This window comes from Solibacillus silvestris (assembly GCF_051967575.1).
GTDB classification, from domain to species: domain Bacteria; phylum Bacillota; class Bacilli; order Bacillales_A; family Planococcaceae; genus Solibacillus; species Solibacillus silvestris_B.
Window position 1 is genome coordinate 1 of record NZ_JBQCJW010000019.1, and the last position, 57,671, is coordinate 57,671.

Annotated in this window: 52 protein-coding genes and 1 pseudogene (1 of these 53 running past the window's edge); 2 read left to right on the forward strand and 51 right to left on the reverse strand. The window is 42.1% G+C overall.

All coding sequences use genetic code 11. From position 1 onward, the window contains the following. Positions 1–167: 167 nt before the first annotated feature. The 21 genes from rplS to ACTHOQ_RS12370 form a co-directional block, all read right to left on the reverse strand. Positions 168–512: a 50S ribosomal protein L19 gene (rplS, locus tag ACTHOQ_RS12270; RefSeq protein WP_440496436.1), complete on the reverse strand. Its 345-nt coding sequence runs from the start codon at positions 510–512 to the stop codon at positions 168–170. Between the two features lie 131 nt (positions 513–643). Continuing rightward, the gene (trmD, locus tag ACTHOQ_RS12275) at positions 644–1,372 is read right to left on the reverse strand and encodes a tRNA (guanosine(37)-N1)-methyltransferase TrmD (RefSeq protein WP_440496490.1); all 729 of its coding nucleotides are present in this window, start codon (positions 1,370–1,372) and stop codon (positions 644–646) included. Further along, positions 1,372–1,890 (reverse strand): ribosome maturation factor RimM, encoded by a 519-nt coding sequence (gene rimM, locus ACTHOQ_RS12280; RefSeq protein ID WP_440496437.1) that lies wholly within the window; start codon positions 1,888–1,890, stop codon positions 1,372–1,374. The genes trmD and rimM overlap by 1 nt, the downstream gene beginning before the upstream one ends. 244 nt (positions 1,891–2,134) lie before the next feature. Further along, complete coding sequence (locus ACTHOQ_RS12285; RefSeq protein ID WP_440496438.1) at positions 2,135–2,368, reverse strand: KH domain-containing protein; 234 nt, start codon at positions 2,366–2,368, stop codon at positions 2,135–2,137. Between the two features lie 27 nt (positions 2,369–2,395). After that, positions 2,396–2,668: a 30S ribosomal protein S16 gene (gene rpsP, locus ACTHOQ_RS12290; RefSeq protein ID WP_191698432.1), complete on the reverse strand. Its 273-nt coding sequence runs from the start codon at positions 2,666–2,668 to the stop codon at positions 2,396–2,398. Between the two features lie 92 nt (positions 2,669–2,760). Continuing rightward, positions 2,761–4,119, reverse strand: a complete 1,359-nt coding sequence (gene ffh, locus ACTHOQ_RS12295; protein ID WP_440496439.1) for a signal recognition particle protein — start codon at positions 4,117–4,119, stop codon at positions 2,761–2,763. A gap of 12 nt (positions 4,120–4,131) precedes the next feature. Then, entirely contained in the window at positions 4,132–4,467 is a 336-nt protein-coding gene (locus ACTHOQ_RS12300) for a putative DNA-binding protein (RefSeq protein WP_079525160.1), read from the reverse strand. Between the two features lie 885 nt (positions 4,468–5,352). After that, complete coding sequence (gene ftsY / locus ACTHOQ_RS12305) at positions 5,353–6,594, reverse strand: signal recognition particle-docking protein FtsY (protein WP_440496440.1); 1,242 nt, start codon at positions 6,592–6,594, stop codon at positions 5,353–5,355. Next, the gene (gene smc / locus ACTHOQ_RS12310) at positions 6,591–10,172 is read right to left on the reverse strand and encodes a chromosome segregation protein SMC (RefSeq protein ID WP_440496441.1); all 3,582 of its coding nucleotides are present in this window, start codon (positions 10,170–10,172) and stop codon (positions 6,591–6,593) included. Before smc ends, ftsY begins: the two co-directional genes overlap by 4 nt. 1 nt (position 10,173) lies before the next feature. Then, positions 10,174–10,935: a ribonuclease III gene (rnc, locus tag ACTHOQ_RS12315; protein WP_440496442.1), complete on the reverse strand. Its 762-nt coding sequence runs from the start codon at positions 10,933–10,935 to the stop codon at positions 10,174–10,176. A 464-nt stretch (positions 10,936–11,399) separates the two neighbouring features. After that, positions 11,400–11,636 carry an acyl carrier protein gene (gene acpP / locus ACTHOQ_RS12320; RefSeq protein WP_440496443.1) on the reverse strand — a complete coding sequence of 79 codons (237 nt, stop codon included), beginning with the start codon at positions 11,634–11,636 and terminating at the stop codon, positions 11,400–11,402. A 63-nt stretch (positions 11,637–11,699) separates the two neighbouring features. After that, entirely contained in the window at positions 11,700–12,446 is a 747-nt protein-coding gene (gene fabG / locus ACTHOQ_RS12325) for a 3-oxoacyl-[acyl-carrier-protein] reductase (protein WP_440496444.1), read from the reverse strand. Then, complete coding sequence (fabD, locus tag ACTHOQ_RS12330) at positions 12,437–13,390, reverse strand: ACP S-malonyltransferase (RefSeq protein ID WP_440496445.1); 954 nt, start codon at positions 13,388–13,390, stop codon at positions 12,437–12,439. The genes fabG and fabD overlap by 10 nt, the downstream gene beginning before the upstream one ends. Before the next feature lie 25 nt (positions 13,391–13,415). Beyond that, entirely contained in the window at positions 13,416–14,411 is a 996-nt protein-coding gene (plsX, locus tag ACTHOQ_RS12335; RefSeq protein WP_440496446.1) for a phosphate acyltransferase PlsX, read from the reverse strand. Next, a complete protein-coding gene (fapR, locus tag ACTHOQ_RS12340) occupies positions 14,408–14,980 on the reverse strand; it encodes a transcription factor FapR (protein WP_440496447.1) in 573 nt (190 codons plus the stop codon). The genes plsX and fapR overlap by 4 nt, the downstream gene beginning before the upstream one ends. Before the next feature lie 119 nt (positions 14,981–15,099). Further along, positions 15,100–15,519, reverse strand: a complete 420-nt coding sequence (locus ACTHOQ_RS12345) for a VOC family protein (protein ID WP_440496448.1) — start codon at positions 15,517–15,519, stop codon at positions 15,100–15,102. Positions 15,520–15,588: 69 nt separating this feature from the next. After that, positions 15,589–17,628: an ATP-dependent DNA helicase RecG gene (recG, locus tag ACTHOQ_RS12350; RefSeq protein WP_440496449.1), complete on the reverse strand. Its 2,040-nt coding sequence runs from the start codon at positions 17,626–17,628 to the stop codon at positions 15,589–15,591. 120 nt (positions 17,629–17,748) lie between these two features. Continuing rightward, positions 17,749–18,669 carry an L-serine ammonia-lyase, iron-sulfur-dependent, subunit alpha gene (gene sdaAA / locus ACTHOQ_RS12355; RefSeq protein WP_440496450.1) on the reverse strand — a complete coding sequence of 307 codons (921 nt, stop codon included), beginning with the start codon at positions 18,667–18,669 and terminating at the stop codon, positions 17,749–17,751. A 13-nt stretch (positions 18,670–18,682) separates the two neighbouring features. Next, the gene (gene sdaAB / locus ACTHOQ_RS12360) at positions 18,683–19,345 is read right to left on the reverse strand and encodes an L-serine ammonia-lyase, iron-sulfur-dependent subunit beta (protein ID WP_440496451.1); all 663 of its coding nucleotides are present in this window, start codon (positions 19,343–19,345) and stop codon (positions 18,683–18,685) included. Between the two features lie 407 nt (positions 19,346–19,752). After that, positions 19,753–21,399 (reverse strand): DAK2 domain-containing protein, encoded by a 1,647-nt coding sequence (locus ACTHOQ_RS12365; RefSeq protein ID WP_440496452.1) that lies wholly within the window; start codon positions 21,397–21,399, stop codon positions 19,753–19,755. An 18-nt stretch (positions 21,400–21,417) separates the two neighbouring features. Next, positions 21,418–21,780 carry an Asp23/Gls24 family envelope stress response protein gene (locus ACTHOQ_RS12370; protein WP_440496453.1) on the reverse strand — a complete coding sequence of 121 codons (363 nt, stop codon included), beginning with the start codon at positions 21,778–21,780 and terminating at the stop codon, positions 21,418–21,420. A gap of 376 nt (positions 21,781–22,156) precedes the next feature. Between ACTHOQ_RS12370 and rpmB the strand changes: the two genes are divergently transcribed. Continuing rightward, positions 22,157–22,345, forward strand: a complete 189-nt coding sequence (gene rpmB, locus ACTHOQ_RS12375) for a 50S ribosomal protein L28 (RefSeq protein WP_024362078.1) — start codon at positions 22,157–22,159, stop codon at positions 22,343–22,345. A 193-nt stretch (positions 22,346–22,538) separates the two neighbouring features. Here the strand turns inward: rpmB and ACTHOQ_RS12380 are convergent, their stop codons facing one another. The 14 genes and pseudogenes from ACTHOQ_RS12380 to ACTHOQ_RS12445 form a co-directional block, all read right to left on the reverse strand. Then, complete coding sequence (locus ACTHOQ_RS12380) at positions 22,539–23,168, reverse strand: thiamine diphosphokinase (protein WP_440496454.1); 630 nt, start codon at positions 23,166–23,168, stop codon at positions 22,539–22,541. Continuing rightward, positions 23,165–23,830: a ribulose-phosphate 3-epimerase gene (rpe, locus tag ACTHOQ_RS12385; protein WP_440496455.1), complete on the reverse strand. Its 666-nt coding sequence runs from the start codon at positions 23,828–23,830 to the stop codon at positions 23,165–23,167. Before rpe ends, ACTHOQ_RS12380 begins: the two co-directional genes overlap by 4 nt. Before the next feature lie 2 nt (positions 23,831–23,832). Beyond that, entirely contained in the window at positions 23,833–24,714 is an 882-nt protein-coding gene (gene rsgA, locus ACTHOQ_RS12390) for a ribosome small subunit-dependent GTPase A (protein WP_440496456.1), read from the reverse strand. 11 nt (positions 24,715–24,725) lie between these two features. Beyond that, positions 24,726–26,708 (reverse strand): Stk1 family PASTA domain-containing Ser/Thr kinase, encoded by a 1,983-nt coding sequence (gene pknB / locus ACTHOQ_RS12395; protein WP_440496457.1) that lies wholly within the window; start codon positions 26,706–26,708, stop codon positions 24,726–24,728. A 2-nt stretch (positions 26,709–26,710) separates the two neighbouring features. Further along, positions 26,711–27,457: a Stp1/IreP family PP2C-type Ser/Thr phosphatase gene (locus tag ACTHOQ_RS12400; RefSeq protein WP_440496458.1), complete on the reverse strand. Its 747-nt coding sequence runs from the start codon at positions 27,455–27,457 to the stop codon at positions 26,711–26,713. Between the two features lie 10 nt (positions 27,458–27,467). After that, the gene (gene rlmN / locus ACTHOQ_RS12405; RefSeq protein WP_440496459.1) at positions 27,468–28,616 is read right to left on the reverse strand and encodes a dual-specificity RNA methyltransferase RlmN; all 1,149 of its coding nucleotides are present in this window, start codon (positions 28,614–28,616) and stop codon (positions 27,468–27,470) included. 3 nt (positions 28,617–28,619) lie between these two features. Next, positions 28,620–29,981, reverse strand: a complete 1,362-nt coding sequence (rsmB, locus tag ACTHOQ_RS12410) for a 16S rRNA (cytosine(967)-C(5))-methyltransferase RsmB (protein ID WP_440496460.1) — start codon at positions 29,979–29,981, stop codon at positions 28,620–28,622. Continuing rightward, positions 29,978–30,919 (reverse strand): methionyl-tRNA formyltransferase, encoded by a 942-nt coding sequence (gene fmt, locus ACTHOQ_RS12415; protein ID WP_440496461.1) that lies wholly within the window; start codon positions 30,917–30,919, stop codon positions 29,978–29,980. Before fmt ends, rsmB begins: the two co-directional genes overlap by 4 nt. A gap of 3 nt (positions 30,920–30,922) precedes the next feature. After that, positions 30,923–31,414, reverse strand: coding sequence for a peptide deformylase (def, locus tag ACTHOQ_RS12420; protein WP_440496462.1), 492 nt, complete (start codon positions 31,412–31,414; stop codon positions 30,923–30,925). Positions 31,415–31,438: 24 nt separating this feature from the next. Beyond that, positions 31,439–33,847 carry a primosomal protein N' gene (priA, locus tag ACTHOQ_RS12425; RefSeq protein ID WP_440496463.1) on the reverse strand — a complete coding sequence of 803 codons (2,409 nt, stop codon included), beginning with the start codon at positions 33,845–33,847 and terminating at the stop codon, positions 31,439–31,441. Between the two features lie 26 nt (positions 33,848–33,873). Continuing rightward, a pseudogene (coaBC, locus tag ACTHOQ_RS12430) lies at positions 33,874–34,407 on the reverse strand (bifunctional phosphopantothenoylcysteine decarboxylase/phosphopantothenate--cysteine ligase CoaBC); the annotation flags it as partial. An 87-nt stretch (positions 34,408–34,494) separates the two neighbouring features. Then, positions 34,495–34,719, reverse strand: coding sequence for a DNA-directed RNA polymerase subunit omega (gene rpoZ, locus ACTHOQ_RS12435; RefSeq protein ID WP_440496464.1), 225 nt, complete (start codon positions 34,717–34,719; stop codon positions 34,495–34,497). Between the two features lie 4 nt (positions 34,720–34,723). Beyond that, a complete protein-coding gene (gene gmk / locus ACTHOQ_RS12440; RefSeq protein ID WP_440496465.1) occupies positions 34,724–35,341 on the reverse strand; it encodes a guanylate kinase in 618 nt (205 codons plus the stop codon). A 16-nt stretch (positions 35,342–35,357) separates the two neighbouring features. After that, positions 35,358–36,233, reverse strand: a complete 876-nt coding sequence (locus tag ACTHOQ_RS12445; RefSeq protein WP_440496466.1) for a YicC/YloC family endoribonuclease — start codon at positions 36,231–36,233, stop codon at positions 35,358–35,360. A gap of 313 nt (positions 36,234–36,546) precedes the next feature. On the opposite strand from ACTHOQ_RS12445, the gene ACTHOQ_RS12450 reads away from it, so the two are divergent. Beyond that, the gene (locus ACTHOQ_RS12450; RefSeq protein WP_440496467.1) at positions 36,547–38,229 is read left to right on the forward strand and encodes an Rqc2 family fibronectin-binding protein; all 1,683 of its coding nucleotides are present in this window, start codon (positions 36,547–36,549) and stop codon (positions 38,227–38,229) included. 119 nt (positions 38,230–38,348) lie between these two features. Here the strand turns inward: ACTHOQ_RS12450 and scpC are convergent, their stop codons facing one another. The 16 genes from scpC to pyrR all read right to left on the reverse strand — a co-directional run. Continuing rightward, on the reverse strand, positions 38,349–39,851 hold the full coding sequence (gene scpC / locus ACTHOQ_RS12455) for a succinyl-CoA:acetate CoA-transferase ScpC (protein ID WP_440496468.1): 1,503 nt from the start codon (positions 39,849–39,851) through the stop codon (positions 38,349–38,351). Between the two features lie 306 nt (positions 39,852–40,157). Beyond that, positions 40,158–42,002, reverse strand: a complete 1,845-nt coding sequence (locus tag ACTHOQ_RS12460) for an oligopeptide ABC transporter substrate-binding protein (protein WP_440496469.1) — start codon at positions 42,000–42,002, stop codon at positions 40,158–40,160. A 17-nt stretch (positions 42,003–42,019) separates the two neighbouring features. Continuing rightward, a complete protein-coding gene (locus ACTHOQ_RS12465; RefSeq protein WP_440496470.1) occupies positions 42,020–42,931 on the reverse strand; it encodes an ABC transporter permease in 912 nt (303 codons plus the stop codon). Positions 42,932–42,967: 36 nt separating this feature from the next. Further along, a complete protein-coding gene (gene opp4B / locus ACTHOQ_RS12470; RefSeq protein ID WP_440496471.1) occupies positions 42,968–43,930 on the reverse strand; it encodes an oligopeptide ABC transporter permease in 963 nt (320 codons plus the stop codon). Position 43,931: 1 nt separating this feature from the next. After that, positions 43,932–44,879, reverse strand: coding sequence for an ATP-binding cassette domain-containing protein (locus tag ACTHOQ_RS12475; RefSeq protein WP_440496472.1), 948 nt, complete (start codon positions 44,877–44,879; stop codon positions 43,932–43,934). After that, a complete protein-coding gene (locus tag ACTHOQ_RS12480; protein ID WP_440496473.1) occupies positions 44,876–45,886 on the reverse strand; it encodes an ABC transporter ATP-binding protein in 1,011 nt (336 codons plus the stop codon). The genes ACTHOQ_RS12475 and ACTHOQ_RS12480 overlap by 4 nt, the downstream gene beginning before the upstream one ends. Positions 45,887–46,440: 554 nt before the next feature. Further along, positions 46,441–47,073, reverse strand: a complete 633-nt coding sequence (pyrE, locus tag ACTHOQ_RS12485; protein WP_440496474.1) for an orotate phosphoribosyltransferase — start codon at positions 47,071–47,073, stop codon at positions 46,441–46,443. Further along, positions 47,073–47,783: an orotidine-5'-phosphate decarboxylase gene (gene pyrF, locus ACTHOQ_RS12490; RefSeq protein ID WP_440496475.1), complete on the reverse strand. Its 711-nt coding sequence runs from the start codon at positions 47,781–47,783 to the stop codon at positions 47,073–47,075. The genes pyrE and pyrF overlap by 1 nt, the downstream gene beginning before the upstream one ends. After that, positions 47,783–48,694, reverse strand: coding sequence for a dihydroorotate dehydrogenase (locus tag ACTHOQ_RS12495; RefSeq protein WP_440496476.1), 912 nt, complete (start codon positions 48,692–48,694; stop codon positions 47,783–47,785). The genes pyrF and ACTHOQ_RS12495 overlap by 1 nt, the downstream gene beginning before the upstream one ends. Then, a complete protein-coding gene (locus tag ACTHOQ_RS12500) occupies positions 48,691–49,464 on the reverse strand; it encodes a dihydroorotate dehydrogenase electron transfer subunit (protein WP_440496477.1) in 774 nt (257 codons plus the stop codon). Before ACTHOQ_RS12500 ends, ACTHOQ_RS12495 begins: the two co-directional genes overlap by 4 nt. A 1-nt stretch (position 49,465) precedes the next feature. Then, on the reverse strand, positions 49,466–52,663 hold the full coding sequence (gene carB / locus ACTHOQ_RS12505) for a carbamoyl-phosphate synthase large subunit (protein WP_440496478.1): 3,198 nt from the start codon (positions 52,661–52,663) through the stop codon (positions 49,466–49,468). Beyond that, on the reverse strand, positions 52,656–53,756 hold the full coding sequence (locus ACTHOQ_RS12510; protein ID WP_440496479.1) for a carbamoyl phosphate synthase small subunit: 1,101 nt from the start codon (positions 53,754–53,756) through the stop codon (positions 52,656–52,658). The genes carB and ACTHOQ_RS12510 overlap by 8 nt, the downstream gene beginning before the upstream one ends. Continuing rightward, positions 53,756–55,030, reverse strand: coding sequence for a dihydroorotase (gene pyrC, locus ACTHOQ_RS12515; RefSeq protein ID WP_440496480.1), 1,275 nt, complete (start codon positions 55,028–55,030; stop codon positions 53,756–53,758). The genes ACTHOQ_RS12510 and pyrC overlap by 1 nt, the downstream gene beginning before the upstream one ends. Next, entirely contained in the window at positions 54,993–55,910 is a 918-nt protein-coding gene (locus ACTHOQ_RS12520) for an aspartate carbamoyltransferase catalytic subunit (protein ID WP_440496481.1), read from the reverse strand. The genes pyrC and ACTHOQ_RS12520 overlap by 38 nt, the downstream gene beginning before the upstream one ends. 243 nt (positions 55,911–56,153) lie before the next feature. Continuing rightward, positions 56,154–57,452, reverse strand: coding sequence for a solute carrier family 23 protein (locus ACTHOQ_RS12525; protein WP_440496482.1), 1,299 nt, complete (start codon positions 57,450–57,452; stop codon positions 56,154–56,156). A 22-nt stretch (positions 57,453–57,474) separates the two neighbouring features. Beyond that, a protein-coding gene (gene pyrR, locus ACTHOQ_RS12530; RefSeq protein ID WP_440496483.1) for a bifunctional pyr operon transcriptional regulator/uracil phosphoribosyltransferase PyrR crosses the window boundary here: on the reverse strand, positions 57,475–57,671 show its 3' portion. Its footprint extends 346 nt past the window's final position; only the last 197 of its 543 coding nucleotides appear in the window; its start codon lies beyond the right edge, outside the window; it ends in the stop codon at positions 57,475–57,477.

Sequence of the window (57,671 nt, forward strand, 5' to 3'; positions counted from 1 at the left end):
TACTCAAACTACTGAGTGAAAAAGAGTAGGAAAAAAGAAAGAAATAAGGCACCTTCCATTCAAAAACGAATGGAAAGGGCCTTATTTTTGTTTGAAAAACTAATTCATCGTAAAAAATGTAAGTTTTTCAGTGCCCTCGTATATACAAGCCCCCTTCTAAAAAGTTCTTATCGAATTTCTTTAATACGAGCAGCTTTACCACGTAGGTTACGTAGGTAGTAAAGTTTAGCACGACGTACTTTACCTTTACGAACTACTTCTAATTTAGCGATTTTTGGAGTGTGTACTGGGAAAGTACGCTCTACACCAACGCCGTAAGAAATTTTACGTACTGTGAAAGTTTCGCTAATTCCGCCGCCGCGACGTTTGATAACTACGCCTTCGAATAATTGGATACGCTCACGAGTACCCTCAACGATTTTAACGTGTACCTTAACTGTGTCACCTGGTTTGAATGAAGGTAAGTCTGAACGTAATTGATCTTTTGTGATCTCTGTAATAATGTTTGACATTGTTTTCTCTCCTTGGACAGATGCTCTTGCACGCTAATATTAGCCACAGCGGAACACCGTAATTCAGTGCTTACATTGAAGCACAGAATGAATCTTACCATAATTTTTGAGGGCTTGCAAGTAGTTTTGCTTTACATTTCACTCTTAATCTTTTCGAGTATTTTCATTTGCTTGTCCGTTAATTCCAGCGCTTCAAATAGATCCGGTCTACGCTCCAACGTTCGCTTAAATGACTGTTCCTCACGCCACGCTTCGATTTTTGCATGATTCCCTGATAACAGTATATCCGGTACTTTCATCCCTCTAAAATCGGCTGGTCTTGTATAATGGGGATGCTCCAGTAATCCTGTTGAAAATGAATCCTGAATATGGGAATCCTCTTGCCCTAGAACACCCGGCAATAAACGAACGACCGCGTCAATTACTGTCATTGCAGGAAGCTCGCCCCCTGTTAATACAAAGTCGCCAACCGAAATCTCATCCGTTACAAGATGCTCCCGAATACGCTCATCATATCCTTCATAATGTCCGCAAAGGAATACCAAATCTTCTTCCTTGGCAAGCTCCTCCGCCTTCTTCTGCGTAAAGCGCTCACCTTGCGGACACATTAGAATAACGCGCGGCTTGCGACCTTCTGTAATGGCTTCAACTGCCTTGAACATCGGTTCCGGCTTCAACACCATCCCCGCCCCGCCGCCGTATGGGTAATCATCGACTTGCTTATGCTTATTTTCGCTAAATTCCCGAATATCCGTTACAGCTAACTCGACCGCACCTTTTTCTTGGGCCTTTTTTAAAATTGATGCACCAAATATGCCCGTAAACATATCGGGAAATAAACTTAGTACATGAACTTTCATCATAGCAGGCCTTCCATTACATGAATAATGATTTTTTTCTCATCTACATCGATTTCTTTTACGATATCCTCAATGTAAGGAATATAATGCTTTTTACCACCTTGCGCTTTTATTTCCCATACATCGTTTGCGCCCGTTTCCAAAATGTCTGTAACAACACCAATCAGTGCGCCTTCTTCTGAAAACACTTCACAATCTTTAATTTCAAAATGATAATACTCATTTTCCTCCAGCTCATCTTCAGCCAATTGGTCCATCGTTACTTTTAGCAATCCTTCCTTGAAAGGTTCCACTAAATTGATGTTTTCCATTCCTTCAAACGTTACTAATATAAAATTTTTATGGCGCCGGGAAGAAGCAATTGTTACCCAAGTCGGCTTTTTATCATCTTTCTTGAATGCTGCAAGTTTAGAACCAATCGCAAAACGTTCTTCTTCAAAATCCGTTGTCGATAAAATTCGCAGTTCTCCACGAATACCATGTGTATTCACAATACGACCTACATTAAACCATTCCATGTATATTCCACCTTTTATAATAATTTGTTACCACATAACTTTTATATACACCGTTGTTTGGAGTGAAGGCGGCGAAGTAACATTCAAATGCCTTTTTGATTTGAATGTTACTTTGCGACGAAAGCGGAGCGACAGGAGCACAAGAACGTTGCCTCTGTGGTAACCGCAATAAACTCCGCCGTAACGGAAAACAACATTATCATAACAAAAAAAGAAGGGTTAGCAAAATGCCACCCTTCCTTTACTAATCCAATATATCGACATATGTCTTTCTCTTCTGGTGACCGCCTGCTGCTGAGTACACAATCGTACGAATTGCCTTCGCAACACGTCCTTGCTTGCCTATTACTTTCCCTCGATCCTCGGGATGAACAAAAAGTTTATAAACAACTCGATTTGAAGTTTCATCCGTCTCAATACGAACTTCTTCAGGATAATCGACTAATGGTTTCACAATTGCTTCAATCAGCTGCTGCATAATGCCACCTCCGAATTCATCATTGAATTATTTGCTGTATTTAGCGTTATGGAATTTTTCCATGATACCTTGTTCTGAGAACAGGTTACGTACAGTATCAGATGGTTTTGCACCATCAGCCAACCATTTAAGAGCTTTCTCTTCATCGATTTGCACTGTAGCTGGAACTGTAAGTGGGTTGTAAGTACCTACTGTTTCGATTTGACGACCGTCACGTGGTGAACGAGCGTCTGCAACTACGATACGATAGAAAGGAGATTTTTTAGCTCCCATACGTTTTAAGCGAATTTTAACTGCCATTTTAATAGCACCTCCGAATAAGTTTCACACAAGATATTATATTAGCAATGTCTTGATGGTTTGTAAAGTGTTTTTTCTTAACACCTTATTTTTTATTTAAATAATGAATCAAACCCAGGCATTTTCATCTTTTTCTTACCCTTGCCCTGTGTCATGCCTGTCATTTGCTTCATCATTTTTTTCATTTCTTCAAACTGCTTTAATAAGCGGTTAACTTCTTGAATGGATGTACCAGAACCTGTCGCAATCCGTTTTTTACGGCTTGCCGAAATAATTTCCGGATTCGTCTTTTCGTTCGGTGTCATTGAATAAATTATCGCTTCAGTGCGCCCCATTTGCTTTTCGTCCACTTTGACATTGTCCAGGCCCTTCATTTTGTTCGCGCCCGGAATCATTTTCAATAATTCATCAAGTGGCCCCATTTTTTTCACGGCTTGAAGCTGCTCGATAAAATCATCAAACGTAAACGATTGTGTCATGAATTTTTCTTCCAGCTCTTTTGCCTTTTCCATATCCACATTTGCCTGTGCTTTTTCAATGAGCGATAAAACATCACCCATCCCTAAAATACGGCTTGCCATACGCTCTGGATGGAATGGCTCTAAAGCATCCATTTTTTCGCCCATACCTACGAACTTAATCGGTTTTTCTGTAACAGAGCGAATAGATAATGCCGCACCACCACGTGTATCACCATCCAATTTCGTCAATACGACACCGGTAATGCCGACTGTTTCATTAAAGCTTTGTGCAACGTTTACAGCATCTTGTCCTGTCATCGCATCAACGACTAAAAATACTTCATCAGGCTCTTTTAATGCTCGAATATCTTTCAGCTCTTGCATTAATTGTTCATCGATATGAAGACGACCTGCTGTATCGATTAATACAACATCCAGATGTTCTTCTTTTGCATGCTCGATCGCCTGACGTGCAATTTCAACAGGAGAAACATCTGTACCTAGTGAGAAAACCGGTAAAGATAACTGTTTCCCTAATGTCTGCAATTGCTGGACAGCGGCTGGACGATATATATCAGCTGCTACCAATAATGGCTTTTTATTATATTTTTTGCGTAAAACATTCGCCAGCTTGCCTGTAGTCGTCGTTTTACCTGCACCTTGCAAGCCGACCATCATAATGACAGTCGGCGGGCGATTGCTGAATTTAATCGGGCTTTGTTCGCCGCCCATTAAATTCGTCAATTCTTCCTGTACAATTTTGATGACTTGCTGGCCAGGTGTCAATGATTTCATGACATCTGAACCGACTGCACGCTCACTAACTTTTTTAACAAATTCTTTTACTACCTTTAAGTTTACGTCCGCTTCGATTAAGGCATATCGGACTTCACGCATCATTTCTTTAACATCTTGCTCCGAAACTTTTCCTTTGCCTTTAATCTTTTGGATCGTACCTTGGAGTCGCTCTGCCAAACCTTCAAAAGCCAACTCGTTCGCCTCCTAATCCGATTCCTTCAATTGTTCAACCAATGCCAGTTTCGCCTCTGTTGTAGAAGCCTCATCCTCAATCGCATCCGCCAATTGTTTTAGCACAATTTGACGTTGTTGAAACTTTTCGAATAAATTTAGTTTTTCTTCATATTCTTCAAGCATCGCCTCAGTACGGCGAATGTTATCGTAAACAGCCTGGCGTGAAATATTATAACTTTCGGCAATTTCTCCTAACGAGTGATCGTCCAAGTAATATAGTTCCATATAGCTGCGCTGTTTGTCTGTTAAAAGTGCTTGATAAAAGTCGAAGAGAAAGTTCATGCGTGTTGTTTTTTCAAGTAGCATTTGTATCTCTCCAATCATATTTTGTCTATCTTATCATAAGCGTGCAGCAGCTTACTGTCAAGGCAATCTCCTTGTCCGTTTAAATGATAGGTAAGAACAAAAACGCTAAAGCGCCCGGTCAACTCTGATAGACATTGGAGGACCCGGCGCAAAAGTAAACGTTCCCCCACTTTTGCAGAGGGCACTGATAATCAGTCTTGTTTCTTAATAATTTCATTTTCAATTTACAGGTTTTTAATTGGCACAGCAATCGATCTCGTTTCTTCAGGAAATATGTCTGTATATTTTATTCGCCAGGTGAATATCACGAAGAAATCTAGGCTTATTTTAAGCGTGGCGGCAAGAAAGAGGCTGATTCCCGCAATTCGAGATGAAGGGCCGCTAGTAACTGTTGGGAAATCTGTTTAAGTACCCACTTTAATCAATAGACGGAAAAATTCCCCTTATTTTAAAAATACAACGGAAAATGGCGTAAATAGACGGAGAAATTCCGCCTATTGACCAAAAAAAAATGAAAATGGAGGATTTTCCTTTGCATAACCGGAAAATTTCCGCTTATTTTCCCCGAAATGAGCTCTATTGCGCAAATAAGCGGAAAAACTCCGCTTATTTCTTCATCACATAATTAGGAGCCAAAAACCCTATCCGTAAATGTGAATTCATTCCAATGCGATAGAGGCGCTGTTATTAAAACTGAAATTGGATTTTTAATAACCGTAGTTTTTCAGCGCCTTCCTTTTGCACCGAGGAGCCTAATAGTACGGGGAATTGGCGCGGTTTGCCTAGACGGGGACAACACTTTTTTGTAAAGTTATCCTCAATGCCAAAATCTATAGTTTAACAAAGTAAAAACGAGCAACAAATTTTCTCGTTGCTCGCTCATGATTAATCTTCCAGCTCTTTTAACTCTTTTTCCAAACCGTCTGCAAATAAGCCGTATACGTAACGTTCTGCATCAAACGGTTGTAAGTCATCCATTTTTTCGCCAAGACCGACAAATTTTACAGGAATGTGCAATTTATTGCGGATGGCTAATACGATTCCGCCTTTTGCCGTGCCATCCAGCTTTGTTAAAACAATCCCGGTCACATTTGTGGTCTCTTTGAACATTTGTGCTTGGACAAGTGCGTTTTGGCCTGTCGTAGCGTCTAAAGCAAGCAGTACTTCATGCGGCGCATCGGGAATTTCGCGGGAAATAACACGATGCACTTTTTCAAGCTCATTCATTAAGTTCACTTTGTTTTGCAGTCGTCCAGCTGTATCGCAAATAAGAACATCCACTTGTCGATTTTTTGCTGCACGAATAGCGTCATACATAACTGCCGCAGGATCGGAACCTTCGGATTGTGCAATTACCTCTACACCGACACGCTCGCCCCAAATTTGCAATTGATCGATGGCACCAGCGCGGAATGTATCACCTGCGGCCAACATAACTGTTTTACCTTCCGATTTTAGACGATGCGCCAATTTACCGATTGTCGTTGTTTTACCGACACCATTTACTCCGACGAACAAAATCACGGTTAAATCGCCGCTTTGCTGAATATTTAAGTCCGTTAAATTTTCTTCGCCTGATTCATAGATTTCAACTAGCTTTTCGGAAATGATCGCTTGAATGCCGTTCGTATCTTTTATATTTTTGCGCTGTACTTCAAAGCGCAATTTATCCATTAATTCCATAACCGTTTCAAAGCCGACATCCGCTTGCAATAATACATCTTCAAGCTCTTCAAAGAAATCTTCGTCGACTTTGCGGTAGCGTGCGACTAAATCATTGACTTTCGAAGTGAATGAATTGCGCGTTTTTTCTAAGCCTGCTTTAAACTTCTGTGTAATGGACCATGCGGATTGCTTTTGCGGCTCTTCCACTGCGGCATTGTTTAATAAATACGGTTCCGCTTCTTCTGTATGCTTTTGTTCTTCTTCCATCGGCATATGCTCTGCCGCTTCACTCTGCACTTTTTCTGCTGCTTCTTGTTCAGGTGCGGGAATTGTTTCCTCACCTGTTTCGATGAGCAATTTTTCTTGATATGTTTGTTCATCAAGTTGTGATGAGCCATTCTGTTGCTCTTGCTGCTCATTGCCACCTGTTAATTTTTCTTTCAGTCGCTTAAAAAAACTCATTTTATGCCACTCCCTTGCGTTACTAATTCAGGCTGTTCTTCTAGCTTTACTGAGACTAGCTTCGATACGCCCGATTCTTGCATCGTAATGCCGTAAAGAACATCGGCACCTTCCATCGTCCCTTTACGATGGGTAATGACGATGAATTGTGTATGTTCACTAAATTTACGTAAATATTCACTATAACGCGCTACATTCGATTCATCCAATGCCGCTTCGACCTCATCCAAAATACAGAATGGAACAGGTCGTGTATTTAATATGGCAAATAATAAAGCAATTGCCGTCAATGCGCGTTCCCCACCGGAAAGCAGGCTTAAGCTTTGAAGTTTTTTCCCTGGTGGCTGTGCAATAATTTCGATGCCTGTCTCCAATAGATTTTCAGGATCTAATAGCACTAAATCCGCAGTGCCTCCGCCAAATAGCTCACGGAAGGAGATCGCGAATTGCTTTCGTACTTGCTTAAATGTCTCGTTAAAGCGTTCGGTCATCTCTTCATCCATCTCGCCAATCGCTTTGTGCAATGTATCTTTTGCGGCAACCAGATCTTCTCGCTGTTCACTTAAAAACACATAGCGCTCCTGAACTCGGTCATATTCCTCGATTGCCGATAAATTGACAGGGCCAAGTTCTTCAATCGATTGTTTTAACAGCTTCACTTTCCTGCGTACTTGCTCTTCGTCATCTATGTCTACCGCTTCATCTTGCGCAGATAGAATATCGAGCTCGTATTGCTCAAGCAATTGCTCCTGTAAATGGTTCATTTCAAATTCAATTCGATTGCGTTTTAACTCTAAAGTACGCAATGCATCAATATAGCTTTTATGTACACGCTGTACTTCTTGTAATTGAATTTCACTTTCCGTCACTTGCTCGTGTAAAACCGAGCGTGCCTCTCGATTTTTCTGGATTGTCTCTGTCAATGTTTCTTTTTTCGTCGTCCATTCTAAAATTGTCTGTGCCAATTCCTCTGCTGAAGGACCATTTAAACCATCTTCAGATTCAATCCACTCTATTTCCTGGGAAATTTTTTCGGCTGTAGTTCTCGCTTTTGCTAAATTGAGCTCAATCGCAGCAATGGATGTCTGAACCTGTGTTAACTGCTCCTGTGCTACGGCAAGCTCTGATCGTTGCGCGGCCAGCTGTTCACGCAATACATCTTTTTGCGTCTCGCTCTGGGTTTTAGCCAGTGTTAATTCATCTACTGTTTGCTGGATTTGCTGCAGCTCTTCATGCAGCTCTGTCAAGCGTGTCCGTGCAATCGTTTGCTGTTCGCTTAATGACTGCTTTCGAGTAGATAATGACGATTGTTCTGATTGTGCAACCGTAACAGTCGTCTGCAAGCTTTTTACGATCATATCCAGCTCCAAAAGCTTTGCACGATGAATTTGCTCTTGCTCCCGCATCGATTCCCCTTGCAGTTTCATCTCTTCCGATGAATGGCGCAATTCGGCAATTTGCTGTTTTTTTGTAGCCACCGTTTGCTCGGCAGACCGGATTGTCGCTTCCATTTCTGCTAATGTGGAAACTAATTTATCAAGCTCAGCTTTTCGTGAAAATAACGAGCTTTGCTGTTTCAATGCACCACCAGTTAAGGAACCGCCGGCATTTACGATATCGCCTTCAAGTGTAACGACCCGATATTTAAATCCGCATAGACGCGCGATTTGGCTCGCCCCTTCCAAAGTGGAAGCGACAAGTACATTGCCTAAAAGGTTTTCAATAATCGTTTCATTTTCCTGTGCATAATTAACAAGCTCATACGCCAATGCCACATAGGCAGGATGTGATTGTATATCGCTCAATTGCTGTACATGTATTTTGCGCGACCGCATCACTGTTTTCGGCAAAAATGTCGCACGTCCGGCACGTTTTTGCTTTAACCAACCGATTGCTCTTTGGGCATGCTGTTCATTCTCTGTAATAATATGCTGCGATGCTGCGCCTAATGCCGTTTCAATCGCCTGCGAGTATTTTGGCTCAACATGAATCAGCTCTGCTACAGCGCCTTCAATCCCGTTTAGCTCACGGCGATCTCGCGCTAAAAGCACTTCTTTCACCCCATGGAAAAACCCGGAAAAGTCGGCCTCAAGCTCTGCCAATGTTTCCTTTCGCGCCTTTAGCTGCTGATGATGCTGATATGCTTTATATAGCAGGTCTTGTTTTTCATCCAAATCCGCTGTTGCTGATTTCAATTGGATTTGCATCACGTCAAAACGGTCAAGCTGCTCCTTAACAGCAAGTTCCGCCTGCTGGAGTGCTCGCTCCGTTATTTCTTTATTGGCGCGTGCTTCCATTAATTCCTTTTGAATTTCAGATGAACGGCCTGTCATGCGCTCAACAGATGCCTGCTCTTGCGTTAGTTGCTGATCGATGTGCTTTAATTCGTTTTTCACTGTTGCTTCTTCGTTTAATAAGTTAATATACGTATTTTTCGCTTCTTCAATTTCTTGTTCAATTTCAGAAGCAGAACGCGTCAATGCTTGCTCAACTTGCTTTAATGCCGAACGCATTTGCTGTACATTTTTTAGCTTTTCAGTAAATTGCCGGCGCTTTTCTTGTTCATCTTGCTGAAGCTCGGCCGCATAGTTCGTCGCTTCTGACAAGCTTTCCCGCAGTTGCTGGATTTGCTTTTCGGCATTCGAGCGCTTTTCATTGAAAAGTGCTTTTCGCCCTTCCCATCTCTCTACTTCCGCGCTCGCTTCGACAAGTTGTTCCTGCGATTCGTCCAACACTTGATCAATTGCTTTTAAATCCGAACGCATTTTACGCAATTGCTGCTCTACATTCGCAATTTCAGCCGCATGTTCTTTTTCAGTGACAGCCAATTTTTGCTGTTCTTCATTGTAGCTGTGCAATGTATTTTCATGTGCAAGTACATCATGCACCATTAACGCAATATCAAAATCCTTTAATTCCGCTGTCATGCGCACATAATCTTTGGCGCTTGATGCTTGAATTTTCAATGGTTCAAGACGGTGTTCAATTTCATGTAAAATATCGAGGACACGATTTAAATTTTCATCTGTTTCAACAAGCTTATACTCCGCCTTTTTCTTGCGCAGCTTATATTTTAAAACACCTGCCGCCTCTTCGAAAATACTGCGGCGGTCATCGGGTCGACTGTTTAAAATTTCATCCACCCGTCCTTGTGAAATGATGGAAAACGCTTCTTTTCCAAGTCCGGAATCCATAAACAAGTCCGTTATATCCTTCAGGCGACATTGCTGATTATTGAGTAAGTATTCACTCTCACCTGAACGATATACACGTCTCGTCACACTTACTTCTGTATAGGGAATCGCCACTTGCTCATCCGTATTGTCCAAAACGAGTGTTACTTCTGCAAAGTTCAGCGCTTTTCGCGATTCACTTCCTGCAAAAATGACGTCTTCCATTTTAGCGCCGCGTAAACTTTTCGCAGATTGCTCGCCCAATACCCAGCGTATTGCATCTGTTACATTACTTTTTCCGCTGCCATTCGGTCCTACAACTGCTGTAACACCAGGAACAAAATCAATGCCGATTCGTTCGGCAAATGATTTGAAGCCTAGTACTTCAAGTCTTTTAAGGAACATTTTATTCCCCCTCTTGCTTTGACTGCTTAAGCATTAGCATGGCACTTTGCGCTGCTTGCTGCTCAGCCTCTTTCTTTGATTTTCCTCTGCCAATACCTAATTCTTGACTGTTCAATAATACGCGTGAAACGAAAGTTCGATTATGTGCTGGACCTTTTTCATCAACAATTTCATAATATAAAAGGCCGTTATTCGTTTGTTGAATTATTTCTTGCAATTGACTTTTAAAATCCATCACATGCGAAAAAGCACCGACTTCAACTTTAGGGAATACAATACGTTCTAAAAAGGCGACAACCACATCTAGACCTTGATCTAAATAAAGAGCTCCGATAAATGATTCAAACACGTCAGCAAGCAAAGCCGGACGTTCACGACCACCTGTCAATTCTTCTCCTTTACCTAATAAAACAAAATGTCCGAAATTAAGTTCATTCGCAAATACGACTAATGATGGCTCACATACGATTGATGCACGCAATTTTGTAAGTTCTCCTTCACTCATGCCCGGAAATTTTTCAAATAAATATTTTGATACAGATAATTCTAATACAGCGTCCCCTAAAAATTCCAATCGTTCGTTGTCCGTAAATAATTTGCGGCGATGCTCATTCACATAAGATGAATGCGTAAAAGCTTGGTATAGCAAAGCTTTATTTTGAAATTGAATATTCATTTCGTTTTGTAGAATCTGAAATTGTATTTTTACTTTTTCAGGGAGTACACCAGGCTTTTGGCTGTTCCCTTTTCTTCTTTGGGTCATGGACTTTCTGCCTTCCTTCTAGTTTCTAACGTTTAGTTTACCTTGTTCTATAGCATTGTGCAAAGGGTATCGGTCAAAAAGCCAACGAATTTCGTATTAATTACTTTGCAACATTTAATCTATATTTTTGCCAGCTTTTATATATTCCGTTCCGTTCCGTTGCGTTACAGGAGCGCTTTTCCTTGGGAGTGGCTCAAAAGCTTTAAATAAAGCTTTGCGACGGGCAATCTCAGGAGCAGCCATATTTCCTGCACACGCTTCATTCCCTGATAGTCTACCATTTTACAACTCAAGCCACTCTATTTTGCGGTAAAATTTATCCTTCCCACAATCTTTCTGCATAGAGTGATTTTGATGAAAGTTAGAATTACATTTTAAACCAATCGATTCCAGCTAACTTCAATTAAAAAGGCAACGATTGTATAGTTTTGGTTCACCCTACAATCGTTGCCTCTATATGTTTATTAGCTGATTTTACTTTCGATGTATGAAATTGCACTGCCAACTGTGGCAATTTTTTCTGCATCTTCATCAGAAATTTCCATATCGAACTCATCTTCAAGTTCCATTACTAACTCAACAACGTCTAATGAATCCGCACCTAAATCATCACGGAATGATGCTTCCAATTTCACTTCGCTTTCGTCAACGCCTAAACGGTCAACGATTACTTTTGAAACACGCTCAAATACTGTAGACAAATCAGTCACCTCCCCTCAAGAAAAATCGCTTTCATTATCCTCTTCATTCAGTTGCTGAATCTTTTAAGCCATTACCATGCCGCCGTCTATTTGCAATGTTTGCCCTGTAATGTAATTGGCGCTGTCCGAAGCGAAAAATACGACTGCTTTCGCGATATCTTCCGGTTGGCCAAGCTTTGCTAAAGGTATTTGCTTTAGCATTGCTTCTTTTAAATCTTCCGGTAGCCCTTCTGTCATTTCAGTTGTGATGAAGCCTGGCGCAATTGCATTCACTAAAATATTTCTTGATGCCAGTTCTTGTGCAGTTGTTTTTGTCAAGCCGATGACACCCGCTTTTGCTGCTACATAATTAGCCTGCCCAGCGTTCCCTGCAACACCTACGATGGACGAAATATTAATAATGCGACCTGCACGTTGTTTCATCATTTGGCGCGTTACTGCTTTCGTGCATAGGAAAACGCCTTTTAAGTTCGTATTGATGACATCATCCCACTCGTCATCTTTCATGCGCATCAATAAATTATCGCGCGTAATGCCCGCATTGTTCACTAAAATATCAATAGAACCATACATATCAAGCGCTGTCTTCATTAAGTTTTGCACAGAATCCGCTTCTGCAACATTCGCCTGTACAGCAATCGCCTCGCCGCCGTCAGCTTTGATTTCCTCTACAACTTCCAGCGCCTTTTGCTCACTCCCGCTGTAATTGACAACAACTTTCGCACCTTCGCTTGCCAATTGCAATGCGATTGCGCGACCAATGCCGCGGGACGCTCCTGTCACTACAGCACATTTACCGATTAAGCCCATTGTTTCCACTCCTTCGATGCCTCGACAACCTGCATTAAACTCGCCTCATCATATACACAATATGTTTGCACATTGCGGTCGATTTTTTTCACTAAGCCTGATAATACTTTTCCTGGTCCGCACTCAATAAAGATCGTCACACCTTCTGCAATAAGCTTTTGGATGTTTTGCTCCCATTTTACCGAGCTCGTTACTTGTGCGACCATTTCCTCTTTGATCGCTTCCACTGTCGTCAGCAGCTCTGAAGTGACATTGCTTACGACTGGGATTTTCGGTGTTTGCAATGTTAAATTACCTACCGTATTTTTTAAGTTATGTGCCGCTTTTTGCATTAATGAACTATGGAAAGGACCGCTCACGACTAACGGTAAAGCTCGTTTTGCTCCTGCTTCCTTCGCTCTTTTGCATGCTTCGTCCACGCCTTGTTTCGTCCCTGAAATCACAATTTGGCCAGGGCAGTTGAAGTTCGCCACTTGAACGACTTCCCCCTCAGCGGAAACTTGCTGGCAGATCGCGTCCAGCTTTTCGCCGTCCAACGCTAATATCGCTGCCATTGCTCCTTGTCCTGCCGGTACTGCCTCGTCCATAAATACACCCCGCTCATGAACGGTTTTCACTGCATCTTCAAAAGCGATCACTTCCGAAATTACGAATGCGCTGTATTCCCCTAATGAATGACCCGCTGTATAGTGCGGTGTGAGGCCTGCTTCAAGCAGCTTATTTGCGATCATTACCCCTGATGTCAACAAAGCTGGCTGGGCATGATATGTAAGTGTCAGCGTTTCCTGTGGGCCATTCAACATATAATCCGACAACGGAAGCTGCAACACTTCATCTGCCCTTACATAAAATTGTTTGCTCTTTTCATCATTCGCAACAAATTCCGCACCCATTCCTACAGTTTGTGAACCTTGTCCTGGAAAAATAAAAGCAATTTTTGTCATTTGATATTCCCCTTTGTGAAAATGCTTACTCTGGCTTTGGCATTTGCTCAATTGTTTTGGCAATTGTTTCGCATACTTCATGCTCCACCATAATTGTCGCTTGGCGAATCGCGCTGTATATTGCACGCGCATTCGATGAACCATGTGCTTTAATTACCGGCGATTTTAAGCCGAATAATGCCGCCCCGCCATATTCTGTATAGTCCATTTTATTTTTTAGCTGTTTTAAGTCATTTTTTACTAATGCAGCGGCGATTTTCGTTTTTGTCGTAGAAAATAATGTTTCTTTCAACATTTTGAAAACTGTACCTGCTGTGCCTTCAATCGTTTTCAGCACCATATTTCCTGTGAAGCCGTCTGTTACAACAACATCCGCTATACCGTTCAGCAATTCACGGGCTTCCACATTGCCTTCGAAGTTGAAATCCGCCTCTTTCAACAATGTAAAGGCCGCTTTTGTTAGCTCATTGCCTTTTTTATCTTCGGTGCCGATGTTCAACAGCCCGATGCGCGGGGCTTTTTGGGCACGTACTTGCTTTACGTAAATATCACCCATAATCGCATATTGCAGCAAGTTTTCAGGCTTTGCATCAGCATTGGCGCCTAAATCCAGCATAAGAAAACCGTCGCCGTTGATTGTCGGTAATGTCGTTGCTAATGCAGGGCGCGATACTCCTTCGATACGCCCTACTTTAAAAAGGCCGCCCGCCATTAAAGCACCAGTATTGCCCGCAGATAAACAGGCATCCGCTTTTCCTTCAGCAACAGCATCCAGCATCCGTGCCATCGAAGAATCCTTTTTACGGCGCACTGCACGTGCAGGATCGTCTTCCGCTTCCACTACCTCACTGCAATGCATAATCGTCAAGCGGTCATGATTTTTCAAATACGGAGCCATTTTTTGTTCGTCTCCATATAAATCGATATTTAAATTAGGAAAATCTTCGAGAGCAAGCAGAACACCTTCTACAATTGCTTGTGGGGCGTTATCTCCACCCATGCCATCTACTGCTATTTTCATGTTGTTTCTTCACCTTTCGTACGATACATTTCAAACTCTCCTTTGAAAACAATTTCGTTATCAACAGTAGAGGTCAGTTCGATAAATGTACGGTTTTTTTCAGGGTTTTTTCCTTTTACAATCGCTTTCGTCACGACACGGTCACCTGCGCGAACAGGCTTGACGAAAGCTACGTTAGATTTTACTGTAAGAGCAAGTTCATCATCAATAACCGCGACAGCCAAAGAATTCGCCTGTGCAAACAAATGATGTCCCCGTGCGATCCCATTGCGCTGGAATACATGCTCCTCTCCAACATCAAAAATCGAAATTGCCCTACTATCCAGCTCTATATCAATGATTTCACCGATAACTTCATCCAGCGGCAAAGATTTTACTTCATCATATTTTTTAGCAGCAACATCTTTAATACGTTCGCGCAATTCCGGAATTGCGAGCTCCATGCGATCCAATCGAATTGTTTGAACGCTCACATTAAATTCTGCTGCCAATTGTTCATCTGTAACGAAAGGATTGTCGGAGATCTGTTCAGTCAATAATAACTGTCGCTCTTTTTTGGAACGCTTCATACGTATTTGTTACCTGCCTTTAATTTTCTGAAAGATTAGTATTAGCACTTGGTACTAATATCAATATACATGGATAAAAAAAAGAACGCAACATTTTTTTGCTGCGTCCTTTAACATTATTACGCTTCGAGGCTTAATTGCCATAATACACCGAACTTGTCCGTCACCTGTCCATAGCATTTGCTCCAAAAAGTTTCCTGTAAATCCATTATAACTTTTCCGCCGTCTTTCAATCCTTCAAAAATCGAACGAATTTCCTGTTCGTCTTTTGATACATAGGAAATTGTGACATTATCTCCAACCGTCACTAGAGGCGAACCGGGAAATGTATCGGAAAACATCATTTGCCCTTCTTGCAATTCAACAAGCGCATTCATCACTAAATCCTTTGCTTCGTTCGGGATCGGGTGATTGGGATCTGGAGGCAAGTCGCCGAATGTTGAAATCGTTACATTTTTGGCATTGAATAGTTTTGCATATAGATCAACCGCCTCTTTTGCTCGGCCATTTAAAACGAAATACGGATACATTTTGCCCATCATTTTACCTCTTCTCAATTAGTTTTTTGTCAAAGATTGCTACCTTTTATAATAAAGAATTCTAACTATTTAATCAATTCTCTCACCTTGCAATACACCCGAAGCAATTAAATCTTCGCGTAAATATTCATACTCTGCATTTTGCCAAAACGCTTCCTCATACAGCATTTTGGCTGCATCTTGCCTTGCTGTTTCAAGCGCACGGTAATCATGGACAAGGTCGGCCAGCTTAAATTCCGGCAAACCACTTTGCCGCTTCCCAAAGAAATCGCCTGAGCCGCGAAGTTCCAAATCCTTTTCAGCTAAGCGGAAGCCATCATTCGTCTCGGTCATGCTCATCATACGCTCTTTTCCTTCCTCTGTTTTCGGATCGGCTATAAGCACGCAATATGATTGGTGCTCACCCCGGCCAACTCGTCCGCGCAACTGGTGAAGCTGCGCTAAACCAAATCGTTCTGCATCATAAATAGTCATGAACGTCGCATTCGGGACATTTACACCTACTTCGACTACCGTAGTGGAAACGAGCACATGGACTTTCCCATCACTAAATGCGCGCATGACCGCATCTTTTTCGTCCGGATGAAGCCGGCCATGCATGAGTCCGATTTCAAATCGATTGCCAAAATAAGCTTTCAACTGCTCATAAGCCTCGACCGCATTTTGGACATCGAGCTTATCCGACTCTTCAATTAATGGGGTAATGACGTATGCTTGACGCCCTGCTTCAAGCTCAGCTGCCATCCGCGTCAATACACTATTTAGCTGCTCCTTTTTCAGCCAATGTGTTTCAATTTCTTTACGCCCAGCCGGGAGCTCGTCGATAATCGAGACATCCATTTCTCCAAATGCTGTAATCGCCAATGTACGCGGGATAGGGGTTGCGGTCATAAACAGCACATCCGGGTTTTCCCCTTTTTCACGCAGTACGCGACGTTGTTCCACACCAAATCGGTGCTGCTCATCCGTAATGACAAAACCGAGCTTATGGAATTCAACATCTGGTTGGATGAGGGCATGAGTTCCTATAAGGATATCAATATCGCCTGATGCTAGCTGCTCCAACAATTCGCGACGTGCCTTCGTTTTTGTGGAGCCAGACAATAATGCAACTTTCACACCGATCGAATCAAACCACATATGCAGGTTTTCGGCGTGCTGCTCCGCCAAAATCTCGGTTGGTGCCATTAATGCCCCTTGGTACCCTGCTGTTACCGCTGCATAAAGTCCGATTGCCGCTACGACCGTCTTCCCTGAACCAACATCCCCTTGCAGAAGACGATTCATACGTTGCGGCAGCAATAAATCTTTGCATATTTCATTGACAACCCGCTTTTGGGCGCCTGTCAGCTCATATGGCAATGTCGCGATAAATGCTTTTAATTTCTCTAAATCAAAGCGAATGGAAATACCTTTTTCATTTTCCTTATTCACTTTTCTCAATGCTTGAATACGAAGCTGAAATTGCAGTAATTCCTCATAAACAAAGCGTCGGCGCGCCTGCTTAGCATGTTCGGCATCCGTTGGAAAATGAACGCCTTCCAATGCTTCTTGAATATTTACTAGGTGATAGCTTTCCCTCAGTGTTAAAGGCAATGTTTCTGGCAATTGTTCCTTCACAGTATCCAATGCTTGCCGCATATATTTACGAAAGCGTTTCTGCTGGATATTCCCTTTTAAACTATATACCGGCTCAAAATCCACTAGCCCTTCTTTAGGTCCGAATGTAATGGACGAGCCGACAATGACTTGACGACCGCGATCCCATTTACCCGTCACGGTTACAACCATCCCTGTCGATAGCTTTTGACGCAAATAATTTTGATTGAAAAAAACGACCTTTATTAAATGTCTTCCTGCAAGCGCGGTGAATTGCAGGCGTGATTTGTTTTTCCCTAAAAAAAGTGCAGTCGGATCACTTTCAACACGTGCTTCAATTGTGACACGTTCATTATGCGGTGTCTCTGTTAAATCTTTTAATCGGAAATCTTCATGGCGGTACGGAAATGTCCAAATTAAATCATGTATCGTATGGATACCAATTTTCGTTAAATTTTCGGCTGTTTCTTTCCCGATCCCTTTTAGTTGCGAAACTGGCTCATGAATCATTGTCGACACTTCCTTTATAAAATAGTTGTACTTTTAGCATAGCACAAAATGGGTGCATATGTTCCCACACAAACAAAGAAAGAATGAGCTCAGTGAAAACCTGCGCCCATTCTTTTACCGTTAATTGCTATTTACACGCGATTTTAAAATGCTCTTTAAATCGCCGCCCTCAAAAATAGCATGCGTAATCGCTTTGCCAGTCGGCGTTGCAGCCAAGCCGCCACGAGCCGTTTCTTTTAAGTTCGGGCTCATTGCCTGACCGATGCGATACATCGCCCCGATTACTTCATCACATGGGATACGGCTTGTCACGCCTGCTAATGCCATATCCGCCGCGACTAATGAATTGGATGCACCCATTGCATTACGTTTAACACATGGCACTTCCACTAAGCCTGCTACCGGATCACATACTAAACCGAGCATGTTTTTAAGCGTAATCGCAAACGCTTCTGAACTTTGCTGCGCTGTTCCGCCAGCCATTTCCACAATCGCAGCCGCAGCCATGGCAGATGCACTGCCGACTTCCGCCTGACAGCCGCCTTCTGCCCCTGAAATCGAAGCATTGTTTGCCACGATAAAACCGAAAGCTCCCGATGTGAATAAATAGCGGATCATTTGTTCACGTGTCGGATTCAATTTATTTTTCACTGCAAATAATGTACCTGGAACTACCCCCGCCGAACCTGCAGTCGGTGTCGCACAAATTGTACCCATTGCCGCATTCACTTCATTTGTTGCAACAGCTTTGCTGACAGCATCAAGTAAAAGGTCTCCGGCTAATGTATTGCCTTTTTTAATATAATTTTGAATCAGTACAGCATCGCCGCCCGTTAAACCTGTTACAGACTGTACACCATTTAAACCGCGCTCAACCGCTTCTTCCATTATCGTTAAGTTGCGGTCCATCTGCTTAAAAATTTCTTCACGCGAGCGACCGGTAATTAACATTTCCTGCTCAATCATTAACTCGGAAATAAGTTTCCCTTCCGTCTCTGCCAATTCTACTAATTCTCGGACACTACGAAATAATACATCCATATTTTTCACCCCTTTAGTTATTGATTTTTGAAACTTTCGTAATATGCGGGATGTAAGAAATTTGTTCCAATAGACGTTGATCTATGTTTTGATCGACTTCAATAACCATTAAAGCGGTTAGACCACGTTCAATACGTGATACTTCCATATGACCAATATTCACGTCATGCATCGCCAAACAATTTGCTACATTGGCAATACAGCCAGCACGGTCATCATGCACGACTAAAATAGCCGGCATCCCGCCTGTAAGCCGCAGCTTAAAGCCATTCACTTCACTGATTTCGATTTTACCGCCGCCGATTGAAATTCCTTCAACGCTCATTTCCGCTTCGTCATCACCCATTAAAAGGCGCGCGGTGTTCGGATGCTCTTTATTAGCTGTTTCCGGAATAAATTCAAATTGCAAACCCGCTTTTTCCGCTTCTGCAAAAGCTGTTTTAATGCGTTCATCGTCTGTATCATAGTCCAGCAATCCGCCGACAATCGCAACATCCGTCCCATGACCGCGATACGTTTCGGCAAATGAACCATATAAATAAATTTTCACCCATTTTGGCTGGCGTCCAAACAAATCACGTGCGACACGGCCAATACGTGCTGCGCCTGCTGTATGCGAAGAGGACGGACCAATCATAACAGGACCAATAATATCAAAAACGGATGTAAATTTCATAATGGAACCCCTCTCTATTCTTTCATACTTTCATTTACTTCTAGTGTACTCATTTTTTCTGTAATTAACAAATTTCTTGTTGTAAAAGCAGAATTGCGCCCATATTACATATAGTTGCACAATCAATTATTTAGGAATGGAAATGATTTTTTCATGCATAACCTGAAGAAATGCCTTAATTTACTTCCAAAATGAGCTTCATACTTAAAATAGCAGGAAAATTTCCGCCTGTTTATTTTATTTTATTTTATTTTATCTCAACACATAATTAAATCCAAAATTGCTGAACGCCGTAGTAAAGAGGCTTTTCAGTGCTCCCGAGCAATAATAGTAAAAGCAGAAAAACATCAATTTTTCCCCACAGTGAAAAATTGATGTTTTCGTTTTATCCCGGCTGCTTTTACTATTTATTCTACAGATAAAATAAACGGATAAAGAGATTGCTTCCCTTCGACGATCTCAACTTCTGCATCTGGATAGTTTTCTTCGATGAAGCTTTGCAGTTCATCTGCCTGCCCTGCCGAAGCATCTTCGCCATAAATGATAGTAATGATTTCCGAATCCTCATCCATCAATCCTTCCAGCACTTTTTTCGCTGCATCCATCATTTCGGGTGTCGATAAAATAATTTTGCCTTCAGTCAATGCCATATAATCATCTTTGCGGATTTCAACGCCATCAATAGACGTATCACGCACTGCAAATGTCACTTGACCTGTCTTCACATGTGCGAAGCCTTCTGTCATATTGTTTTTATTATTTTCCACTGTTTCTTCAGGATTAAATGCCAAAATGGCCGCCATTCCTTGAGGTATCGTTTTCGTCGGCACAACAGCTGCTTCAATTTCCAAAAGTTCCGCCGCCTGCTCTGCCGCCATAATGATATTTTTGTTATTCGGTAAAATCAATACACGCTCAGCACCAATTTCCTGAACCGCTTTTACGATATCCTCTGTTGAAGGGTTCATCGTTTGACCGCCTTCAATTACATATGAAGCACCAATCGAACGCAGCAAATTCGCTACGCCTTCACCCATCGCAATCGTGACAATCGCATATGGCACTTTTGTTTTTTGCTGCTTGGCAGGCGCTTTTGGTGCATCATTGACGATTGCGGAATGCTGCTCACGCATATTATCCACCTTGATCTTAATTAAGCTGCCGTATTTTTGCCCTGCTGCCAGTACAGCACCTGGAGTTTCCGAGTGAATATGTACTTTCGCAATTTCATCATCCGAAATTACCAATAATGAGTCACCCATCGGATTTAACTCTTGACGGAATTGTTCTTCACTGAAAGGCTCTTTATCGGCCTCGAAGCGCACCATAATTTCTGTACAATAGCCGAATTCGATATCTGAAGTGTCCATGAAGTCTTGTACACGGTGATGTTCCGCATTAATTAAATCATCCAATGACGATTCGTTTTTCGCCGGCAATGGTTCTCCTTTCATAGAGGCAAGGAAACCTTCATAAACGAACAGCAATCCTTGGCCGCCACTATCGACAACACCAACTTCTTTTAATACCGGCAGAAGATCCGGTGTGCGGTTCAATGATTGCTTTGCTTCCTCGATAAACGCTTCCATCACGACAATCATATTATCTTCTGTTTCAGCTGCTTCCACACCTTTTGCAGCCGCTTCACGCGCTACCGTTAAAATTGTACCTTCCACTGGTTTCATAACGGCTTTATATGCAGTGTCCACACCTGCTTGGAATGCATTCGCCAACATGCGTGCATCGATTGTTTCATCTTTTTCAATCGCTTTTCCGAAACCTCGGAACAACTGAGACAAAATGACGCCTGAATTCCCGCGTGCTCCCATAAGCAGGCCTTTTGACAAAGCTTGTGCAGTTTTGCCAATATGCCCGCTTTTATTTGCTTCTGTTTCATCTGCACCAGATGTCATTGATAAATTCATATTTGTCCCTGTATCTCCATCCGGCACAGGGAATACATTTAGTGAATCTACATATGCTGCATTTTGGTATAGGTGATGTGCACCCATTTGTACCATTTCAGCAAATTTAATTCCGTCTAAAGACTTCATTCGATTCATTTCCTCCTCTTACACATTCGAAACACGAACGCCTTGAACAAAAATGTTAACTGATTTAACGCTCATACCTAATGTTTTATTTACTGTATATTTTACTTTTGATTGTACTTGATAGGCGATTTCGGAAATTTTCGTGCCATAGCTTACAATAATGTACATATCAATATGTAAGTCATCTTCCTCTTGACGAATAAGAATACCTTTTGCAAAATTTTCTTTTCGTAAAATATCTGTTAATCCGTCGCGAATTTGATGTTTCGATGCCATGCCTACAATTCCGTAACATTCGATCGCTGCTCCACCAGCAATTTGAGCAATCACATCATTGGAAATATCAATATGGCCGAATTCGTTATTTAATTCAACTGACATAGTATATGCCCCCTTGGCTCTATTTGACTAATTTATATTGTACTACACAAAAGTCGATTATAAAAGAAAACGTTCATCTGCGTCTAGCTCGAAGTCATTTTTCCGCCAAACTTCGACTGCAGTTTCCTTGGTTTTTTCATTACTTTGCTCTATCCTGTAATATTCGATTCCTTTTCTCTATCAAATTTAAGAATATTGTCGCCTTGTCATATACCTTTTTAATCTAAAATTTTCAATTAAGGTGTAAAGGTTTTTTTCTTGAAAGGTTATGCAAAATGTCTTGCACTCACTTCACAGGTATGTTAAATTATTATGGTATGTGAAATAACGAACTGAAATAAAGATTTCAGATTCAGCTGTAAGGAGGAATTTTACAATGCCAAAACAATGTGTAATTACTGGCCGTAAAGCTCGTACAGGCAACAACCGTTCACACGCTATGAACGCTAACAAACGTACTTGGGGTGCTAACCTTCAAAAGGTTCGCATTTTAGTAAACGGTAAGCCAAAACGTGTATGGGTTTCTGCTCGTGCTTTAAAATCAGGTAAAATCGAGCGCGTTTAATCGCGTACAGAGCACCAGCATTTGCTGGTGCTCTTTTTTTATAGAAAAAACTACAGTCCACATTTAAAGTGAGCTGTAGTCGGGTGCATTATTTTTCTTTCTTTTCTCTACGAAACAACTTTACACAGCCTCTCGCCATTCCACTTAACCATTTCGGCATTTGAAATGTATAAACTTTCAACGTTGTTCCTCCTTAATCTTTACTCTTTATCATTAAACATATGCCGCCTGTAAATGAAATAGAAGCCCTGCTTATTATTTCATTGCTTGTAAAACGCGATGTGCCTTGTTCGATGACTTCATCTGTCGTCTCGTACTTAACACCGCGCAATGTCACATTGTGGAGCGACTCGCCATATGAAAAAAAGGAGATGTACGAATAACCGTCCCTTTCCAGCTGATGTTTGCCGGGCAATAAAAATTGAATGGCGTTACAAGGATTAATAATTTTAAAAATGATATCCGGATACTGTTTCTGCAGCAAAAAGACAGATCGCAATGTAGCTTCATAATGATCTAGACGTCCACCAGTAACACCAGTCAAAACGATTTCCGCCGGTTCGTATGTCAACGCTTTTCGCAATGCCAAATCAGTATCTGTTTCATCCTTTTCCACTTGAAATTGCTCAATATGGTCCACAGCTTCGGAAATCCGCGCAAATTCCTCTTCCGTGACCGAATCAAAGTCGCCTACAATACTATGCGGTCGAATGCCTTCGTCGATTAAATATAATGCGCCTCGGTCCACTCCGATCCAGATGTCAGGCATTAAAGAAAAGGCGACCTCTTGAACGGGGCCGCCTGAGCAGATTGCTACAATCACTGAATTGCCGCTAATCCTGCTTGTTTAATTTCCTGTAAAGCCTTTGCGCGATCTTCTTTACTATAAATAGCGGAGCCTGCAACGAATATTGTCGCCCCCGCTTTGGCACATGGCACGATTGTTTCTGCGTTGATTCCTCCATCAATTTCGATGTCGATAGTCAGGCCGCGTTCTTTAATGATTTTCGATAATGCTTCTACTTTCGGCACGACGGATTCGATAAACTTTTGCCCGCCAAAACCTGGATTTACCGTCATAAACAGCACCATATCCACATCTTCCAAAACATGCTGGATAGATTCTATCGGCGTATGGGGATTTAACACGACACCCGGCTTCACGCCATATGAACGGATTAATTGGATCGTGCGGTGCAAATGACGGCACGCTTCCACATGCACTGTAATATAATCTGCGCCCGCCTTAGCAAATTGCTCAATATACTGGTCCGGATTCTCGATCATTAAATGTACGTCCATCGGCAATGCAGAATGTGGACGAATCGCCTCCAATGCAATCGCGCCGAATGAAATATTCGGCACAAAATGGCCATCCATTACATCTATATGAATCAATTCCGCTCCTGCTGCTTCTACTTCCTTCACTTCTTCGCCTAGCTTTGCAAAGTCTGCTGCTAAAATCGATGGTGCAATTTTAATCATGTTTAGTACCTCGGCTTTCGGTCGATAATTTCTTGTAAAAATTGTTCATAATGCTCATAGCGGTACGGGCGAATCTCGCCAGTCTCCACGGATTGCTTCACCGCGCATTTCGGCTCTTTCATATGCAGGCATCCTCGGAACTTGCAATTCTTGCTGATGCGCTCAAACTCTGGCAAACAAGCTGTTAGTTCCTCTTTTTCAATCGTATCGAAATCGAACGAACTAAAGCCAGGTGTATCAGCCAATAGTCCACCGCAAACTTCAATAAGCTCCACATGTCGTGTCGTATGCTTGCCGCGCCCTAAGCTTTTAGAAATGATGCCTGTTTTTAAATCCAGTTCAGGCAGTAATGTGTTTAATAATGTTGATTTGCCGACACCTGACTGGCCGGCGAGCACCGATGTTTTCCCTTTTAAAAGCGGCTGGATTTTATCGATCAATGTTGGGTCATCGATATATGTTTCGATAATGCCGTAACCGATTTTTTCATAGTCGTCGATATATGTTTGCAAATGTGCCCGTTCTGCTTCATTCAACAAATCCATCTTCGTTAAAATAATAATCGGTTGGACATGGAAAGATTCCAGCACGACTAAAAACCGGTCGAGCAAAACCGTATTGAAATCAGGTTCCTTAGCGGAAAATACGAGCAATGCCTGGTCAATATTCGCAATCGGCGGCCGAACTAATTCATTTTGGCGCTCCAAAATTTTATCGATTGAACCATCCGATTCCCCATCATAGGAATATTCCACAAAATCGCCGACAAGCGGAGATTCCCCGCGATTACGGAAAATCCCCCGTGCCCGGCACTGAATTAATTCGCCGTCTTTTTCAACATAATAATAACCGCTTAATGCTTTTCGAATTTGGGCTTGCGCCATCCAATTCCTCCTTATTCCGGTAATTCTTCGTACGTTATCGTCTTACTTTCGATTACGCTGTTATCACGGACAACTTGATATGCTGCTTTATCGCCTTCAACAATGACCAAATCAATTGAGTAAAGGGTATTTTCTGTAATCGCAAACGTTTTAAACTGCTCTGCCATCGTGCGTGTTTTATCCTGAATATAAATTGATACTGTCTGCTCCATGCCTTCTTCAAAAGGCTCGTAAGGGATTTCAATTGTAGTTGTATAAGGCTTTTCTTTTTTCGCTGCAGGGCCTTTTGAAATGACGACATTGATCGTGCCGCCTTTCTCAAGCTTCGTGCCTGCCTTCGGTGTTTGTCGAATCACCTCTCCTGCCGGTTGATCTGAATGCTCTTCACCCGTCACCTTCACTTTAAAGTTCGAGCTCTTTTCGTATTCCTTGCGATTCGCTTCATTGAAGGCAGTTAAATCCCGGACATCCAATTCTTCTTTTCCTTTACTAACTTTCAATACAACATCCGTCTCGCTGAAGATCACTTCCTCACCCGCTTTTGGAGATTGTTCGTATATTTCCCCAACAGCATGTTCAGATGAATATTCTTCTACAAATTCGTGGTCATTAAAATCCTTTAAAAAGGGCATGACCTGATCGCGCTGGCTGCCGACAAAGTCCGTCATAGGCTTTGGTGCTTTCCCTATGCTGACAATTAAATCAATCGTTGAGCCCTTTTCTCTTTCCCGATTCGCCGCTGGATTTGTTTCAATAACTTTCCCTGCCTCGACTTCCTCATTGTTGCGCTCTTCTTTTTCTCCGATAACGAAGCCTTGCTGTTCCAATATACGAATAGCTTCTTCCACTGTCATATTCGTAACATCTTCCACGACGACTTTATTCGGCGTCATCATAAATGCAGCAGCGATAACGACAATCGCCAAAACAGCCAAAACGCCAACGATAATCGGCCATTTTTTCTTTTTATTTATGTTTTTCTTTTCCTTTTGCTGTTGCTGTGGCGGTTCCTGCTGTATCTTTGGTTTTGTTTCCATGCGTACCGTTTGTTCCGTCACACCTGTGGATGGCTGCTGGATTTGGGCTGTTGCCGGCTTTGGGTCTTTAATAATCGGGATGAGCTTTGTTGCGTCATCATCCAATGGCGGCATGAATTTCGGCTCGTTCATCCGTTGAATCGACAAGCATGTATCTAAATCCTCTTCCATTTCCTCAGCGCTGTTATAGCGGTGATTCGTATCTTTTGCCGTTGCTTTTAATACGATGTTTTCCACACTTTGAGGAATGCTCGCGTCAAATTCGCGCACAGACGGCGTTTCCGCCTGCAGATGCTTTAATGCTATCGATACAGCGGATTCCCCCGAAAAAGGCAGCTCTCCTGTCAACAGCTCATACAGCACAATACCAAGAGCATAAATATCGGATCTCATCGTCGCAATACCGCCGCGCGCCTGCTCCGGCGATAAATAATGGACTGTCCCGATGACCGAGTTTGTTTGTGTGAAGCTCGTCGCACCAAGCGATGTCGCAATGCCAAAATCCGTTATTTTTACATTGCCTTCTTCATCCATTAATATATTTTGCGGCTTTATATCACGATGGATAATGCCGTTTTCATGTGCATGGGCAATCGCGGATGTGAGCTGCTTCATTATATGAATGCTACGGGCCGCGGATAAAGGCGAAAACTCTTGTATGTATTGTTTTAATGTTTTCCCTTTAATGTACTCCATAACAATATAGTGCATATCCCCATCTTCGCCAACATCATAAATGCTCACGATATTCGGATTTGTCAAGCTTGTTGCAGACAATGCTTCACGCTGGAAACGACGGTGCAATTCTTCTTCATTCGATAGATCATAACGCAAAATTTTGATTGCGACATCGCGGCCTAAAATAATGTCATGCGCTAAATACACATTTGACATGCCGCCTCCGCCAATTAGCCGTAAAATTTTATAGCGGCCACTTATATGTTTTCCTACTAGCATTGCTACACCTCCTGCACCGTTGTCATTAAAATAAGGGATATATTATCTTCGCCCCCGCGATCATTTGCCAATTGAACTAATTTTTTGCCCTTTTCCTGAATCGGCACGGGGTTTGTTATAATGGTCGCCATTTCTTTTGTAGACAGTTTATTGCTTAATCCATCTGAACAAATGAGCAAGTAAGCTTCATTTGATAATGTTATTTCATAAAAATCAGGCTCGATTGAAATTTCCGTTCCGAGCGCTTTTAAAATAAAATTCCGCTGAGGATGATTTTGTGCCTCTTCCTCACTAATCTCCCCATTTTCCAATAAAATATTTACATAGGAATGGTCTCTCGTTACTAACTCTACTGCTTCGTTTGTAAAATGATATACACGACTATCACCGACATGGCTAATAATGCAGTAATTTTCGTCAAATAGCACAGCAATCATCGTCGTACCCATGCCTTGGCAATTTTCATGAGCTAAAGAATAGTTATATATTTTTTGATTAATATGTGAAACTGCATTGCGTAGCCATTCCAGCTTTAATTGCTTTGTTGCAAAATTTTCCGCATCCACTTGTTTAAATAGTTTGTGCATTTCAGTAATGGCCATTTCACTCGCAACATCGCCTGCATTATGTCCACCCATTCCATCTGCTAAAATGGCAAGCTTAAAATGATCGGGGCGTTCAAAAAACGCGGCCCGATCTTCATTTATTGTTCGCTTTAATCCAATATCACTTTCCACTGTAAAGTTCACTATAGTCCACCTACTTTGTTTCTTGTGATCGTTCTTGTGCGCGTAACTGCCCGCAAGCTGCTGCAATATCTGCACCTTGCTCACGACGGATTGTTACGTTGATGCCTTGCTCCTTTAACGTTCTCTCAAAAGCAAAAATTTTGCTGCGAGATGTACGAATATAATCCCGTTCCGGTACATAGTTGATTGGAATCAAGTTGACATGGCATTTAATATTTTTAATTAGCTTAGCGAGCTCCAATGCAACTTCCTCTGTATCATTTTCACCTGACATTAACCCATATTCAAATGTAACACGACGCCCTGTTTTTTTCGTATAGTATTTTACCGCTTCCATCAATTCTTCCAATTTATAGGCTTTTGCAATCGGCATAAGCTTTTGGCGCGCTTCTTGGTTTGGCGCATGTAAGGATACCGCGAAATTGATTTGCATGCCTTCATCCGCGAACTGGTAAATCTTCGGCACGATGCCCGAAGTCGAAACCGTAATATGACGCGCACCGATATTCAGTCCTTTATCGTCATTCATGATCTTCAGGAAGTTCATCATCGCATCATAGTTATCAAACGGTTCGCCAATCCCCATAATGACGATACTTGATACACGCTCATCCGTTTCATCCAATTGCTGCTGTACTTTCACGACCTGCTCGACGATTTCACCGGCCATTAGGTGACGTTTCAGCCCCCCTAATGTGGATGCACAGAACGTACAACCGATACGGCAGCCTACTTGGGTTGTAACGCAAATCGAGTTACCATATTCATGGCGCATTAATACGGTTTCGATTGAGTAGCCATCCTGTAATTGGAATAAAAATTTGATCGTGCCGTCTTTCGATTCCTGCTTAATAATTGTTGAAAGTGTCGTTAATGCAAACTCTGCTTCCAGCTTTTCGCGCAAAGCTTTTGGCAAGTTCGACATTTCTTCAAATGTTTGTACACGTTTTTCATACAGCCACTCATAAATTTGACCTGCACGGAATGCCTTTTCCCCATTCGCTGTCAGCCATTCCTTCATTTCATCTAGACGCAATGAATAGATGGAAGGTTTTAGCTGGGCCTTTTCTTTTTTTGCGCGGCGTACTGGTTTGTCTGTTGTTTCTTCCACTAAATCCTGAATTCGTTCATCAATTTTCTTTAATTGTTCTTGCTCCATTAGTTAATTGGACGCTCCTTTTTTTACGAATGCAGCAACGAAAAACCCGTCACTGCCTATATCTTGAGGGAATACTTGCAGCATCCCGTCCTGCTCTTTCGCTTCTAGTTGTGTTGGTAAATTTTCGATTGGCACTAATGTCATTTCAGGGTGCTCCCTTAAAAAGGCTTGTACCGTACCTTCATTTTCGCGACGGTCTACTGTGCATGTTGAGTACACTAATCGTCCGTTTTGCTTTAATAGTTGCACCGCATTATTTAAAATCGAGAGCTGAATTGTTTGCAGGCTCTCTAAATCTTCTTCTCGTTTCGTATATTTAATATCCGGCTTGCGTCGCATTACACCCAATCCTGAGCATGGCGCGTCGACCAAAATCGCATCATAGCTTTCTTTTGGTAAAAAGTCTGCTGCCTTTCTTCCGTCAAGGGGGGCTGTTTCAATAATATTCAATCCCAGACGCGCCACATTTTCATCGATTAAATCCAGTTTTTTCGGATGCAGATCTGTCGCTAAAATCGAGCCTTCGTTTTTCATGACTTCTGCCAAATGTGTCGTTTTTCCGCCTGGTGCTGCACACATATCCAGAACTTTCATACCCGGCTTTGGGTTCAGCACTTTTGCCGGCAGCATGGAGCTCTCATCCTGGATCGTAATAAGCCCATTGCGGAACGCTCCCGTACGTGCGGCCTGACCACTTTCAAGATGCAGACATTCAGGAATATATTCACTGCGGCGCGCTTTCACACCTTCGCGCTCAAGTGTTGTCAATACTTGTTCAACAGTCGCTTTCGTCGTGTTGACACGCACTGTCTGCAGTGGTGCAATATTATTTTCAAGAAGCATTTCACGTGTCTTTTCATAGCCGTAGCTTTCAACCCAGCGATCGACAAGCCACTGCGGATGGCTCGTTTCGATTGCCAGACGCTCATTTGCATCTTCTATTAAATCTGTTGATCGAACACCTTCGCGTAAAATGGAACGTAAAATACCGTTTACCATCGAGGCAATTCCTTTATGTCCGCGACGCTTCGCAATTTCCACTGCTTCATTTACCGCGGCATGCGCAGGAATCCGTGTTAAATACTGCATTTGATAAAGCGACATACGTAAGAGCCAGCGCACCCAAATATCCACTTTACCGCGTATAAACGGCTCCAGGTAATAATCAAGCGTCAGTTTATGCTGCAACGTTCCATATGTCAGCTCTGTCAATAGCCCACGGTCCTTAGCATCGATTTTATATTTTTCAATCGTTTGGTGTAATAGTAAATTACTGTATGCCTGGCTTTTATCGACCGTCAATAAAATCGTCAATGTTGCATCCCGAACATTACCGTCCCAAATCACTTGCTTCTTCTTACTCATTCAAAACGGTCCCCAATCTGTAATTTCGAGCCCGTGCCCCGCAGAAACTCTTCTGCTGTCATACGTTTTTTCCCGGCTGGTTGCACATCGTATAAAGCGAGTGTCGAACCATCGCCTGTTGCAACTTCAAAATGATCTTTTGCGATTTTCACGACTTCCCCCGGTGCAGCATTCGTTGCAGATCCGCCGACTTTCGCCCACCATATTTTAAAATTTGCGCCTTCAAAAGTTGTATAGGCAACCGGCCATGGATGAAGACCGCGCACTTGATTATATAATGCACGCGCCTCTTCGTTCCAATCAATCAATTCCTGCTCGCGGCTAATATTGCCTGCATATGTGACAAGCGCTTCATCTTGCACGATACGCTCGTTTGTCCCTGCAATGATCGATGGCATCGTCTCTTTTAATAATTCCCGCCCGACAACACTTAATTTATCAAACATAGTTCCTGTATTGTCCGTATCTTCAATGGCAATTTCGCGTTGCGATATAATATCCCCTGCATCAAGTTTTTCCGCCATATACATAATCGTCACACCTGTTTTCGCTTGGCCGTCGATAATCGCCTGATGGATCGGTGCGCCGCCGCGATATGCGGGCAAAAGCGATGCATGTACATTAATGCAACCTAACCGCGGGGATTCCAGCAATTGTTTCGGTAAGATTTGACCGAAAGCCGCTGTTACGACCAAGTCCGGTGCTAATGCCAAAATTTGTTCAAGCTCCTGCGAACCGCGCAGCTTTTCCGGTTGAATCACTTGCAGACCCAATGCTATCGCTTCTTCTTTTACAGGCGGCGGTGTCAACACCTTTTTGCGCCCAACAGGACGGTCAGGCTGTGTAACAACCGCTAAAATTTCATAGCCTTCCTCGTGGAGCATACGTAAAATCGGCGCTGAAAAGGCAGGTGTTCCCATAAATACGATTTTTGTCATTGATTATTCCTCCTCAACGTCCGCGTATAGCTCTTCTAATTCTTCTTCCGTCAATACACGGGTCATTTTTGAATCGAATAATACCCCATCCAAATGATCGATTTCATGAAGAATGCAACGCGCTTCAAAATCTTCCGCTTCAAGCTCGTAAATACGCCCTTCACGATCGGATGCTTCGATTTTCACATAAGTCGGACGCTTTACTAGCCCAAAAAGGTCAGGGAAGCTTAAGCATCCTTCCACATCCTCTGCTTCACCGCGTGTTTCAAGCACGAGCGGATTAATCATTTCCAATATATCTTCGCCCAATTCAACGATTGCTACACGCAGGCCTACATTAATTTGCGGCGCCGCAATTCCTACTCCATCATTTTCCACCATTGTGTCATATAAATCATCTAAAAGCTGAATTGTACTTTCATCGATTATTTCCACTTCTTTTGTTTTTTGCGATAAAATATTCGCCGGATTTTTCACTACTTCTTTAATTGCCATGTTAACTACCTCTTTCTATATGCATTAGATCATTGTTGGATCTAAATCAACCGTCAGCACAATGCCTTTTTTAATCCATTCCGACCGGTACAGTTTAATAAGCTGTAAAAGCACGGAAATCAAATTAGGCTCTACTTTATATTTTATCAAACATTGATAGCGATATCTATTTTGGAGACGGGCGATGCTGGCGGTCGTTGGTCCGATTACCGAAACATTAAATGATAAATTTGAGCGCAAATATTCCGCGACACGTCCCGCATATTCCGCAGCGAGCATCACATCTTCATGCGATACTTGAACAAGCGCAATATAATAATACGGCGGATAGCCTGCCATATGCCTCGTATGCATTTCCCGCTCATAAAACGGTGTATACAGCTGCTCTTTCGATAACTGAATCGCATAATGCTCCGGCGTATATGTCTGAATATATACTTCTCCCAACTTCTCATGTCTTCCTGCACGCCCGCTTACTTGTGTCATAAGCTGGAATGTTTTCTCCGTTGCCCGATAATCCGGTAAATGCAATGAAGTATCCGCACTCAATACGCCGACTAGCGTAATATTCGGGAAGTCAAGCCCTTTTGCGATCATTTGCGTGCCGAGCAATATATCGGCTTCTCCCCGACCGAACGCATCAAGCATTTTTTCATGCGCCCCTTTTTGCTTCGTCGTATCGACATCCATTCGAAGGACGCGCGCCTCTGGGAACAATTTATAAATTTCCTCTTCCACCTTTTGGGTACCTGTCCCGAAATAGCGGATATTCTCGCTCTGACATTCAGGACATATCTCCGGAATATATTCATCATGGCCGCAATAATGACATTTCAGCTTTTCTTGGTAACGGTGATATGTCAATGAAATATCGCAGTTTGGACATTGTACCGTCGTTCCGCAATCACGGCACAGCACAAATGACGAATAGCCTCGGCGGTTTAAAAAGAGCACCGTTTGCTCTTTTTTATCGAGCCGATCCCGCAGCGCCTCCATCAGCGGATCGGAAAACATCGAACGATTCCCTGATTGCAGCTGTTCACGCATATCCACAATATGAACGACCGGCAATGCTTGATTTTTCGCGCGATTTTCCAAAGTCAATAATGTATATACCCCTTTTTTCGCACGTGCAAAAGATTCCAATGCGGGTGTCGCACTGCCTAAAATCACTGGGCAATTGTAATATTCCCCGCGCCAAATCGCTACATCACGCGCATGATAGCGTGGAGAATCTTCTTGTTTATATGTCGACTCATGCTCTTCATCCAAAATGAACAGCCCTAAATTTTTGAACGGAGCAAAAACAGCCGAGCGTGCACCAACGACAACCTTCACTTTCCCTTGCTGCACTTTCCGCCATTCATCATATTTTTCACCGACAGATAATCCGCTATGCATGACTGCTACTTCATCGCCAAAACGTGATTTAAAGCGCTCTGTCATTTGTGGTGTCAATGAAATTTCAGGCACTAATACAATTGCTTCTTTTCCATCTGCAATTGTGCGTTGAATCGCCTGCAAATACACTTCTGTTTTTCCGCTGCCTGTAATCCCGTGAAGCAAAAAAGTTTCCTGGCGCTTGTCATCCATCGATGCAGTAATTTTCGCAAGTGCTTGCTCCTGCTCGTCTGTCAATTGCAAAAAGTCCGTTTGCACAACATCTTTCGTAAACGGATCGCGATATACTTCCTCTTGAATATACGTTGCCGCTCCTTTATGAATGACTGTATTTAATACACTATTTGTAATTTGGACAGCCTCGCATATATCATCAGGCAAAAATACTTCTTCGGCATGTTGCATCATCCATTCGATTAATGCAAACTGCTTCGGTGCCCGTTTTCCCATTTCCTGCTGAACTTTTTCCAATTGCTCGCGCGAATGAATTTGCACTTTGCGTATTTGCTTGACATGGCCTTTTTGTTTTACTTCATTTTCTATAATTATAAGTCTATCTTTTATTGCCCGTTTCAGCGGCTTGAATAAATCCGCCTTCTCAAATTGCGCCAAATTCACTTTTGCCGTCGTTTCAAAATACGGCTTTATTTGTTCTGGTAATTGTGCCGCATCGTTCAGCAGGACCGCATACTTTTCATATTTTGCGCGCAATGCACTCGGGAGCATCACTTGCAGGGCGTCAATTTCATAGCATATCGTTCGATGCTTTAGCCATTTTGCCAAGTGTAGCATTTCTTCCGTCAATACCGATTCCAGATCCAGGATTTCCGCTACCGCCTTCAACTTTTCTACAGGAACATCCGATTGCGATGAAATACCTGTGACAAAACCGAGAACATTGCGCGGACCGAATGGCACTTTGACACGACAGCCTAGATCAATTAGTTCCTCCCAATCTTCTGGTATTAAATAATCAAATGGACGGTCGACCGGATATGCTGAAACATCGACGATCACTTGTGCAAATTTCATTGTCCATCGCTTCCCATTTGCTCATGAAAATACCTTTCGACGAGTGCCGTAATCTTTTCCGGCTCTTCCAGACGACCTTTCCCTACATAGCCGCATGCCAAAAATCCTTCAGACGGTTCGATAAAACGAATGCCGTCTTTGTGAAGCTGTGCAATATTGCGAAGAACAGCAGGGTGCTCATACATATGAACATTCATAGCCGGCGCCACCCATACTGGTGCGGTTGTTGCAAGCAAAGTTGTCGTTGCCATATCATCGCCCATTCCATGAGCCATTTTGGCAATGATATTCGCAGTCGCCGGCGCCACGATAACTAAATCAGCCCAATCCGCTAAATCAATATGGGCAATGACTTCCGAATCTTTTTCATCGAATGTATCGTAAAACACATCGTTTTTTGACATTACTTGAAAGCTTAAAGGTGTGACGAATTTTTGTGCGGAAGCTGTCATAATTACTTTTACATTAAAGCCTGCCTGCGATAATCTGCTCACTAATGCTACAGCTTTATACACCGCAATCCCACCTGAAACACATAGCAATATATTGTTTTTTTTCATGATTTCAACCGCCTTTCAAAGGATAAGCCCCCAAAGAAAGATTCTAAGGGAGCTTCTACTCAAGTGCTATTCGATTACACTAAAAAACTAAATTTCGTCTTCATAAACAGTTGAAGCATCTTGCTGAACTTTACGCAACTTGCCGGCAGCCACTTCTTCCAATGCTTTTCCTACCGGCTTGTAAGAAACGTATGAACCTAAATGTTCGCCGCCCTCCTCCTGCATTTGGCGCGCACGTTTTGATGCCAGGCTCACTAAAGAATACTTAGAATCGATTTGCTTTTTTAAATTATCCACTGATGGGTATAACATGGTTTCATTCTCCTCTCAACATTGACAAATATCGTTTTTCTACACGTTCTCTACGACAATGCTCGGCTACAATAATTGCATTAATTTTATCACATGCAGTTTGAACTTGGTCGTTTTCCACAACATAATCGTAAAGGCTCATCATTTCCACCTCTTCACGAGCTGTAGCAATGCGGCGGGCGATTACATCTTCCGTTTCCGTACCGCGTCCGACTAAACGCTGCTCAAGTTCCGTAATGCTTGGTGGTGCTAAAAAGATAAACAACGCATCTGGTGCTTTTTCACGAATTTGAGCTGCTCCTTGTACTTCAATTTCCAGGAAGACATCGCGTCCGGCTTCGAGCGTTTCCTGTACATATGCAAGAGGTGTTCCATAGTAATTGCCGACAAACTCCGCATGTTCAAGCAACCCTCCTTGCTCGATTAACGCTTCGAATTCCCCGCGTGTTCTAAAGAAATAGTCTACACCATCTACTTCTCCTTCGCGAGGATTACGTGTCGTCATCGAAATCGAATATTCGTAATTTGTATCAGGCTGTGAAAAGAGCTCTTTACGCACTGTCCCTTTTCCGACACCTGATGGACCAGATAAAACAATTAATAATCCACGTTGTTTCTTCATAAGTAACTCCTTTATTTTACTCTATATTTTGAACTTGTTCCCGCATTTTTTCCAAAACTGTTTTCGCTTGCACAACTGCTGCTGAACAATGGGTCGACTGACTTTTCGAACCAATTGTATTTATTTCACGGTTCATTTCCTGCATGATGAAGTCAAGCTTGCGTCCAATGGCGACAGTTTCGTTTAATGTTTCGGCCAACTGATCAAAGTGGCTTTCCAACCGATCAAGTTCCTCCGTAATATCGATTCGCTCAGCAAATATGGCAACTTCTGTAAGTAAACGATCATCCAAGGCTTGACCACTCGCCACTTCTTCCAAACGGCTCATTAAACGCTCACGATATTTTCCGACAGCAAGTGGTGCATCACGGCGAATTTGCGCAATTTGTGTCTCAAGCTCTGCTTTATACTGCAGCATTACCTGCTCCAAGCCTTGTCCCTCTCGCTCGCGCATTGCAACCAAGTTTGAAATTGCTTCTGCCAATGCACTTTTAACGGCTTCAATTATCTCTTCTTGCATAAATTCCACTTTTTCGACTTGCAGCACTTGCTCTAAGCTTACAATTTCCTGCATTGTCCACTTTTCTTCCATTGAAACCTTTTGCGACAATTCCTCTTTCGCCTGAAGCAAAGCATTGAGCAGCGACCAATTAATTTGAATCGTTTGCTGTGTATCCTGCAATTCTTTAAGAAAAATGATAACATCTATTTTCCCACGAGAAACAGCATCCGACAACATTTTTTTTGCAACTACTTCAGATTCCATCCATTCTTTCGGAAACTTCGTATTGATTTCTAAAAAACGATGATTCACAGCACGAATTTCAACCGTGAGTTGAAAGTTTTTCGTTGTTGTGACCCCCCTGCCGAATCCGGTCATACTGCGTACCAAGGTTCGTCACATCCTTCTTTGCATATTGTATCAATTATAGCATATGTTTTATCGATTTTGCGTTATCGTCTATTATCCAAATATATATTTTATCACAGATCGGATGCAATAAAATATTTTTTAATTATCAATATTTACTTAAGAGGAGGACGTTAAATTTAAAACGTTGATTAGAATGGAAGTCAGCTCCCCATCCAGAGACGGCAAATTCGTTTCCTTTATATAATAAGAATTTACGATAACTACAGGTTCGAACGAAAAAATGGTATGATGAAATAAGCAAAGAGACTTATTTAATGAAAGAGGCATAAAGATGGCATTTGACGGACTATTTACTCGTTCAATGAGCAAAGAATTACAAGGCTTAACATCTGGACGAATTACAAAAATTTATCAGCCGAATGCACTTGAAGTCGTATTACAGATCCGTGCATCCGGCCGAAACGCAAAATTATTATTTTCTATACACCCTTCCTATTCCCGTGTTCATATAACAGAACAATCAATCGAAAATCCTGCAGATCCACCGATGTTTTGCATGCTTTTACGGAAACATATTGAAGGCGGCTTTATTTCGTCGATCGCCCAGGACGCCTTTGAACGCGTCATCACATTTGAAATTGATAGCAAAAATGAAATCGGTGATGCGGTAAAGCGAAAGCTCATCATTGAAGTCATGGGGAGACATAGTAATTTACTATTAATCGATGCAGAAAACGATAAAATCATCGATAGTTTAAAACATTTGCCACCTTCGATGAACAGCTATCGCACGGTATTGCCCGGCCAGCAATATATAGCCCCGCCAAAGCAGCAAAAAGTGGCGCTCACAAGCTTATCCGATGAAGAAATCAAACAATTTTTCTCAAAACAAGCTTCATCAAAGGAAATTGTTGAACAGTTTGCCGGATTCTCCCCGCTGCATGCAAACGAATTATTGCATCGCATCTCTACAACAGATGTTGTTACCGCATGCAGACAGCTCATGAATGAAATTGTCACGGGCGCACACCCGACATATGTGGAACAGGACGGCAAAAGCTATTTTTCGCCAACAAACTTAACGCATTTATCAGGCGCTGCCGCAAATTATAATACGCTTGGCGAATTGCTGGACCGTGTATTTTTTGCCCGGGCAAAACGCGATCGCGTGAAACAACAGGCCGGTGATTTGGAACGTTGGCTGCAAAATGAATTAAACAAATTAAAGCTTAAACAAAAAAAGCTCAAACAGGATTTTGAACGCGCGCAAAATTTAGAACAGTTCCAGCTTTACGGTGAGCTATTAATGGCTAATCTGTACAACTTTTCAAAAGGCGCGGAATTTGTCGATATTGAAAATTATTATAGCGAAAATGCCGAAACGGTAAGAATACCTATCAGCCCGCGTAAAACGCCAATTGAAAATGCTCAAAGCTATTATATAAAGTACAATAAAGCAAAAACAGCTTTAATCATGATTGAGGAGCAGCAGCAAAAAGCGGCGGACGATATCAATTATTTGGAAATGCTCACACAGCAAGTGCAACAAGCTTCACCTGCCGATATAGAAGAAATTCGCGAAGAACTTGCCGAACAAGGGTTGCTTCGTATCCGCCAAGCAAAACGGAAAAAGAAACCGACGAAACCAGAGCCTGAAAAGTTTGTATCCTCTACAGGCGTCGCAATTTCCGTCGGTAAAAACAATAAGCAAAATGATTATTTGACGTTCAAAATCGGGAAACGCAATGACATTTGGCTTCATACAAAAGATATCCCAGGCTCGCATGTTGTAATTCACGCAGAAGATCCGGATGAGACAACATTGAAGGAAGCAGCAATATTAAGCGCCTACTTTTCGAAAGCGCGCGAATCATCCTCTGTCCCAGTGGATTATACGGAAATTCGCCATGTAAAAAAACCGAATGGCGCAAAACCTGGATTTGTCATTTATTTTGAACAAAAAACACTTTATGTCACACCAGATGAAGCTGTTGTAATGCAATTGAAAAAATAATGATCGCTTTAAGCACTGGTACTTAAACAAAGCTTCTGAATAATTGCTTGTTTCATATATTCTTCATGTACTTCACAACAAAACGGGCGTCCCGATTAGCCGGGACTCCCGTTTTTATATTATTGCTTCATTGTTTTATTTTTCTGGTAATTCACATGCCATGACAAAGCTTTTTCCAAATCATGCGGAGTATGGGCATTCCCTGTTTTTTCGACAGCACCGTTGTAGTAGTCCCATAATGCTTCCTTATAGTCCGGATGTACACAGTTTTCGATAATAGCTTTTACGCGTTCTTTTGGGGCCATGCCTCGTAAATCCGCAATCCCTTGCTCAGTAGCGATAACATCCACATCATGCTCTGTATGATCGTGGTGGGCAACCATTGGAACAATCGATGAAATGTCCCCGCCTTTTGCGTAAGATTTCGTTACGAAAATGCCAAGACGCGAATTTCGTGTAAAATCGCCTGAACCGCCCAAACCGTTCATCATATGTGTACCATTTACATGCGTCGAGTTGACATTTCCATATATATCGACCTCTAATGCTGTATTTATCGCAATAATGCCAAGACGGCGAATCACTTCAGGATGGTTTGAAATTTCCTGCGGCCGCAGCACTAAACGATCTTTATATTGATCTATATTGCCGTATACTCGCTTCCCGCATTCTTCGCTTAATGTAATCGAAGTACCTGAAGCGACCTTCACTTTGTTCGCATCCAACAAGTGGAATACAGCATCTTGCAATACTTCCGAGAATATTTCCAGCTCCTCAAATTCCGAGTTTAAAAAACCATTTAAAACGGCATTTGCTACAGAACCTACACCTGACTGTAAAGGCAATAAGTTTTTCGGTAAACGACCAGCAGTAATCTCGTCACGTAAAAACTTCAGTAAGTGCTGTGCAATTTGCTCAGTTTCCTCATCTGGATCGACAATTAATGATGGTGCATCTTTAATCGTGGAATGGACAATGCCTTTAATTTTATTTACGTCTACCGGAATGCCGGTTGTACCAATGCGATCACTCGCAGAAAGGAGTGGCAGCGGTTCACGCTCACCTTGTGGTCCCGGTAAATATATATCATGAATTCCTTCTAGATTCGGCTGTTCCGGATTTAGTTCGACAATAATTTCCTTTGCCATTTGAACGATAATCGGCGAGTTGCCAATTGAAGTCGTCGGAATAATCATGCCATCCTCAGTAATTGCCGTCGCTTCAATAATCGCAAAATCAATCGGTCCGATAATCCCTTGACGGAACAATTCCGCGTTATGCGATAAATGCATGTCCGTATATAAAACTTTCCCGGAGTTGATCATTTTACGAATCGCCGGGTCTCCTTGATATGGTGCACGTTTGCGGATAATTCCCGCCTCTGCCATTAGCTGATCCACTTCTGGCCCTAATGACGCGCCAGTATAGACGTCAATTTGGAACTTTTCGTTTTTTGCTTTTTCAACTAAAGCTAACGGTACCGTCTTTGCATCCCCTGCACGTGTGAACCCGCTCATACCAACGACCATACCATCTTTAATCCATGAAGCTGCTGTTTCCGCCGATACCACTTTATTTTCCAAAGCGCCATTACGGATTCTTGAATTTAAAGTTGCGTCCATAAAATTTTCCTCCCTTAATATGTCCCTTTTGCGTTTTTTGTCCTGCTTATGTAGAAAAACGAAAACTACATAATGCATTGTCATTTTCCCAGACAATAACAACATTCTACACTTAAACAGAAAATCCCTTCTCAAAAATAGAATATTCTCACACAATTATTATGCTCGGTATAATTTCACACATGCTTTTCCATTTATTAAGCAAAGCTTGATAAAACAATTAATCATATATCAAAATTTCAAAATTTTGTCAAATGCGAAAAAACCGCTCAGAAAATTTTCTAAGCGGTTCCTATATACTAAAGATTATTTAATTGGATCTTCAGCTGTTACTTCAACTTCATGCCAATCAGTTAAATTTGCCCAGCTAGCATTGAAGTGTTTGACACGTTTGTTAACCGGGATGATTTCTGTACGGAAGTATGTTGGAATCGTTGTTGCTTGTTCGAACATATACTCTTCCCATGCACGGAATGCATCAGCACGGTAGCTAGAATCGATCGCTTCTTTAGAGTCGATATCTGCCAATAATGTTTGTAATTCAGGTGTTACGAAACGGCTGTAGTTGAATGCAGAAGCTTCACCATATAAGCCAAGCGGAGATGGGTTTGAACCAGTTCCCCATGCAGCCATGAACATATCGATTTCCGGATCATCAGCTTTTACTTTGTCGTAGAAGCTGTTGAACTCGATTAAGCGGCCTGTCGTTAACTGTACATCCAGCCCAACTTCTTTCCAGTTTTGACGGTAGTACTCAACGATTGCTTCGTCAGTATCCGAACCTGACATACCCGCCATGCGGATTGAGAATTTCTCGCCGTTTTTGTCTTCGCGGATTCCGTCGCCATCAACATCTTTGTATCCCGCTTCATCCAATAATGCTTTCGCTTTTTCCGGATCATAGTTGAATCCTTCCAAAGTGTTGTCATGGAATGTAGAGAACGCTGGCGGGATTAATGATGTTGCACGTGAACGCAACCCTTGGTAGAAGCGCTCTGTTACTTGCTCAACGTCAATTGCATAAGCGATCGCTTGACGCAATTTCGCATCGTTCATTTTCGCGTTTTCATCCGTAATGTTTAAGCCAGTCTTATCTTCCCCAGCTTTTGCATCCCATTTACCAAGCTTGAAGCCTAAATAAGAATATGCCATCTCCGGACGTGCCAACACAGTTAAATTTTGCAGATCTTTTACGCCATCATACTGAGTTGTCGGGTAAGAAGATGCCATATCGTATTGACCTGTACGCAATGCTTCACCGATAGAAGATGAAGGTACAACTTGCAATACGACTTTATCCAGCTTCGGCTTACCTTGCCAGTAGTGTTCGTTTGCCACGAATTGAACAGACTCGCCGTCAACTAATTTGTCTAATTTGAAAGGTCCTAAAGTAACTGGAGCCTTACGAACTTGCGGTGAAGAAATTAAATCTTTGATCGGTGTTGTTTCCAAGTAATGTTTAGGTGCTGCATATCCCCATAAACCGTCACCGCCAGAATAAATCGCCGGAGAAACTTTTGTCATTGAAATTTCTACAGTTTTGTCGTCGATTTTCTTAATGCCAGAGATTGAATCAGCCTTACCTGCTTTATATTCAGCAGCACCGATGATATTTTGGAAGTCGCCATCATAGCGGATGCCCGTGTATTCCGGGTGACCGATAATTTCATAAGAATAAATGATGTCATCGGCAGTTAATGTTGTACCGTCAGACCACTTAACATCATGTTGAATAGTAATTGTTACTTTATTGTTTTCAGCATCAACATCTAACTTTGCGATACCCTCGTCAGTGATTAAGAAGTCACCGTCTGTAGCGAAAATTGAGTTTGTCATGAATTCAAAAATTTCAGAGTCATAAGCATTTTCATATAGCTCAGCTAACAGAACTCCTTGGAATGGAGAGTCTGTTACTAATGCATACTTTAATGTACCGCCAGCGATAGCGTCACCATCATTTGTCACTTCTTCAGGTAATGTAGGTGTTTGTGCAGTAGAATCGCCGTCATTTTTTGTTTCTTCTGTTTTTGTGCCTTCATTATTTTCAGCTGGTTTTTTTTCAGTTGAAGTTTCGTCATCTCCTCCACAAGCTGCCAATACTAAAGCAGTAGCAAATACAGATGAAAGCATTAAACCTTTCTTTTTCTTCATTTGTTTTTCCTCCCTTTTTATCCTAAACGTTGTTTTGCGTCAGCTGCGCGTCGTAACGCCTGGCCAACGTAATTTATACCAAGCATCAATACTAAAATTAATATCGATGCAGGCAACCATATCCACCATTTACTCGATAAGATTATCGGGTTCATAGCATAACTTACTAAAGTTCCTAAACTTGGTGTTGACGGTGGCAAGCCGAAACCTAAGAATGAAAGACCAGTTTCAATCCCTACATTACCCGCGAAGCTTAACGTAACTTCAACGATTAATAGAGAGCTTAAGTTTGGCAATAGACCTTTAAACATGATCGCGAAATCACTTGTACCCATTGTTTTCGAGGCACTGATGTAATCGCGTCGTGCTTCAGACAGTGCCTTGGATCGCACAAGTCTGGCCGTCGACATCCATTGAAATGCTGCAATAATTAAGATTAGATCTAGTATTCCGTATGATGGAATGATTGTTACGACTACGATGATAATCATTGTAGTAGGTAGAGTAATGAAAAAATCGATAATACGCATGAAGAAGTTATCAATAAACCCTCCATAATATCCCATAATAATACCAAGTCCGATACCGACAACATTTGCAAGAATCGTAATCGCGATAGCAATTAAGATGGAATTTTTTGCACCGATGATCAACTGTCCGAACATATCCCGTCCAGCTTCATCAGCGCCAAGAATATATCCGCGAACACCTGGTTCAGTGAAGCGCTCCAATAATTGAATTTTCATTACTTCAGCTTGGTCAATGACGAACGCTAATACCACAATTGCTAGCATTAACAAAATAATGCCTATTAATGAGAACATAGCTAATTTATCTTTTTTAAACTCCCGCAAAACAACTTGAATACCAGTTGGTGGAGAGCTTTGAGATTCTAATTTTTCCACTGTTTGTTCGTTTTTGTTTTCCATGATTAAAATCACCTCTCCTTAGTCATTATTAATTGATTAGTCTATGCGAATTCGCGGATCCACAATACTTAAAATAATATCGGACAATAGACTACCTAATAATGATAAGAAGCCAAATAACATAACAAGTGTTGTAATAACACTATAGTCGCGACTTAAAATCGAATCGATAAATAATTTACCCATACCAGGATACGCGAATACGGTTTCGATGAAAATAGAGCCACTAAGTAAACCTGTAATCGTGAAGCCTAAGAATGCTGCAATTGGAAGTAAAGAGTTACGGAAAATATGTCGAGAATATACTTTCTTCATCGGAATCCCTTTACTGCGGGCAGTTTTTACATAATCCATCGTTTTCGCATCGATAATCTCTGTACGTAAATATTGGATAATCCCTGTTGTACCTAATAACGCATATGTTCCAGCAGGCAATAATAGATGGTGGAATCGACTCCAGTAGTATGCAAGTGTTCCTTCATCAACGCCGATATCGACTGTTCCGGTAGTAGGGAACCACATTAATCGATAGCCGAAAATATAAACGAAAATTAAGGATAATACGAATGTTGGAATCGCATATGATATAAAACTGTATAATACAATGGATTTATCCAAAAACGATTCCTGATACCGTCCTGCTAATACCCCTAAAGGAATTGCTAGTGCATATACGAAAATTACACTTAGCAATGATAGTAAAAATGTATTCATCGCACGGTCGCCAATAACATCTGCTACCGGCTTTTTATGCGTATAGCTTTGACCGAAATCACCTTGGGCCGCATTCACAATCCAGTTATAGTATTGGACATACCATGGATCATAGAAGCCTGCTTTAACACGTAATTCTTCAATTACGTTCGGGTCTGTTTCCGGTGTGATCAGCCCTGTAAATGGATCTCCGGGCATTTGTTTCGCTAATATGAAAATTAGGAGACTTAAAATAAATAGCTGCGGAATCATTATTAATATACGGCGAACTATCGTTTTCCACATACTATACACGCTCCTTTTCATCTTCAGACATGGCCACTTTATGTGTATCTGAAATCGATTTTAAAGGATATACTTTTCCATCCTTATCGTAATACTTATGCTGTTCTTCGCGATATGTTGCTTCAACTTTTTGGCGCTCAAGCTTTCGCTCAATCCGAGTTTCAGGCTCAATATCAGGAATTGCGGAAAGCAAACGATTTGTATAAATATGCTGCGGATTTGTGTAAATATCATCACGCTTACCTGTTTCTACGAATCTGCCTTTATACATGATAGAGATATGGTCACACATATGGCGAACAACACCTAAATCGTGTGAGATGAATAAATAACTAATTCCGTATTGTTCTTGAATTTCCTTCATAAAGTTTAAAACTTGTGCCTGAACGGATAAATCAAGCGCCGATACCGGCTCATCCGCAATAATCATTTTAGGGTTGCATGCTACCGCTCGGGCGATACCTAGACGCTGCTTTTGCCCCCCGGAGAATTCATGCGGATATTTTAGCAAAACATCTTCAGACATCCCTACGATTGCTAGAAGCTCATTAATGCGTTTGCGCTCTTCCTGCGGTGATAGTTTCATAAAGTTGCGGATTGGCTCCGCTAAAATATCCAATACACGCTTACGTGGATTCATACTAGAATGAGAATCCTGGAAAATCATCTGAATATCGCGATTATATGCCGAATCGCGTTTACGGCGCGCATTTGTCACTTCTTTGCCTTCATAAATGATGCGGCCGGAAGTGATTTTTTCCAATCCGATTATCGCTTTACCAGTCGTTGATTTCCCTGAACCGGATTCGCCTACGAGACCGTAAGTTTTTCCGCGTTCAAATTCCATCGTCACACCGTCCACTGCATAAACATGGTCAACTACTGTGTTAAAAAAACCGCCACGGATAGGATAGTGGACTTTTAAATCTTCTACTTGCATGAAACTCATCGATTTACGCTCCCTTCCTCATCCTCAAAGTGGAATTCCTTCCAGCAAGTGCAGCGTACAAGATGCCCTGGCGCAACTTCATGAAGCTGTGGATTTGCTTCATGTGCTGATTGTGGAATCCACGGGATACGTGATGAGAATCGACAGCCTTGACGCGGCAGCTTCATAAGCGAAGGCACCATCCCTTGAATGACTTCTAATTGTTCATTTTCGCTATTCGTTTGAGGAATCGATTTCAGCAACGATCTTGTATACGGGTGCTTCGGATTTCTGAACAATTCTACAACTGGCGCTTCTTCAATAACTTCACCAGCGTACATAACAGCAACACGATCTGCAACTTCGGCTACGACGCCTAAGTCATGCGTAATTAAAATAATTCCTGATTGAATTTCATCTTGAAGCGTTTTCAGCAAGTCTAAAATTTGTGCTTGAATCGTTACATCAAGCGCCGTTGTCGGTTCGTCGGCGATAATAATTGCCGGTTTACCCGATAATGCAATCGCAATCATGACACGCTGGCGCATTCCACCGGATAATTGGTGCGGGAATTGTTTTGCTACACGCTCCATATTGGCAATGCCTACTTGATCCAATAATTCCAACACACGCTTCTCACGTTCTTGCTTGTTTAATTTTGTATGATAAACTAAACCTTCCTCAATTTGTTCCCCGATGCGCATTAAAGGATTTAATGCAGATAACGGATCTTGGAAAATGAATCCTATGTCATTTCCCCGCAACTTGTTAAATTGGTCTTCCGTCAAATTAACTAGATTTTGATTGTTGTAAAGAATTTCACCTTCAACTTTTGTTGTATTTGAATTATGTAATCCAACTACTGAAGTTGCCAATGTACTTTTTCCGCAACCTGATTCTCCAACGATTGCTAAAATCTCATTTTTGCGAAGCGTTAACGAAACATTGTCTACAGCTGGGTAGTATGTATCTCTAATTCGGAAACTAGTACGTAAATTTCGGATTTCTAATAATTCATTCGTAGACATTAAATAACCGCTCCTTTCTTCGTAAACATTCATTCAGCTCAGCTAAACTCGCTCTATAATCAATTACGCCCCAGCATAATGGCAACCGAATCCGTCATATCCGCTGAAGCTCTAAATTTTCCCAAACGGGTTTTATACCCTCCCAAGGGGAAATTTAAACTTTACTAATTCTCAGTCTTTTCTAAATGTTAACAATTTGTTAAATTTTCGTATTTCAATATAAATTATCCATAAAAAAATTTACATGTCAATTATTAAACTTTCTAACTATTCTAATTTAACATTTTTCTTTTATCAATAGCAAACTATTCTTTGAAATTTTAATTTTCCGATAATTCATTTCAAAAAATAGGCTTTTAAGATTAAATTTATGTTGTTAAATACGCAAAACAAACATAACAAATTCCCATCGAAGTTTAATAGCCTCTCTTTTTATTAAACTTCATTTTTAAAAAAACTGATAAATTTATAAAGGAATTATATAACTATAGCAAAAACGTGTAAAGAATAATTTTTTATAACTTCACACGTTTTTGAATTATTTTAATATTTTTTTATTTCAAACTACCTTCTTTCAAGTCTTTATGCCAGTTTTTTAAGAATGGAATTTCCGTTTCTTGAATAGACCCTGATTCTTTAGCCGCATCGATTAAGCAATCGAAATTCGTTAAAGAAATATATTTTACACCTGTTGCTTCAAACGCTCCCTCCGCTTTCGGCAAATTATATGTATATACACATACAACCCCTAAAACTTCACAGCCAGCTGCTCTTAAGGCTTCCACTGCCGTTATCGAGGAACCTCCTGTCGAGACGATATCTTCCACCACGACAACTTTTTGGCCCTTTGAATATTTCCCTTCAATTTGGTTGCCGCGTCCATGTTCCTTTGCTTTTGAACGCACATATACCATAGGCAATTGCAAAATGTCCGCCACCCATGCGGCATGGGGAATCCCCGCTGTTGCCGTGCCTGCAACAACTTCACAGCCCTCAAAATTTTCGCTTATCAAAGAAGCCAAACCATTTGCTAGCTGTTTGCGGATAGCTGGATCAGAAATAGTTAAACGTGTATCGCAATATATAGGCGATTTAATGCCGGAAGCCCATGTAAATAACTGCGTCGGATTCAACTCGACAGCTCCCACTTTTAACATTGCGTGCGCGATTTCGTTTTGTAATGACATTAGTTTTCCTCCCATAATTTACAAACTTCTTTATAAGCAACCACTGGATTGGCTGCGGCTGTAACAGCACGACCTACTACAATCAGTGATGAACCATCTTTTTTTGCGCCATCAGGTGTAGCGATACGCTTTTGGTCATGTGCGTCCCCGCCGAGCATGCGTATACCTGGTGTCACACGCAAAAAGTCATCGCCGCAAACTTTGCGGATTGCCTGTGCTTCATGTACTGAGCATACGACACCGTTTAGTCCTGCTTGCTTCGTTAATGTTGCATATTGTAAAACCGATTCGCTAAGCGACAAAGGAATCCCCTGTTCTGCTTGCATTTGCGGTTCTGTCGTCGATGTCAGCTGTGTGACTGCAATGAGGTCAGCACGCGTTCTCCCTGCCTCAGTACCGGCTTCCAAACCTTCTATAGCCCCTTCCATCATGGCACGGCCACCTGCAGCATGGACATTCACTAAATCTACATGGAGGCGCGCCAAGCCCTTCATTGCCGATTTTACTGTATTCGGAATATCATGCAGCTTTAAATCCAGGAAAATATTATGTCCTTCATCTTTCACCTTGCGAACGATGTCCGGACCTTCCTGTAAATATAGCTCCATCCCGATTTTGACAAATAACTTTTCTTCAAATTGCGCCAAAAAATTCATGACATCAGGTTCGCTTGGAAAATCCAAAGCAATAATCGGTTTTTTATTAAACATTAGCGGTGGCTCCTTCCAATAATTTCTGCAATATGCGCTACATTTAAAGCATCCAATTTTGCCGGCAATTCATCAATGATCGTCGGACATACGAAATGATCGACGAAATTCGCTGTACCAACTGCAACGGCCGATGCACCTGCAGACATGAAATCTATGACATCTTGTGCACAGGTGATTCCGCCCATGCCGATAATCGGGATATTCACCGCTTTGTACACATCGTAGACCATACGGATTGCGACAGGTTTAATTGCAGGGCCGGATAACCCGCCCGTCCCGTTTGCTATGACCGGCTTTCCTGTACGCTCATCCAAACGCATGCCGACAAGTGTATTAATCATCGTAATTCCGTCCGCCCCTCCTGCTTCGGCAGCTTTGGCGATATCGACAATATTCGTTACATTCGGCGATAATTTTACATAAACCGGAACGCTTGAAACTGCCTTTACAGCAGCTGTCAATTGTTCAGCTGTTGCTGGATCTGTCCCAAATTGGATACCACCGCATTTTACGTTTGGGCATGAAATATTTAATTCCAGCGCTTTTACATTTGGCGCTTTTGAAATACGTTCTGCAACTTCTACATAATCCGCAACTTCTGTTCCTGCAACATTTGCGATAATCGGTACATCAAAGCCTTCCAAAAACTTCAATTCTTCTGCCATAACTTTTTCGATGCCCGGATTTTGTAAACCGATTGCATTCAGCATTCCAGCGGATGTTTCTGCTACACGAGGTGTCGGATTCCCTTTACGAGTTTCAACGGTTGTCGCTTTAATCATAATTGCCCCAAGCTTCGATAAATTATAAAGCTGTGCATATTCCCGCCCAAAACCGAAGCAGCCTGAGGCGGGCATAATCGGATTTTTCAGTTCCAATCCCGGTAGTTCTATATTTAATCGGCTCATAATGCGACAACTCCTTTCGGGAATACTGGTCCATCCGAGCATACTTTTACATAGTCTTTTTCATAGTTTCCGGCTGTAGCGCATACACAGGCAAAACATGCACCAATGCCACAACCCATACGCTCTTCAAATGATAAATAGCCTTCTTTTTCCGGGTAGTGGCCTTCCAATGCACGCAGCATCGGCAATGGGCCACATGCATAAAAAACATCAAACTGGGGGTTCACTTCATCAAATACAGTTGTGACAAAACCTTTTGTCCCTTTCGAACCATCTACTGTCGCATAATAAGTGTCGCCCATTGCTGTGAACTGCTCCTCATAGAAACAAACGTCCTCTGACTGGAATCCAAGTACATGAATTGTTTTCACACCGCGTGCATTTAATTGCTTCGATAGTTCGTGCAATGGAGGTACACCGATTCCCCCGCCTACTAAAAGCGCTGTCTGACCTTGTTGCGCTGCTTCTGTCGGAAAACCATTTCCGAGCGGGCCTAGCACATCGACGATTTCCCCTTTACAGTTTCCGGAAAGGAATTTCGTGCCGCGCCCTTCTGCACGGTAAATCATCGTAAATTCATTTTTTTCTTTATCTACATTGGCAATACTGATTGGTCGACGCAACAATGGCTCGAATGTATCCGACACCTTTACATGAACAAACTGGCCAGGCGTCATGTCCTGAACCAGTTGTCCTCTTAGTGTCAATTCGAAAATGTTCGTCGCAATCTGTTTTTGCGCTATAACAGTCATTTTCTCTTGACGGATCATTTTAGTGTACTACCTCCGCTTTCGGCATTTCTTCTGCTGTAAATGTCATTGACTCAATTACACGCAGCATTGCTTCTGCTGTATCCAGTGAAGTTAGGCAAGGTACGCCGTTTTCAACAGATTCACGACGAATACGGAAGCCATCGCGCGCAGGCTGTTTCCCTTTTGTTAATGTATTGACAACTAATTGGGCTTCACCATTTTGAATCATATCGATCAATGTTTTGCCTTTACCGCCGATTTTTTCAACGATGTCTGTTTTAATGCCATTTGCTTCAAATGTTTTTGCTGTACCTTCCGTTGCCACAATGCGGTAGCCGACTGTCGAGAAGCGTTTCGCTAAATTAATCGCTTCCTCTTTGTCTTTATCAGATACAGTGAACAGGATGGTACCATGTGTTTTAATTTCCATACCCGCTGCTACGAAGCCTTTATATAACGCTTTTTCATATGTTGCGTCTTTCCCCATTACTTCCCCTGTTGATTTCATTTCAGGCCCTAATGTAATGTCGACACGGCGTAATTTCGCGAATGAGAATACCGGTACTTTTACGAATACGCCTTGCTGTTCTTTTGCAAGCCCTGTTGGATAGCCTTGTTCAATGATCGATTGTCCAAGAATCGCTTTTGTCGCGATATTTGCCATTGGAATATTTGTAATTTTACTTAAAAACGGTACAGTACGGCTTGAGCGTGGATTTACTTCAATTACATAAATTTCGCCTTCGCTCATTACATATTGGATATTCATCAGCCCGACAATGCCGAGGCCTTTCGCTAGGCGTGTCGTATAGTCTACTAATGTTTCTTTTTGGGCATCTGTCAATTTTTGCGGTGGGTATACACTGATTGAGTCACCTGAGTGCACCCCTGCACGCTCAACATGCTCCATAATCCCTGGAATCAGCACATTTACACCATCACAAATGGCATCGACTTCAATTTCCTGTCCTGTTAAGTAACGGTCGACCAATACAGGGTGATCCGGTGATGCTTCTACTGCATTCCCCATATAGTGAGCAAGCTCTTCCATGTTATAAACAATTTCCATTGCACGGCCGCCAAGTACATAGGATGGGCGAACTAATACAGGGAACCCTAAACCTTCCGCTATTTTCATCGCACCTTCAGCTGATGTTGCTGTATCACCAGGAGGCTGCGGAATTTTCAGTTCTTGTAATGCCGCTTCGAATTTATTGCGATTTTCCGCACGGTCGATATCTTCAAGTGTCGTTCCTAAAATTTTCACACCGTTCGCTTCCAGCTTATCCGCTAAATTGATCGCTGTTTGCCCGCCGAACTGTACAACAACGCCGATTGGCTGCTCCAGATCGATTATATGCATTACATCTTCAATCGTTAATGGCTCGAAGTATAATTTATCCGAAATCGAGAAGTCCGTCGAAACCGTTTCTGGATTTGAGTTAATGATGATCGCTTCATAGCCCGCTTCCTGAATTGCCCATACTGAGTGAACTGTTGCATAGTCGAACTCTACACCTTGACCGATGCGGATCGGACCTGAGCCGAGTACAACAACAGATGGTTTGTCAGTACGGATTGATTCATTTTCTTCCTCGTAAGTACCGTAGAAGTATGGCGTATTCGATTCGAACTCCGCCGCACATGTATCCACCATTTTATATACTGGAATAATGCCATGCTCTTTACGGAATTCATAAACCGCCTGCTCTTCCATTTCCCAAAGCTGCGCAATTTTTTTATCTGCAAAGCCTAGTCGTTTCGCTGTGCGTAAAATTTCCTGATCGCCTTTGTTTTCTGCCAATGTTGTTTCCATATCCACAATTTTTTTCAGCTTCGTTAAGAAGAACAGGTCAATTGCAGACCATTCATGGATTTTTTCCGGTGTTACACCGCGGCGAAGCGCTTCACCGATGAAGAATAGACGTTCATCCCCTGCTTTTTTAATACGCTTTTCAATCCATACATCAGTTAAATCATCCGCATTTTTCATTTCAATATGGACATGGCCGGTTTCCAATGAACGGACTGCCTTTAAAATCGCTTCTTCAAATGTGCGGCCGAGTGCCATTACTTCCCCGGTCGCTTTCATTTGTGTGCCCAGGTTACGTTTTGCCGATTCGAACTTATCAAATGGCCAACGTGGAATTTTAGCGACAATGTAGTCAAGTGCCGGCTCAAAGCATGCAAATGTTGAACCTGTAACAGGGTTTTTAATCTCATCCAGTGTAAGTCCTACTGCGATTTTTGCTGCAAGCTTCGCAATCGGATAGCCTGTCGCTTTTGATGCTAGTGCAGATGAACGCGATACACGCGGGTTTACTTCGATTACATAGTATTGGAATGAGTAAGGATCCAATGCCAGCTGAACGTTACAGCCGCCTTCGATTTTTAGGGCACGGATAATATCGAGTGAAATGTTACGCAGCATCTGGTTTTCACGATCCGATAATGTTTGTGTTGGTGCTACAACGATCGAGTCACCAGTATGGATACCTACAGGGTCAAAGTTTTCCATATTACATACTACGATTGCATTATCCGCCGCATCACGCATTACTTCATATTCAATCTCTTTAAAGCCTGCGATTGATTTTTCCAGTAAACATTGTGTTACAGGAGAGTATTTTAAACCAGACGTAACAATTTCCTGTAAGTCCTGATCGTTATAGCAAATTCCGCCGCCTGTTCCGCCAAGTGTAAAAGCCGGACGAACGATTACCGGATAACCGATTTTTGCAACGAATGCTTTCGCTTCTTCCATGTTATGAATAATATCTGACTCTGGAACCGGTGCACCAAGTTCATACATTAAGTTACGGAACAAGTCACGGTCCTCAGCTTTATGAATCGCATCGAGTTTCGTACCTAAAATTTCAATTCCTAGTTCATCTAAAATGCCTGACTCATCAAGCTCGATTGCCATATTTAATCCTGTTTGACCACCTAATGTAGAAAGAATGGCATCAGGACGCTCTTTACGTAAAATACGTGATACAAATTCAAGGCTGATTGGCTCGATATATACTTTGTCTGCGATCTCTGTGTCCGTCATAATTGTCGCCGGGTTCGAGTTGATTAAAATTACTTTATAGCCCTCTTCTTTTAATGAAAGACATGCTTGTGTTCCTGCATAGTCAAATTCCGCTGCTTGACCGATGACAATCGGGCCTGAGCCGATTACTAAAATTGTATTTATATCTGTACGTTTAGGCATGGTGGTTCTCCTTTGCTGCTTCGATTTCCATCATTTCGATAAATTCGTCAAATAGGTAGTTTGAATCTTCCGGACCAGGTGACGCTTCCGGGTGGTACTGCACAGTGAAAATCGGATATTTCTTATGGCGTACCCCTTCACAAGTTCCATCATTTAAAGCGACATGCGTTAACTCTAGATCAGTATCTTTTAATGACTCGATATCAATTGCATAGCCATGGTTTTGGCTCGTTAAATCCGTGCGGCCAGTACGCAGATTTTTTACTGGGTGATTTCCGCCTCGGTGACCGAATGGCAATTTAAACGATTTTGCCCCACAAGCTAGTGAAAACAGCTGGTGCCCTAAACAAATACCGAAGATTGGCACTTTTCCGATTAGTCCTTTAATTGTTTCGATTCCTTCCGTTACATCTTCCGGGTTCCCTGGACCATTTGACAGCATGATGCCATCCGGATGCATCGCCAGAATTTGTTCAGCTGTTGTGTTGTACGGTACGACCAATACATCACAGTCGCGCTTGTTCAGTTCGCGTAAAATTCCGTGCTTCATTCCAAAGTCGATCAGAACTACACGTTTTCCGCGCCCTGGTGATGGATATGCCGCTTTTGGCGATACTTCACGGACATGGTGGGTAATATAAGGTGTTTCCTGTAATTGAGTGACGATTTGTTCAACATCCACTTCGGCATCTGCTTCTGTTAAAATCGCTCGTACCGCTCCTTTTGCACGAATAATGCGCGTTAATTTTCGTGTGTCGATTCCTTCAATGCCAGGGATATTTTGTGCTGCCAAGTAATCCCCCAATGACATATCCGAGCGCCAGTTTGATGGTTGATCTGCCAATTCACGTACTACAAAACCGCGGATTGCAGGAGTGATTGCTTCAAAGTCATCACGGTTAATGCCGTAATTCCCGACTAACGGATATGTTAATGTAACGATTTGCCCGTAAAATGATGGGTCAGAAATTGTTTCCTGGTAGCCTGTCATCCCTGTTGTAAATACAACTTCTCCTTGACTTGCTTTGTCGCTTCCAAATGCAGTCCCTGTAAATACAGTGCCATCTTCTAAAATTAATAACCGCTTTTTCATTATTCTGCCTCCTGATATACAATATTGCCTTCAAACATCGTTACTACGGGCCATCCTTTTGCTGTCCATCCGTTAAATGGTGTATTGCGTCCTTTAGAAACAAAACCTTCTGCATCGATTGCCTGTTCCTTATCCAAATCGATTAGTACGAGATCCGCTGAAGCTCCAACTTCCAATGTTCCGTATGGAAGATCGAAAATTTGGGCTGCTTTTACACTCATCCAGTCGACCAACTGCTTTAATGTCCATTTTCCTGTCTCTACAAAGTTTGTATACAGTAGCGGAAATGCTGTCTCAAAACCAACGATTCCAAATGGCGCACCAACCATGCCGCAGCATTTTTCCTCTGCTGTGTGTGGTGCGTGGTCTGTCGCGATACAGTCAATCGTACCGTCCAAGAGTGCCGCATGCAGTGAATCTTTATCATCTGCAGCGCGTAATGGCGGGTTCATCTTCCAGTTCGCATCATCTGATGGGATATCCATTTCCTCTAATAAGAGGTGGTGTGGACAAACTTCCGCAGTCACTTTAATCCCTGCTGCTTTTGCATCCCTTACTGCACGTACTGATTCTTTCGTCGACACGTGGCATACATGGTATCGTGCACCGGCCGCTTCAGCCAGCAGTACATCACGAGCAATTTGTACAGACTCGCAAATGGAAGGAATTCCTAGTAGGCCAAGCTCTTTATTGCGTTTCCCTTCATGCATAACACCATCGTAAATAAGTGAATTATCTTCACAGTGTGCAACAACAACCGCATCGAGTTGTGCTGCCTGCTGCATTTGCTCGTACATTGTCGACGCTAGCTGAATTCCGATCCCGTCATCCGAGAAAGCGACTGCACCCTGTTCTTTTAACTCTTGCATATTTGTGCGAACTTCACCTGAAATATCTTTTGTTAATGAACCATATGGTAACACTCGGATTACTGCACTTTCTTTGATCAATCCGTTAATGAGCTGCATATTTTCTACCGAATCCGGTACCGGCTTCGTATTTGGCATCGCACAAATTGTTGTAAAACCGCCTTTTGCTGCAGATGCCGAGCCTGTTGCGATCGTTTCTTTATGTTCAAAGCCAGGCTCACGCAAGTGTGTATGTACATCGACAAAACCTGGTGATGCGAAATGGCCTTTACCATCAATCAGCTTAGCGCCAGCTGGAATGTCTCCATTAATCGAAGCGATTTTGCCGTTTTCTATTACAATAGTAGATACTACTAATTCGCCTTCCTCATTGAGTAGCTTCACATTTTGTATAACTGTTGTCATATTGATCTCTTCCTTTCAAAATCGTTTCTAAAATGGCCATTCGTGTAAATACACCGTTTCGCACTTGTTCAAAAATGCGGGAACGACCACATTCAACAAGGGCATCCGCAATTTCCACATCGCGGTTTACCGGTGCCGGGTGCATAATGATAGCCCATTCTTTCATCCGCTGTTCACGTTCAATCGTCAAGCCGTATTCTGCATGGTAGCTTTCTTTTGAAAAGTTTTTACTTACAGAGTGACGTTCATGCTGGATACGCAGCAGCATGATGACATCGCTGTCTTCCAGTACTTCATCCCAGCTATGTGCTGCTTCGAAATTACCTGCCCATGCCGGCGGACAAAGGAATCGAACATTGGCCCCTAAACGAGTAAGTGCAGTCGCATTTGATTTTGCAACACGGCTATGTGAAATATCACCGACGATCGTAATATTCAGGTCTTCAAATCGTCCGAACTCTTTTTGAATTGTATATAAATCCAGCAGTGACTGGGAAGGATGCTGGCCTGCGCCGTCTCCTGCATTGATGACCGCACATCCGATACCTTCCAAAAGCTCGTTGTAATATTCATCTTCCTTATCCCGAATAACGACTGCATCGATTCCGATCATTTCCAATGTTTTGACTGTATCGTACAGCGTTTCTCCCTTTGTTGTGCTCGAGAACTCCGCATCAAACGGAATCACCGTACATCCTAGCCGACGCTCTGCCATTTCAAAGCTCGTTTTTGTACGTGTACTAGGCTCAAAGAAAAGGTTCGCTACATGAAATTCCCGTGGTAACACAGGTTTTTCTCCATTTTCGAAATGCTGTGCTCGATTTAAAATCATCATTATTTCTTCGTTTGATAAATGTTCCATCGATAATAAGTTTTTCATGTGGGTGCCTCCGCTTATATCAATTACGCCCCGGCGCAAATGCTAGCTTGATATTATTTTATTACATTATGAATATTTAATCTACTTTTTGTTTAAATATACAATCTCTCTTCATAAATAAGCCTCGCTATATCATTAGCGAGGCTTGGAGGGTGTGACAAGGTAAGGTATCATACTGTAGACGATCCCTTCTGCATGTCATACCCTTTCTTGCCTCTCTGGACAATCTTTAAAAGGTATTTTTTATTCTTCTGTTTCGTAAATATCTTTTTCTACTGCTTCGCGACCTGGCAATGCTAAGTTCAAGATGACACCGATTATCGATGCTAATGCCATCCCTTCAATCGCAAAGCTTTCCGTGAAGCGCATTGCTGCCCCGCCAATTCCAACTACCAGTATGACGGATGCAATGACCATATTACGGTTGTTTCCAAAGTCCACTTTATTTTCAACTAGCATACGTAAACCGCTTGATGCAATAATCCCGAATAACAGGATTGAAATACCGCCAAGTACTGCTGTTGGAATTGTTTCGATTAAAGCCATTAGCTGACCTGAGAATGAAACGAAAATCGCAACGACTGCTGCCCCTAAAATGACATATACCGAGTAAACGCGAGTGATGGCAAGTACCCCGATGTTCTCTCCATACGTTGTTTTAGGCGGACCACCTATTAATGCCGAAGCAAGCGTTCCAAGACCATCCCCTAAAAGCGAGCGGTGTAAGCCAGGGTCTTTCACATAGTTACGGTTTACTACTTTTCCCAATACTAGCTGGTGACCGATATGTTCTGAAATTGTTACGATAACGATCGGCACCATTCCGATGAATATAGCACCTGTAATTTGGAAGTCATAATGTATACCCGGTATTAAAAAGTCAGGCATTGCAAAGAACTTCGCATTTTGTACTGCTGTGAAGTCCACGATTCCAACAATCACCGAGTAAATATAACCAATTACGATTCCGAGTAAGATGGGCATTGCACTTAAAATATTTTTAAAGAATACTGTGAAGATAATAGCTGCCGCTAATGTAACCATAGCAGCCGAAAAATGCAGACCGTTATATTCGCCGTTCACATTCATCGCCATATCAACCGCAGTGCCTGACAGCCCTAATCCGATAACGATAATTACCGGTGCTACTACGATTGGCGGTAAAATATTCATCAGCCATTTGTAGCCTGTTTTCCAGATTAATAATGCTACGATTGCATAAACCACACCGACCATCATTGCCCCGATCATCGCATTGCCAGGGTTTACTTCTACACCTGCTTGACCAAATCCTGTTACTAAAAGAATAGGAGAGATAAAGGCAAATGAAGAACCTAAGTATGCCGGTACTTTAAACTGTGTAATGAACAAAAAGATAATTGTGGCGATTCCGCTTGTTAATAGCGCAATGGCTGGGCTTAACCCTACTAATTTCGGTACTAAAATTGTTGATCCGAACATGGCAAACATATGCTGGAAGCTAAATGTAATCAGTTGTCCTACTGTAGGTTTTTCATGAATATCTAATACTGCTTTCGACATTTTTCTCTCTCCCTGTATTCACTTATTCCTCGAATTTATGAATTGTTACAATATCTTCATTGTCTGTTTCTACAAGATTGACTACAATACGCTCAACGCTTGATGTCGGGATATTTTTTCCTACATAGTCGGCACGTATCGGCAGTTCGCGATGGCCCCGGTCAACAAGAACTCCAAGCTGGATTTGCGCTGGTCTGCCTAAGTCCATGATGGCATCAA

Coding starts and splice junctions, on each gene's coding strand:
- rplS (WP_440496436.1), bottom strand. CDS start 512: ATGTCAAACATTATTACAGAGATCACAAAAGATCAATTACGTTCAGAC.
- trmD (WP_440496490.1), bottom strand. CDS start 1,372: ATGAAAGTTCATGTACTAAGTTTATTTCCCGATATGTTTACGGGCATA.
- rimM (WP_440496437.1), bottom strand. CDS start 1,890: ATGGAATGGTTTAATGTAGGTCGTATTGTGAATACACATGGTATTCGT.
- ACTHOQ_RS12285 (WP_440496438.1), bottom strand. CDS start 2,368: ATGCAGCAGCTGATTGAAGCAATTGTGAAACCATTAGTCGATTATCCT.
- rpsP (WP_191698432.1), bottom strand. CDS start 2,668: ATGGCAGTTAAAATTCGCTTAAAACGTATGGGAGCTAAAAAATCTCCT.
- ACTHOQ_RS12300 (WP_079525160.1), bottom strand. CDS start 4,467: ATGCTACTTGAAAAAACAACACGCATGAACTTTCTCTTCGACTTTTAT.
- ftsY (WP_440496440.1), bottom strand. CDS start 6,594: ATGAGTTTTTTTAAGCGACTGAAAGAAAAATTAACAGGTGGCAATGAG.
- smc (WP_440496441.1), bottom strand. CDS start 10,172: ATGTTCCTTAAAAGACTTGAAGTACTAGGCTTCAAATCATTTGCCGAA.
- rnc (WP_440496442.1), bottom strand. CDS start 10,935: ATGACCCAAAGAAGAAAAGGGAACAGCCAAAAGCCTGGTGTACTCCCT.
- fabG (WP_440496444.1), bottom strand. CDS start 12,446: ATGGGCTTAATCGGTAAATGTGCTGTAGTGACAGGAGCGTCCCGCGGC.
- fabD (WP_440496445.1), bottom strand. CDS start 13,390: ATGACAAAAATTGCTTTTATTTTTCCAGGACAAGGTTCACAAACTGTA.
- plsX (WP_440496446.1), bottom strand. CDS start 14,411: ATGAAAATAGCAGTAGATGGCATGGGTGGAGATAACGCCCCACAAGCA.
- fapR (WP_440496447.1), bottom strand. CDS start 14,980: ATGAAGCGTTCCAAAAAAGAGCGACAGTTATTATTGACTGAACAGATC.
- ACTHOQ_RS12345 (WP_440496448.1), bottom strand. CDS start 15,519: ATGGGCAAAATGTATCCGTATTTCGTTTTAAATGGCCGAGCAAAAGAG.
- recG (WP_440496449.1), bottom strand. CDS start 17,628: ATGATTCATGAGCCAGTTTCGCAACTAAAAGGGATCGGGAAAGAAACA.
- sdaAA (WP_440496450.1), bottom strand. CDS start 18,669: ATGGATGTATTATTTCGTAGTGTCCGAGAATTAGTAGAATTGGCAGAG.
- sdaAB (WP_440496451.1), bottom strand. CDS start 19,345: ATGAAATTTACATCCGTTTTTGATATTATTGGTCCTGTTATGATTGGT.
- ACTHOQ_RS12365 (WP_440496452.1), bottom strand. CDS start 21,399: ATGAAGTCTTTAGACGGAATTAAATTTGCTGAAATGGTACAAATGGGT.
- ACTHOQ_RS12370 (WP_440496453.1), bottom strand. CDS start 21,780: ATGTCAGTTGAATTAAATAACGAATTCGGCCATATTGATATTTCCAAT.
- rpmB (WP_024362078.1), top strand. CDS start 22,157: ATGCCAAAACAATGTGTAATTACTGGCCGTAAAGCTCGTACAGGCAAC.
- rpe (WP_440496455.1), bottom strand. CDS start 23,830: ATGATTAAAATTGCACCATCGATTTTAGCAGCAGACTTTGCAAAGCTA.
- rsgA (WP_440496456.1), bottom strand. CDS start 24,714: ATGGCGCAAGCCCAAATTCGAAAAGCATTAAGCGGTTATTATTATGTT.
- pknB (WP_440496457.1), bottom strand. CDS start 26,708: ATGCTAGTAGGAAAACATATAAGTGGCCGCTATAAAATTTTACGGCTA.
- rlmN (WP_440496459.1), bottom strand. CDS start 28,616: ATGGAGCAAGAACAATTAAAGAAAATTGATGAACGAATTCAGGATTTA.
- rsmB (WP_440496460.1), bottom strand. CDS start 29,981: ATGAGTAAGAAGAAGCAAGTGATTTGGGACGGTAATGTTCGGGATGCA.
- fmt (WP_440496461.1), bottom strand. CDS start 30,919: ATGACAAAAATCGTATTTATGGGAACACCTGCCTTTTCAGCGCCGATT.
- def (WP_440496462.1), bottom strand. CDS start 31,414: ATGGCAATTAAAGAAGTAGTGAAAAATCCGGCGAATATTTTATCGCAA.
- priA (WP_440496463.1), bottom strand. CDS start 33,847: ATGAAATTTGCACAAGTGATCGTCGATGTTTCAGCATATCCGGTCGAC.
- rpoZ (WP_440496464.1), bottom strand. CDS start 34,719: ATGTTATACCCATCAGTGGATAATTTAAAAAAGCAAATCGATTCTAAG.
- gmk (WP_440496465.1), bottom strand. CDS start 35,341: ATGAAGAAACAACGTGGATTATTAATTGTTTTATCTGGTCCATCAGGT.
- ACTHOQ_RS12450 (WP_440496467.1), top strand. CDS start 36,547: ATGGCATTTGACGGACTATTTACTCGTTCAATGAGCAAAGAATTACAA.
- scpC (WP_440496468.1), bottom strand. CDS start 39,851: ATGGACGCAACTTTAAATTCAAGAATCCGTAATGGCGCTTTGGAAAAT.
- ACTHOQ_RS12460 (WP_440496469.1), bottom strand. CDS start 42,002: ATGAAGAAAAAGAAAGGTTTAATGCTTTCATCTGTATTTGCTACTGCT.
- ACTHOQ_RS12465 (WP_440496470.1), bottom strand. CDS start 42,931: ATGGAAAACAAAAACGAACAAACAGTGGAAAAATTAGAATCTCAAAGC.
- opp4B (WP_440496471.1), bottom strand. CDS start 43,930: ATGTGGAAAACGATAGTTCGCCGTATATTAATAATGATTCCGCAGCTA.
- ACTHOQ_RS12475 (WP_440496472.1), bottom strand. CDS start 44,879: ATGAGTTTCATGCAAGTAGAAGATTTAAAAGTCCACTATCCTATCCGT.
- ACTHOQ_RS12480 (WP_440496473.1), bottom strand. CDS start 45,886: ATGTCTACGAATGAATTATTAGAAATCCGAAATTTACGTACTAGTTTC.
- pyrE (WP_440496474.1), bottom strand. CDS start 47,073: ATGTCATTACAAAACGAAATCGCGCACGCAATGTTAAAAGTGGGAGCT.
- pyrF (WP_440496475.1), bottom strand. CDS start 47,783: ATGTTTAATAAAAAACCGATTATTGCTTTGGATTTTCCAAGCGAACCT.
- ACTHOQ_RS12495 (WP_440496476.1), bottom strand. CDS start 48,694: ATGAGCCGATTAAATATAGAACTACCGGGATTGGAACTGAAAAATCCG.
- ACTHOQ_RS12500 (WP_440496477.1), bottom strand. CDS start 49,464: ATGATCCGTCAAGAGAAAATGACTGTTATAGCGCAAAAACAGATTGCG.
- carB (WP_440496478.1), bottom strand. CDS start 52,663: ATGCCTAAACGTACAGATATAAATACAATTTTAGTAATCGGCTCAGGC.
- ACTHOQ_RS12510 (WP_440496479.1), bottom strand. CDS start 53,756: ATGAAAAAGCGGTTATTAATTTTAGAAGATGGCACTGTATTTACAGGG.
- pyrC (WP_440496480.1), bottom strand. CDS start 55,030: ATGACAACAGTTATACAAAATGTGAAGCTACTCAATGAGGAAGGCGAA.
- ACTHOQ_RS12520 (WP_440496481.1), bottom strand. CDS start 55,910: ATGAAAAACTTATTATCGATGGAACATTTATCAAACGAAGAAATAATG.
- ACTHOQ_RS12525 (WP_440496482.1), bottom strand. CDS start 57,452: ATGTCGAAAGCAGTATTAGATATTCATGAAAAACCTACAGTAGGACAA.